Source organism: Aerococcus sp. HMSC10H05, from assembly GCF_001806975.1.
Lineage (GTDB): Bacteria > Bacillota > Bacilli > Lactobacillales > Aerococcaceae > Aerococcus > Aerococcus viridans_B.
Map to the genome: position 1 here is coordinate 1 of NZ_KV787006.1, position 40,572 is coordinate 40,572.

Here is a 40,572-nt window from a genome sequence, read left to right on the forward strand (position 1 = left end):
TTCAAAGGTCTATCTCATTGCCTTATTAGCAAATTTTATATCTTATCATCTGCATTCAAAGTTTGTCAAGCAAAAGTTTTTTTACTTTTTAATCACCTTGTTCCGTTTGCGACGACTTACTTATTTTACCTTATCGAAATCGTTCGTGTCAACACTTTTTTGAGCTTTTTGCTCATTTATATGACTTACAATTCATAAAGCTTTATAAGTTTATCATTTCAAACCGAAGTTTGTCAACAGTTTTTTGTATTTGTTTTTTCTTCCTAAAACAAACAACTTCATAATAATAGCAGTCCTGAAAGAACTTGTCAATTATTTTTTCTGTTTTTTTCGATTGACATGACGTCGAATCGACAAGATTTATAATATCAACTAAGCTGAATTTCGTCAATAGTTTTTTTGTATTTTTTTATAATAAATAAAAAAAGATCGAGTATAATTGCTCGACCTTTTTCTCTTAATATGAATGTAATTAATTTAAACGTTTATTTAGTTCATCTGCTAAGTCTTCAAAACCAGGTTTCCCTAATAAGGCAAACATATTTTTCTTATAAGCTTCCACTCCTGGTTGGTTGAATGGGTTCACGCCATTTAGATATCCAGAAATAGCTACAGCAATTTCAAAGAAATAGATCATATAACCTAATGAGTAAGCATCCATTTCTGGAATAGTTAACACAAAGTTAGGTACATCACCATCTGTGTGTGCCAATACTGTACCTTGGAAGGCTTTAGTATTTACGAAATCAACGTCTTTACCTTCTAAATAACCTAATCCATCTAGATCTTCATCAAAAGCTGGTATAGCAATTGATTTGCTTGGTTTATCCACTTTCACAACTGTTTCAAATAAGTTACGTTGTCCTTCTTGGATATATTGACCAAGGGAGTGTAAGTCAGTTGTAAAGTTGGCGCTTGATGGGTAAATACCCTTACCATCTTTACCTTCTGACTCGCCAAATAGTTGCTTCCACCATTCAGAGAAGTATTGTAATTTTGGCTCGTAATTGATTAACAATTCAGTTACTTTACCTTTTCGGTATAATATATTTCTTAATGCAGCATATTGGTATGCTTCATTTTTAGCTAAATCTGCATCGCTGTATTCTACCATTGCATCAGCAGCACCTTGCATTAAAGCATCAATATCTGCTCCTGAAACTGCAATTGGTAATAGCCCTACTGGTGTCAACACAGTAAAACGTCCACCAACTGCATCTGGAATAACGAATGTCTCATAGCCTTCAGCATCTGCTTCTGATTTCAATGCACCATTCGCTTTATCTGTAGTGGCATAAATACGTTCTTTAGCAGCTTCACCATATTTTTCTTCTAATAGTTTTTTGAAAATACGGAATGCTACAGCAGTTTCAGTTGTTGTTCCTGATTTAGAAATAACATTCACTGAGAAATCTCTATCCCCAATAGTTTCAATTAATTCTGCAATATAAGTAGAGCTTAAGCTATTACCTGCAAAGAAAACTTGTGGTGTTTTACGTTCTTCTTTGCTTTGTAGATTTGCAAACGAATGAGATAAGAAATCAATCGCAGCCTTAGCACCTAAATAAGATCCACCAATTCCTAATACAATTAATACATCAGAATCAGATTGAATTTTAGCAGCTGCTTTTTTAATACGTGCATATTCTTCTTTGTCATATGCTTTTGGTAAATCTACCCAACCAATATAATCACTTCCTGCACCAGTTCCTTCACGTAGAATAGTATCAGCAGCAGTAACTAGTGGTTGCATTTGTGTTAATTCGTGTTCTGCAATAAATTGGTCAGTATTACTGTAATCAAATTTAATATGTCCCATTTCAATACTCCTCATTTATAAAATATTATTTTGTAGCCATTTTGTTTAATGCTTCCTCAATCCACCCTGGCATTTGTTCTTCAATAGAGACAAAACCAATTTTTGGTGCATGCCGTTTTTTAGGCCAAGCATTTTTAGCAGGTTTATTAGAGGTTGCAAGTTTTTTTAATGCTCGAATAGACAAACTCATTTTGCTTGTATACTCGTCGATATCGATAATTTTTACCTTCAGTTTTTCACCTATAGTAAATTTATCATCCACATTACTCACATAACCATGATTGATTTCGGATATGTGGATTAAACCTTGATGATTCTCATCTAGTTGAACAAATACACCATAGGGCTGTAAACCTGTCACTTCACCCTCAACTACATCACCAATGTGGTAGGGAAAATCTTTAGTTGTCATGAAGCGTTATCCTTTCTAGCGTGTTTCTTACTCGTTTTCAAAAGTAACACTAGTAATAACAACCTCTTCTAATGGTTTATCTGATGCGTTACGAGGTTGGTTTTCAATGTCGTATACTACATCCATACCAGAAACTACTTGTCCAAATACTGTATGTTTTTGGTCTAGCCATGGTGTTCCACCATTTTCACTATAGGCTTCAATAATCTCTTCTGGCCAGCCACCAGCTTTCAATTGCCCTAGCATTTGTGCGGGTACTTCTTTAGCAGTTACAACAAAGAATTGAGAACCATTCGTATTTGGTCCTGCATTTGCCATAGATAACGCACCATTAATATTGAATAATTCAAGACTAAATTCATCTTCAAATTTTTCTCCATAAATAGATGCGCCACCCATACCTGTACCAGAAGGATCGCCACCTTGAATCATAAAGTTAGGGATTACACGATGGAAAATAACACCATCATAATAACCTTGTTTTCCTAATGTCACAAAGTTTTCTACTGTTTTTGGTGCTAATTCTGGAAATAATGCAACTTGGAAAGCGCCTTTATTTGTTTCAATCGTCGCTTTTAATTGCGTATCTTTAATTTCTAATTGTGGATAAGTCATTTTCTGCCTCCTAATTATTTCTAATCTTATTGTAACAAATACTAGCTAAAAATTCTCCATTTAATGTCCGAATATTTTTAACTACTATGGTTCATAAAGTTTTTCTTATTTTTTCTTTTTACAGCGAAACATTTTCCGAATGATTCTTTTTCATGCTATTATTAAATTAAATAAATTCAAGGAGGAAAACATGAATACGACAACTAATTTTCCTTTAGTCGTTACCATTGCAGCTATTATGATTGCGCAATTGGTTAAATATCCTATTGCTGTATTCTTCAAGAAACCTAACGCTAGCTTATCCATCATTCATGCTACCGGTGGAATGCCTAGTTCCCACTCTGCTGCTGTTACTTCGCTTATCACCGCTTTAATTCTTCAGTATGGTTTCTTCTCACCCATTGTAGCGATTGCCGTTTGTTTTGGTATGATAGTCATGTTTGATGCCATGGGGGTTCGTCGCCAAGATGGAGAACAAGGTGTGTTGATTTATAATCTGATGAAGATTTTGAAAGAAAAAGCAAAAGAGACAGACGATCAAGATTTGCTCAATAAACTAAACACTTTAGATGAGGACCGTATGGTGATTAATGACTATCTAGGCCATAAACCTTCAGAAGTAATTGGTGGTATGACTACTGGTGTACTTGTTACATTAGGTATTCGCTTTATATACAACTTATTAAATATGCCATTATAATTCAGAAACAATTAGAAAGAGATCAAAATGACAAATAATAGAACGGACCTACTCATCGTTGGGGCTGGTCCAGTAGGTATGTTTACTGCCTTTTATGCAGGTATGCGTAATCTAAGTGTACGCTTAGTCGATTCCTTACCTGAAATAGGTGGTCAACCAAAAGCTTTGTACCCTGAAAAAAATATATTTGATATACCCGCTTATCCAAAAATTACCGGCCATGAACTAAGCCAGGTGTTAACCATGCAATTAGACCGTTTTCGTGAAACAACCCAAATTCATTTAAATGAAAAAGTACTTACTATTCAAAAAATAGACCAAGATTTTATTATTGAAACGAGCAAACGTACCTATACGGCCGGTGCAATTATTATTGCTGCTGGTAATGGTTCTTTTAAACCTAGAAAAATAGCCATTACCGGCTTAGATGAATATGAAGATAACTATATTTCTTATCATGTTTCAAACTTTGATCAATATACAGGTAAAGAAGTAGCAGTATTAGGTGGTGGCGATTCTGCTTTCGATGCATCTTTAGCATTAGCTGATTATGCAAAAAAAGTATATTTAATTCACCGACGAGACCGATTTAGGGCACACGAATATTCTGTCTCCCTTGCCAAACAAAAAGATAATATCGATTTTATTACGCCTTATGTACCAGAAGCACTAATTGGGCAAAACAAGAAATTAACCGGCATTCAAATCGCTAAAGCTCGAAGTCAGGAAACGAAGCTACTAAATGTAGAACATATTTTTATGACCTATGGATTTGTATCTTCTATAGACGAAATTCGTAACTGGGGCTTAGAAATTGAGAATGAATCCATTCAAGTAGACCATAATTTACAAACCAACATTCCAGGTATTTATGCTGTAGGTGATATTGCGAATTATCCAAATAAAGCAAAATTAATTGCAACTGGATTTGGTGAAGCACCACACGCGGTTAATCAAGTAGCGCATTATTTATTTCCTGACCGTCGCGTTGCGCCATTGCATTCGACCTCCATGTTCACTGACTAATACCTAACAAAAACAAAAACTACCAAGGAGCCTAGTCACATACGCTCCTTGGTAGTTTTTTAGATACCTAAAATTTGGTGGTTAAAATCCTTTTTTACTTTACGATAGACTACTTCTATTTCTATCTGAAGTATGACGAATACGGATATGAAGCACAACAGGAAGAAAGATTCATGGAGTACTAAAATAATAGGGTCAGTTGCAGGATTGAATAACCAGGCATCATTGTTAAATGCAATCTCATGAAAAACAATAAAAATAGTATTAAAATTAAAGATTAATAAAATGATTACTAAAATAGGTAACCATCTTAACTGTTTAAAAGGCCAATATAAACGCCACAAATTACGGCTCACCTTCAATTTGTATAAAAGATAGCGACCAACTATAGCAGAAACTATCAGGATAGCATAATTTAAGTAAAATAAGTGCTTAACTTCCATAAAATGAAAAGCCGCTGAAGCTGAGGTCGGAAAATCTTTCATAACTAAATGATCTATCCATGGAACATTCAAATAAGCCAATAGCTGTAAATAATTCTCTACAACTGTCCAAAAGGATAAATGAACTAACTCAAAAGACTTTGAGTACCATAATGATCCCATAAATAGTGGTACGTTTGCTATTGTAACTGTAATGGCCAAACTCACAAAGAATATAACTAGTGTTAAAACAACCATAAATAAATGTATATCATGTAAAAATTTATGACCAGGTTGATAAGAGTGCTTCATAATTTTCCACCACCAATGTTGGCGTCACGTCAAATTCTGATAAATTGTCTTTAGTATGTACACCTGTTTCAATAAAAATAGCATCAATTCCTGCACTTTCAGCCGCGGAAATATCTGTCATGAGATTATCACCGAGAAATACTGCTTGATTTTTGCTATATCCAAGCTTAGCCAGTGCCCCTTCAATAATTAAAGCATTTGGCTTTCCACATACAGTTGGCGATATTCTTGTAGCTGCAGTAATAACCTGACCTAGGGCACCTGCCCCAGGTACGAATCCTCTATCTGAAGGAAACTGAACATCCGGATTGGTTAGATAGAATACTGCACCTCTTTGAACAGCAATGGATGCTTCAACTAATTGCGGGTAGGTAACGTCTTGGTCAAGTCCAACTACTACAATATCACAAGGCCCTTGGTCTACATCATCTACTAGATTAAAGCCAGCTTGGATTACTTGATCTTTTAAATAGCTCATACCGATGACATAAGCATTACCTTTATCCTTTACCAATTTACCTGACTTTAAATCTTCTGCTAAAATAAAGCGTAAAGTATCCACTGATGTATAAAAGTGATGTCCTTTAACATTTAAGCCTGTAATTTTATTTAAATTATCTGCAGCTGCTTGATGGTCTCGCATTGCATTATTGGTTACAAACATAAAAGGTATATCTTCTTGAATCAAGCGTTCGATAAAATCTTTCGCACCCTCTATTGGTTGACCGCCGCGGTACATCGTACCATCTAAATCAATTAAAAAAACTTTATCCTTAAGATTCATCTATGATTTTTCCCCTTTTTCTTTGATACTAAAGGAATGCTGGCGTTTAGTTACTATTTTCTTTTTCACTGATTTTTGACTTTGTCCACTTTTAAGTGTTTGTTTATTCTGCGAAATAGAAAAAGTTGGCCCCTTATAAGCAGCATGTTTTTTATTGGATCCTTTTTGTTGCGTTTTATATTGGTTTGACCCAACTGATTTTTGTCGGTTGTCACCTTTTTTACCTTGATATGACTTTTTACTTGATGAACGGTTTTGCTGATTTTTACTTTGTCGATTACGCATAGATTCATGGTTCAGGCTTTTTTGTTGTGCCCAATATTCTTCATTACGTTTTTGTATCTCTTCTGGTGTTCGTTCATGTGCAATGACAAAATAAGCTGCACCAAAACTAGCATACTCTAATAGGTAATCTGGTAAATGCTTAATTTTTTGCTCCAAACTACCAATCTTAGCATCATTAGCAAAAAAACCTTTTAAACGTAGCTGTTCATAAGACCAATCACCCACTACAAAATCATAAACATCTAGGATGTCCATATACCTATCAGCTATGGCTTCTATATCTAACGCCTCACGATAATTATCGATGACAACAAAAGTTTGGCCATTAATACGTAACGTTTCTGGATTAATTCGTTCTATTTTTGCAATCGGATAATTTAAATTCGCTCGTTGTTCTTTTAATTCTTCTTGTCTTTTACGACTTAACATCCAATACCTCCTCACTAATCTCTATTTCAATTCATCACTATACTTACACATGTCTATCAATAATCTGCTTTTAAAGCAAGTATTAAATACTATCTCGACTACTTGCCTGGTGAATTTTATCTGCGAGTAATTCTCTAATTAAAGGTTGTGACCATAAATAATGGTGTTTATTCGTTAATTCTGTGAAAAATGGCAGATACAAAATATGGTCAATTGTAATGATTTTCAAAGATTCATTTAGGTCAAGATGTGTTAATTCTTCATTGTCTAATACCATTAACTGGCCAAAAATATCTCCTCGAAAACCTGATCCTTTAATTGGCATTGCTTGAAGGTCAGCGCGTAACGTTGCAATTTGTGGATAAATATCCTGTAAATATTCCCTTACACTACACTCAACTACCATTAAACGGATTGGGTGGGGTAAGGCCTTATGTAAATCATATTTGGAAACTGGACCTGCAGGTAATCCTTGTAGAAATAATCCAGAATTTACTATAGCAACATCAGCACCACTCGCCTCTTTCATAGCCATCAGAGTATAATATTGCAAAGGTGAATAATGGTATTCATCAGCTGCTAAAGCAATGGGTAAATAACCAATTATCTGATTCTTTAACCGTTTTTTTCCTTCTTCTAACCAGTTTGATATCTGCTGTTCGTCCACTTCATAATCAGAAATTCGATCCGAGGCGATTAATTCCTCGTCTAATTTAAAGTGAACTGGATAGTCAATAATAATACCAGATTGATTAGCTGTTTCTCTTTTATCTGGCGTGTATAAATGGTCTTGCTTTTGTAATTTATTCACTTCAAGTGTTAAATGTCCCATGAATTGACCATACTTACCACCACCAGTCAATAGGGTATGTCCAACCCACTCTCCTTCTGGTAGAACGTGGTGAGTGTGCGCACCAAAAATCACTAAGATTTCAGGAAATTGTTCAGCAATCTGGCGATCTGTTGGTAGGCCGAGATGACTAAGCAATAATATGCCATCAAAACTTTCATTTGCTTTAATTTCTTTTAAAACACGGGCAATACTTAATAATGGATCAATTGGTGTCCACCCAACAACGCCATAAGAAATTTCAAATGGTGCAGTCATTCCTAATACAGCAAATCGACTCCCTTTATCCGTTTGGATCATGGTGTAATCTTTGGTATATTTAGGTGCTTTACTCGTAACTTTATCAACGATATTACCTAGAACCACCTGGAAATCTGCTTCTCTATAAAGATTATCTAAGATGTCATGTTGACTACCAATACCTTCATTATTGCCAATTGTTGCTACATCGACACCAAATTCATTCATTAACTTGACCATGTTTTGACCTTGACTAGCTTCAGTTAAAGGATGCTGACGGTCTACTGCATCACCTATATCAAAAAGAAAATAAGCCTCATCTTCATCGCGATGTTTATTTGCCTGTGTTTGATAATAACGTAAAAACTTTGGCCAATTCTCAAGATGAGAATGCCAATCATTTGTATGATAAAAATGAATTACTTCCTTCATAGCAACACCTCATTCATTCTGTATTATCATATCATATTCATATACTTTTCAACATGTGAAAAATCTGGTAATTATTTTACGCATATTCTTTTAAATAAAAAAAGAAGCTAGTCTTTTTTTGACCAACTTCTATAAGAATATCTAGGAGGATTAACCTTCTAAAATATTTTGAGCTTTAAAGCCTATTTTTTTCGTTAAGTTAATATAATTTTCCAAGTCGTCTTCGCTAAATTCTTGGAACATATCAGCAATTAATTGACTGTGTCCGGGGAAAACTTCTGCCATTTTTTCACGGCCAAGTTTTGTAATTTCAGCATAGATTACACGACGATCTTCAGGATTATGTGTACGTTCAACGAATCCTTTATCCTCTAGGCGATCTATCACATAGGTTAAACTAGATGAGGGGATTAAGATGCGTTTTCCAATTTGTTGAATAGGTTGTTGTCCACGGTTGTATAGTAATTCTAAAACGGTAAACTCGTTTTCACTTAACCCTTTTTTACGCATATCTTTTTTTAACACTTCAAGGATATATTGGCTTCCTTTTAGGTGAACACGTAAGGCGTGTAAACTTTCAGCTGTTTTAGACGCGTCATGTTCTCTAGGCATGTTTTCACCTTCTCTTTCACTTCTTTGACCATAAATATACCCAACTTGAAAATATTAATCAAGTATAGGAATGAAAATTCATGAGGGTTTCTACCTTCAAAAATGTGATCTCTATTTGATTTTTCGACATTCGCAAAATGTTATCTTTGGGTCACTTTCACATTTTGGATTGCGCGCAGTACAGTATTCTCGTCCAAAATAAATAAACTGATGGTGAGCATCCCGCCACCTTTCTTTGGGTATTTTTGCCATTAAAGTTTCTTCTGTTTCTCTCACACTAGCTTTTGGGTCAACAATTCCCATTCTTTTTGTCACTCGTTCAACATGAGTGTCTACTGCGATTGTTGGAATACCAAAAGCCTCACTTAATACTACATTGGCCGTCTTACGACCAACGCCAGGTAACTTAATCAACTCTTCTCTAGTTTTGGGAACTTGACCACCAAATTCATCACGTATCATGATCGCTGTCTTTTTCATATTCTTAGCTTTATTACGATATAAACCGATTGTTTTGATGTAATCTTCTAAGTCTTCTAGTTCAGCCTCAGCCATATCGTCTGGACTGGGATATTTAGCAAATAAGGCAGGAGTCACTTTATTTACTGCAACATCAGTTGTTTGCGCCGACATAAGAACGGCAATTACTAACTGAAATGGTGTTTGATAATCCAACATTGTTTTTGGATTTGGATACATTTTATCCAATTCATCTAGAATTGCTATCGTTTCTGCTTTTGTTTTTAAAGGTAATTTCGTCAAAGTAAAGCCTCCTTACTTATTTAACCATTTAGTAACTGGGACTGGTGGCAGATTCTGCTCTTGTGCATTTTGTTTATTAAAATTAGTAGAATCTTTGCCTCGGGCTTGTTTCCTTTTAGACCAGTTCAACAAAATACGGTCCATGTAATTTAAAGAATAAACATTATTTAATACCATTTCTTTTAGCGCTTCTTTGACCACCTCTGGATCATAACCATCTTTTTGGAACCAATCGCCAATTTTTTGATACTCAATAGGGGATAATTGTCGACCAAATTCAACTTGTATCATGTCAAAAACTTCACCCTCTTTAGTAGCTTTTGCTTGTTTAAAGCGATGGCTTTCGTCTTCTTCATCTAATTGTGTTAATTTCTGATACAAAGGGTCTAACGAATAATACTCAACTAATTTCCCTTCATCATTTTTATAAAAAGGGATACTTAGAAATCCCCGTTCAATTAATGATTGAATCATATTATACAGTTGTTGATCTTCCAAATTCATTCGTTGACCTATTAATGAGATTGCTGGAAAATCCTCTCCCGCTTGTTGAAAAGTCAAAAAATGAATCAGTAGCATCATCTCTTCATTGCTAATATTTAAGCGGTGATACGATTCTAAAACACGATTGCGTAGTACAGTATAATATTCTCTTTGCATACGTCACCCTTCTTTGATATTCATTTTCAGTCATACATGTCATTGTTTAAACTTTACAATTGAATAATAGCTAGTATATTCAAATACTGTCAACTTTATTATAATCCAAAAAAGTTAGGCTGCTTTATATACCTAACTTTTTAGAGTTATTTAATAAAATAATGACTATTCAAGTTATCGAGCAATTTTACTTTCCACAAATTCACGAATGCGTTTCATTGCTTCAGCAAAACTCTCCTCATTAGTTGCGTATGAAAAACGAATATGATTTTCTTTACCAAAAGCTACACCTGGCACACCCACTACATAGGCTTCCTCAATAAAAGCATTGGCTAGCTCTGTCACGGAATCATAACCACATAATTTAGCAGTCTCTGAAGCATCTGGGAATAGGTAAAAGGCACCTTGAGGTTTATGATCTAATTTAAAACCAGGAACAGTTAGTAGTTCTTGGTAAGCTGCATTTAGACGTTTCTCAAATTGTTTACGCATTGCTTCTACGGCTTCTTCTCTCGGGCCAGTTAAGGCTGCTAAGGCTGCATATTGACTGATACCTGTGGGATTAGAATTAATTTGACTAGCTAGTTTTGAAAAGGATTCAATATATTTGTGATCAGCTAAAGCATAACCTAAACGCCAACCAGTCATGGCATAAGCTTTAGAGAAACCATTGATAATGATTGCATTCTTTTTGATTTCAGGTGATAACGCAGCGATTGAATGTGCGTTATGCCCGTTATAAACCAAGCGGTAGTAAATTTCATCTGCAACAATTAAAATATTATGTGCTAAACAATACTCGGCAACTGCAAGTAGGTCCTCATCACTCAAAATGGCACCTGACGGATTAGACGGTGTATTTAAAACAAGCAACTTAGTCTTGTCTGTCACGTGTTGATCTAAAAGTTCCGGTGTAATGCTAAAGTTATCACTTGGTGAGGTTTCAAAGATAACTGGTACGCCGTCAGCCATTTTTACCTGATCAACATAGCTAACCCAGTATGGTGCAGGAATTAAAACTTCATCACCTTCATTTAACAAAGAAAGAAAAGTGTAATACAAAATCATTTTTGCGCCATCAGCAATAAATACTTGGTCTAAAGTATATTGAATATTGTCATATTCAGCATGATAGTCAATAATGGCTTGCTTTAAGGCATTAAGACCTGATGCTGCGGTGTAGTGATGGCCCCTACCAGCAAACATATCTTCTTTTACCTGATTTAAAATATAATTAGGTGTATTAAAATCTGGTTCACCTACTGCTAATGAGATAACGTCAACACCTTGTTCCTTCAATGCACGCGCCTTTGCGGCCGCTGCTGAGGTTTGGGACCCCTGTATTTTTTTTATTCTATTTGCTAATTCCATATACCCTCAATCCTCCTATAAATCGTTTATAGTTTCATACCATTCACCCGTCGTTGCGTTGATATAATGATAACCAAGACGACCGTCTGCGTCTGTGAATGAAACCTCCCAAACGAATGTATCGTTTTCGATACCTAGATTGGCGGTTCTTACATTAATATCTGGCATTTCGTATCGTGTGAGTGAAAAAGCATTGTCCTCATTCACCATTTCATCTACAAATCCCATTTTCTGATAGTCAGACTCTGGTTGATAGGCAAAATAAACTTGGCGTCCTTCACTATTTTCACCCATAACGGCATAATACGTTTCATCTTTATTAAATACATAAAAATCAGTTATATGAGTGAGACCATTATCCTTTGCTACTTGAGTGGTTTTGGCTTCTGCACTCGCCACCATTTGTTGAGAACTGGCATATACATATGTTGAACCCACTAAATAAATCACCATGACAGCAATTAAAATAGAAAATAATTTTCGTTTCATGATTTCTTACCCCTTTTATAGGTCTATCCTAACATAATTTTAATCTTTCCGCTTTAATTCATTTAAGTTGATTTTCTGCATGGTTAATGCTTCCGGCATCACATCAGCTATCTGGTCAGCATAAGCCGCTGTTTCCAATCGTTTATCCAGTGAGATAAAGATTGCTTGTCGACTCCCCGATGAGGCCATTCGCCCAAAAATCTGTGTTAGATTCATCAACATGTCCGGTAAAGCTACATCATTGAAATAATTATCTCCAAGTGATTTTAAATAATCTTGTTTAGCTAACGCATCCGGGGTATCTGGCGCTGAAAACGGCAATCTAGTTAGCACAAAAGCATCAGTTTCAGCATTTAAGTGAATACCTTCTTGAAAGCTTGCCACTGCAAATAAAATTGCACGAGTACTTTCTTCATACTGGCGTGCTAGACGATCTAGATTCCGTTGATTATTCTGCACGATTAAATGGCCAAAATCAGCTCGAGTCAGTCGTTGTTTCATTTCATGATGAGTTATGCGCATTAATGAACGTGATTGAAAAAACACCTGTATTTTCCGCATGGATTTTTTATTTGTCCATAGTGCCTCCAGCACATCCGAAATTACAACAGCGGCCTCTTCTTCATTATACTTATCAATCGACAAATAGTCTTTTAAATAATAACCATGAACTTGTTGTGTCCGACCATCTACTAGTTGTAGAGTATAAGAATCTTCTATAAATGAATACCATGCAAAGTCTTCGATGCCAAATAACGATTGGACCATATTCTTAGATCGTACAATTTCTAGTGATGCTGAAACCAATAGCAATTGACCTGGGATAGCATGGAATATAGCTGATAAATACGATTGGCTGGTATATAGTTTACGATCAATTGTCACTTGGACATTATTTTTTCCAAAGCTTACGTGTAGATCTGCATAGTAATCTTTACTGGCTTTACTTGCCTTTATCCAGTTTTGAATATGGTCATCATATTGATTTAACTGGCTAATTAGTTGTTGGTAAGCCCGTTTGGTCAAAATATCCATTTGATAAAGCTGTCTAGCAATAACTTTTAGTGGTGCGCACATCTTCGCCATAGCTGTAACAGCTTTTTTTACACTTTCTCGCCAATTTGCCACCATATAAAAATCGTGGCTTATATAATAAGATTCTTGACCTGTCTGCCTATGATAATAACTTTTGGTTTGGTATTGATCTGATATTTGATCAATAAACCGATCCCAATTAGCCCAAGCTGCTTGTAAATTCTGCTCAACATGATAAAGCTTATCTACCGATTGCATTTTCACATTATTTGTGACTAGCTTATCCATCAATCGATGAACTATTCGCTCAATAGCAGTAAGCGTTTCTTCAACTTCTTTTGATTGAATAGTTTTAATTTGTTGTTGATGCACGGTCACTGGTAATTGATGACATTCATCTATGATGACTTTCGCTTCCGCTGTCAAAATACTTTGTTCAATTAAATCTTGATAGTGATAAGCAAAATAAGCGTGATTTAAAATCACGATATCCGCATACCTAGCTTCAGTTACGTGACGCTCATAGAAGGCATAATCACCCCACCGCTGAATTTCATCGTTACGGTTGCCTTTAGATAAACGATTCACATTATGCCAATACACTTCATTGTTCAACCCTGGATTAAGCTCGTGCAGGTCTCCTGTGGTTGTTTCGTGTAACCAAATAAACAATGCTACTGAAATTAATACATCACGCTTTAGCGCAGCTTCAGGGTGTTGTTTTAATTGTCGGATGTATTTCTGCAATTTAGTCAACTGTATAAAATGATTTTGTCCTTTCAAGATGACTGTTTTCAATGGTCTGCCGAATAGATTAGCTGCTAATTGGATTGTTTTATCTAAGAATTGATGCTGCAAAATAACAGTTGATGTTGAAATAACAACCTTGGAGTGGTTATTGTACTGTCTAGTCTTTTCATCGCAATTATCTTCACTAGATAGCGCTGATACTACATAAGCTAGTGACTTCCCTACTCCTGCATTAGCAGTAAGGAATGCGTATTTCACTTTGTCGTCTTGCATTTCTCCTACATCTTTTTGATTAAAAAATGGTGCGATCTTTTGGACCATCGTTTTCTGAAGTGATGCTAGTTTGACGCCATAATTTGCCTGTATGATCTTTTGGTTGCCAACTTCCATATAACTCGCTTCATCTTCCCCAAATCCGGATGGAAAAATCTGGAAACTAGCTAATTTTGGATTTAAGGTAAATGGCGCAATATATTCATAAGGTCTGGGTGCCTGTTGATGTTTTATAAACCATTGTGCTATATAGTCTCCGGTTTGACCTATAAAATAATGTAAAAAAGGTTGAACTTGCTCAAATAATTCCACTGGCATAGTAGCCACTTTCTCTTGACACATGACTAGAATATGTGCTGTTGCAATAGCATCATCAATTGCTGTATGCGCATTTTCTAAATGAATACCGTGGGAAATACAAAATTCCCCTAATTTATAGGAATCTGCAGTTGGATAAAGCACCCGTATCATTTCAACCGTATCTACTCGGTCATGTGACATAGCAGGATAACCATGGTCTTGGAAAGTCTTGTCTAAAAATTTATAATCGAAGCCTATATTATGTGCCACAATAACCGTATTAGTTAGCTTTTGCCATAATATTTCAGCAATTTCTTGAAATTTAGGGGCAACTTTAACTTGTTCATTGGTAATACCTGTTAATTTGGTAATTTCACGTGGAATTTCTTGGTTAGGAAAGATATCCGTAGCAAATTGATCCACAATTTGCCCGTTCTGAACAAAGGCCACCCCTATTTGAATAATGCGGTCACCGTTATCATATGTAGATCCTGTTGTTTCTAAGTCCAGAACTGCATAAGTGGTTGTCACTTCTAACACCTTCCTACAATTAAATTTGATAGTTATCCTTTAAATATGCCAACAAAGCAAGTTGGTCATTGATTACCTCTTCTTTAACTACAGCTTGCTCCAAGTACTTTAACATTTGACCAATCTCGCGTTTATTTTTGGGATTAATTTCTCTAATGATGTCTTGCCCATTAATTGCTAAGTCGCGTAGGGAATTAATGGGTAATGCCTTAAATAATTCATGAATAACTTGGGGATTGTTGGACTTAAAGACCGTTTTGAACAAAACTTGCGCATTTTCTTGTTGCAAGGCGATGAAAGTTTCCACCAGTTCAATTTGATGCTGATTTCGACCATAAATATCCACTAGCTTCCACTCCGTATGATCAGTTCGGTAAATAAATATTTCTAAGTATGCCAATATCTCTTTTTGTGACTGGTTGGACATTTTCCAAGCTTTGACGAATTGGCGAACTTGCTGTTGTATCATTGTGATGTCTTTATGGCCTGATAATTCATAGACACGCCAAAACAATAGTGCCCACGCAAAGTTTTCGTCTGGTAATTGAACCCGGTCGCTAGTGAGATCTAGTAAATCAGAAAATACATGCTTGTAATCAGCCAATATAGGCACATACTGTATTAGGTCAGTTGATAAAAAATATGATAGTCCTTTATGCCAATTGACACCAATCCAAAGTTTATTCATTTCAACTGTAATTCGCTCAATTGCAATATGTACTAATATACTTGCATTATCTTTTATTGCTTTAAAGGTCTCTCTCTCTATTGCAAAATCTAACTGGCTTGCAAAGCGAATACCACGCATCATCCGCAGACCATCCTCATTAAATCTATCGTGTGGACTGCCTACTGCTCGGATTACTTGATTAGCTAAATCTTTTTGCCCATCAAAATAATCCACGATTTGGTGATCAGGTGTCATGGCTAAGGCATTAATAGTGAAATCTCGTCGTAACAGATCTTCTTCAAGATTTTGTACGAAAGTAACATTGTCTGGTCGACGGTAATCTTGATATGTCGATTCAGTTCTAAAGGTTGTAATCTCATAGGTCTCCCCTTCAAACCACACCATAATAGTGCCATGGTCTAAGCCCACATCGAAATGACGAGGAAATAAGGATTGAACCTCTGCTGGGTAAGCAGAGGTTGCAATATCAACATCATGAATTGGCAAGTCTAATAGTAAATCACGTACGGCACCACCCACAAAATAGGCCTCGTAGCCAGCCTCATTTAGGGTATAGATAATAGGTGCGGCTTTAATAAATTCTTGACTATTAGTCATCTAATAAATGCTCCAAACCATAGATTAAGCCATCCAATTGGCTCACTTTCTCAACTGCCAATGCTACGCCGGGCATGTATGAGTTACGATCGAATGAGTCTTGACGAATCGTTAAAGCTTCTCCAACTCCACCGAATTGTACAATTTGATGTGAATTATAGCCTGGTAAACGTAATGAGTGGATACGAATACCATGATAATCAGCCCCACGTGCTCCAGGCATTGACTCCGTTTCCTCAGGGTGCCCAGATACGTGCGCCCCACGTGCTTCATAAATTAATTTAGCTGTTTTTTCTGCTGTACCACTTGGTGCATCTAACTTTTGGTTATGATGGATTTCTGTAATTTCTACATCTGGTAAGTGCTTGGCTGCTTTAGCAGAGAATAATTGCATCAATACTGAACCGATTGCAAAATTCGGTGCAATTAAACCACCTAACTGTTTCTCTTTAGATAAAATAGTCAATTCTTCAATCTCTGCATCAGTGAAACCTGTTGTACCAACGACTGGATGAATATTATGTTCAATATAATATTTAGTATTTTGATAAGCTGCAGCTGGAATAGTAAAGTCAATCGCTACATCAATTGCTACTTGATCAATCGCTTCTTGAATACTTTCAAAAACTGATGCTTTATCTTGCCATTCAGCTACTTGTTCTGCATGCTTATCTAAATCAGTATTTACTAAAGCTACTAATTCAAAACCTTCATGGTTCAAAACCATATTAGCTGCTGTTGAACCCATTCTACCTAAAAATCCTGTTACTAATATGCGCATAATCTTGCCTCCTAAAGTTCTATTAGTGCAATCTATTATCTAATATTCTTCGTTTTCAGCTAACCAATCTTGTAAACTTTCGTACACATCTTGAAACTCTGGTCTTTGGGCCAAGTCAGCTTGGCCTTCAAAGACAGCTTGAATTTGTCGCCAATCTCCAGCTTCCCTTAAGAAAACAAAGTAATCTTGTAAGAATGAGTAATCTTCCTTTAATTGTGCATAAGCATCTGTGTATGATTGTCTTGCAAAATCAAACTCTTCCAATTCTTGGAATACCTTAGCTTTCATCCAAACATAACGATCAAATTCAATACCTTTTTCATCCATATCTTGAATCAACGCACGAGCAGTACCATAATCTTCATCATCGATGAATAATTGCAGTAGTAAGACTAATGCCTGGCTATAATCCGGATCGATATCCAACGCGAATTCTAAAGCTTCACGAGCTGTTTCTCGGTTGCCAGTTTGTTGTGCAAATTCTGCTTTTAAGAAATATAACCTTGCCTCATAAGGGTTTATTTGAATCGCTTTATTCATCAATTCTAAAGCACCGTCATGATCATGGAAGGCATTCTTTACTTGAGCATAAACAACTAATAAGCCATCTGATAATTTGTCATCTTCATATAAATTTTCTAAGATTGTATTAGCTTTCTCAAAATTTTCTGTTTCTGCATAATAAAAGGCTAATTGTTCTTGCTGTTCATCCGTTCGATCATTTTCTGGTGTTGCTTCAATTAATTCAATAGCTTCTTCAAAATTACCAGTTGCCGCTTTCGCATAAGCAAAATGTGCTTCTATCGTCTCCAATAAAGATTCCGGTGTCTCTTCGGATTGCAATAGTCTTTCATATAGTGGCAAAGCCTGTTGGAACTCTCCTTGTTGAAATCTTAATTCCGCAATCCCGTATAAAATCACTGGTTGATTTGGCGCTAATTCTCTTGCTTCATTTAATTTCACCAAAGCCACTTCTGGTAAATTATACATTTGATAAGCATCCGCTTGTAACAACAAGGCATCTACATATAGCGGACTTTCAGGTACAATTTTAAGTAATTCATCAATTGATTCTTCTACTTGTCCATTGTCTAAGGCAAGTTCCCCTTTTAATAATATCCAAGAATCTTCTTCTGGAAACCGTTTTTCCCCCACCGTATAAATCTCATTAGCATAATCAACAAAACCTAATTGGGCTAGGCTGTACCCCGTTTGTGCTAATACTTGAGCATCTTCATTTTCTAACTGATCTAACATTTTTTCAAAAACCTTGTTGGCTTTTTCAATATTATTTTGTTGTATATATGTTATAAATTCATTTACCAATTGGTCCAAAAGATCCAACCTCCTATACCTAGCTTATTTTAGCATAATTGACTGGATAAAATCTCCAACCAAGGTTACAAATCTTCTTAGAAAAAGAGTTTATCATAGCTGACACTGACACTTATAAAAAAAGAGGCTGGGACAAAAATATCTCAGCCTCTCTTTCCTATATAAGAACGTTTATCCTCGCGTTTCAAAAGTCAGCATTGTCCGATACTACTCAAAATGCGCCAATCACATTTCGTTATTGTTCAGCTTTTGGTCTAGTATGTCAATTTTAACGACTTTTGTCTCACCTTCTAAATCACTGCTTAATCTTTCGAATTAACTGCTCGCGCAATAGGTGTATAGAAAGGCTTTATACCTTCCGTTAACAAAACTTGCCCATCTTTTCTTATGACTACAGCTTCGACGCCAACAACGCTTGATAATTGCTTTAGTAAGTCATCACTAGATAGATGAAAATATAAAGAAGTATAAATTTCTCCTATCAGTGATGATTTTGAAACAATTGTTAAGCCTGCAATATCACTTTCCACTGGATAGCCAGTTTGTGGATCAAAAATATGATGGTAACTTTTCCCTGCATACTCAAATTGTCTTTCATAAATACCAGATGTCACAACTGAACCATCTTGGAATTGTAAAATACCACTTAAATGGTTACGTTGTTGCTCAGGATCTTGAATACCTACATGCCAAAAGCCACCGGGATTTTTTGGATGACTACCTATTAATAATACATTACCACCTAAATTAATCATACCGGATTGAACACCTTTACTCAGGAAAAAATCTTTTATTAAATCTGCAAAATAACCTTTGGCTAATGCGCCTAAATCAATTTCCATCCCCTTTTTTTGTAAATATACTGTTTTAGCTTGATCATCAAGGATAATATCTCGAGGATCAGTTAGTGCTAAGCGAGTTTGAATGCTGTTCTTATCAGGTAAATTTGCACCCTTGAAACCGATCTTCCATAACTTCACTAGAGGCCCAATCGCAATATTTAAGCAAGTGTTTTCTTTTAGAGAGTATCTTTTCCCGATGGCAATCAACTTGAAAATATCATCATCTACTTCAACAGGACTAATGCCTGCCTTCGCATTCACTTGCATCAAAAGGCTGTGCGCATCGTTAGCAGAAAAACGCTTTTCAAAATCTAAAAGCCGTTGTTTAGCTTCTGCCAATATTTCATGTGCTTGTTCGTGAGCAATGGTTAACCTAATGCTCGTCCCCATAGCCTTAAATAGAATTTCTTCCAATGTTTTCACCTTCTATATCTCTAATTGCCATTATTATACAGTTTGGCCAGGAATCAATTTAATTGGTAGAATATAACGATTATCTGCATGCTTTTTAACTTCAAGCGAGTGATCAATTTGTTGTAATAAAACATCCACCAATAATTCAGCTAAGTCCCTAATAGGTTGTGCAATCGTCGTTAATTGTGGTACGTAAGTCTGAATAAAATTCGTACCATCATAACCTACAATTCTTAAATCATCAGGAATGGATAGGCCCAATTCCCGTGCTGTATTCATCACTAGTAAAGCTGTTAAATCATCAGAACAAAAAATAGCATCCGGTCTTTCTTCCGTCAATAACGCTTTAATCTTCAATTGCTTTCTTATTTGTGAGAATTCTTTTGGAATTTTCGTTAGATGTCCCTCTAAACCACGTTCCTTTGTCACATCCATAAAAGCTTGATAACGTAAATATGTTGGAGAATTGGGGTCGTTAGTACCAGTTATCATCCAAGGTTTAGTCGAATGACTCTTCAGCAATGTCTCTGTAGCCAATCTCCCCCCTTGGTAATTATCTGATGATACGATTGGAATGTTTTCCCCAATAAAACGGTCAAAGGATATCACTGGTGCAGTTACGCGCTCATAATCTGTATAATTTAAATTATGTGCACCAGCAATTATACCCTCCACCTGATTAGACTGGAGCATATTCAAATAATCAGCTTCCTTAGCCTCATCTCGTTCACTATTACAAATAATTGTTTTATATCCTTTTGCAAAAAGTATTTGTTCAAGATTGTTGACTAATTCTGCGTAAAATATGGTATCAATATTTGGAAATATTAGCCCTACTAGTTTAGTTGATTTACCTTGTAAACTCCGTGCTAAGGAATTAGGATAATAATTCAATTCCTTCATAGCTTTGTGCACTTTTTCAATTGTTTTTTGAGATAGGTACCCCTTTTGATTGATTACCCGACTAACTGTTGTCACTGAAACGCCTGCCAAAGCTGCTACGTCTTGTAACTTTGCGCGCAATTTACTTCCCCCTATTCACTATTTTTGCAAGGGATAAATGACGTTATTGTCGGTTCCTTCCGCAAAAATATTTTTTTGTTGTTCATCTGCTGTAAAGATTCTTGATGATAAAACATAAGCACCATCATTTATAAATACCTCTAAGACGGACTCATCTACGAAGACATTTACTTTAACATTTTCTTGACCTGTTAATGTTAATTGACGGCTTACGCCAAATTCGGCACCAAAACTAGCACCCATATCACTTCTATCAAGTACTATCTTACCATCAATTGTATTAATGGATAAGGTTACAAAGTGTTTTTTATCAGAATCAGCATATAAATAAACAGTCGCTTCCTGGTTAGCGAATACTTCAAATGCATATTCATAAGCATTTTTTTCTACAGTAATATTTTCAGAAAAATGGATAGGGGCTTGTCTTAAAGCAAGCATTTCCTCAACTGGGTATTGGTATAAATGACCATTTTTTATACGGAAATCTTTAATCAAACTCAAAGCGCCTTGGTAGCCGTATGCATCTGTAGGATAATCTATTTCTGGCAATCCTAACCAAGAAACACCTAGCACTCTCCCATCAGGAGCGTTAATCAATTGACTTGCATACACATCAAAACCGTAATCTAAGTTATATAATTTTCCTGGATTTTCTAACTGACCATCTGGGGTAAAGGCATCTGCGATTAAGTAAGCATTTGGGTATATATTTTGATACGCTAATTGATCACGATCAATGCCTTGAGGACAGAATGTGACAAACACTTTGCCATCCACTTGATTAATATTCGGACACTCAAACATATAGGCTGAATCTGCCTGCGCAATCGGCAATTCACTGTGGAAGGTCCATTGATCTAAATGAGTTGTTTCAGCTCGATATAGGTAAAGGGTCCCCTTATTATCGGAAACTCTCTGTCCGCCAATGACTAGCCATGAATGGTCGTGAGCAGTGAAATACATCGGATCTCGAAAATGGTCTGTTGCTAGATCAATTTCATCAATAATCAGTTGCTTTTCGCTAAATCCACCTTTGTCTGGATTATATGTGATGGTGTTTTGTTTAGGATGACGAATCCATTGATCATCTCTTACATTTCCTGTATAAAACAATCTTAAATCTTCACCATCAGCTACTGCCGAACCAGAGTATGCACCGTGAGCATCCAAAGCATTATCAGGTAATAAGCCAATACCTTTTTCCTCCCAGTGGACTAAGTCCTTAGATGTTAAATGATACCAAGATTTAAGGCCATGAACAGGGCCGAATGGATAATATTGGTAGAAGAGATGCCATTCCCCATTATAAAAAGAAAAGCCATTTGGATCATTCAATAATCCTGTCTTAGGTTCGATATGAAAATGATTGCGCCAAGGGGATTGAGCAGCTAAATCATTCAATGATTCAATGTATTCTTGTGACCATTCTCCATAATCGCGATAACGGTCTTCCTGATTAAAAGTATGTAATTTAAAAGCCATACGCTTCCTCCTTGATAAAAGATATATAGTGAAATCTTCATTTATACGTTTATGTTGGTATCATTTTAAGCATATCTCAGAAAAATAGCAAGCGTTTCCATATTTTACTACCTTAATTTGCAACACTTTATAATTGGAAATGATATTTTTCTGTCAAACGTTTGACATATCTATCACAGCCTGTTAAAATTCTAATCAAGTAAATGAAAACGCTTAAATTTACAAGTCATTATTTACAAAGAAGAGAGGTAAAGTAAATGAATCATAAAGAAGTTGCCAAACGTATCTATACAGCCCTGGGAGAAGATAATGTCGTAACCGCAGCCCACTGTGCTACACGATTACGTCTAGTTGTGAATGACGATTCAAAAATCGATCAAGATGCCTTAGATAATGATCTAGACTTGAAAGGTACTTTTAAAGCAAATGGGCAATATCAAATCATCGTTGGTCCTGGTGATGTAAACAAAGTTTATGAGGAATATACCAAGATCGCTAATATTAAACCCGCTTCACAAGAGGAAGTTAAGGAAACAGCTAAAAATCAAGGCAAGCAAAATCCCGTGATGGCAGTTATTAAGGTATTATCGGATATTTTTGTTCCCTTAATTCCTGCATTAACTGCTGGTGGTCTGATTATGGCTGTCAACAATGTTTTAACGAGCGAAAACTTATTTGGACCTGAAGCACTAGTTGCCATGTATCCTGCTTGGGCTGACTTTGCAAACATGATTAATATGTTCGCCTCTGCTGCCTTTGCCTTTCTGCCGGTTTTAATTGCCTTTTCAGCAACAAAACGATTTGGCGGAAATCCTTATTTAGGTGCAACAATGGGGTTAATCATGGTGATGCCACAATTGGTGAATGGTTATGACGTTGCAAATGTAACGGCTGCTGGTGAAATGCCTGTATGGAATATCTTTGGTTTAGAAATTGCGCAAGCTGGTTATCAAGGACAAGTTTTACCTGTTATTGGGGTCGCATGGATTCTAGCTAAATTTGAAAACTTCTTCCATAAATATCTAAAAGACGCGATTGACTTTACCTTTACTCCGATGCTTACAGTAATCCTTACTGGTATAATTACTTTTACAGTTGTTGGGCCAATCTTACGTACCCTTTCTGACCTATTATTAAACGGAATTGTAGAAGCTATTTCTTATTTAGGTGCTTTTGGCTACGGTGTATTCGGTCTATTCTATTCAGCAATTGTATTAACTGGATTACATCAATCATTCCCAGCAATTGAAACTGCCTTAATTGCAGATGTTGCGACTACTGGTGGTAATTTTATTTTCCCAATTGCTTCAGTAGCCAATGTTGCTCAAGGTGCAGCTACTCTAGCAGTATACTTTATTACGAAAAATGAAAAAACAAAAGGTTTGGCAACATCATCTTCTCTATCAGCTATGTTAGGTATTACTGAACCTGCTATGTTTGGTGTAAACCTAAAATTGAAGTATCCATTCTTTATTGGATTGATAGCTTCTGGTATTGCTTCAGTCATTTTAGGTATCTTTAATGTTCGTAGCCAATCATTAGGACCAGCTGGTGTAATTGGATTCGTTGCCATCATTCCTAAATTTATCCCAACCTTTATGCTTGCCATTGCTGTATCCATAATTATTGCATTTATTGCAACTTTCATTTATGGAAAATCTTTGGTTAAAAAAGAAGCAAAACAAGTTCAAGTTGAAAAAGAAAAAGAAGCTAAAGTCGTTGCTGACCAAAATGATGACCAGTATATAGCATCTAAAACAAGCGATAAAACTTCTAATAATACATATGTAACAAACGACTTAACGATAGAAGCGCCTATTTCTGGTAAAATTACGCCATTAGAAGCTGTAAACGATCCCGTATTTTCTCAAGGTATGATGGGACCCGGATTAGCTATTATTCCAGATGAAAGCGGTCAAATCTATGCCCCTATTTCTGGTAGCTTAACGATTGCTTCAGAAACAGGCCACGCATATGGACTAGTCAGTGAATCAGGATTAGAAGTATTAATCCACATCGGTATTGATACTGTTAATTTAAATGGACATGGCTTTACGAGTCAGGTTGAACAAGGCGACATGGTAGCGAAAGGAGACCTTTTGGGTAGCTTTGACTTATCCGTAATTAAAGAAGCAGGCTATGATTCAGACGTTATGGTGCTTGTTACAAATGGTCACCAATATGAAAATGTTGAACCTATTGCAGAAGGTCATGTCAGTGAACATACCCCTATTCTTCAAATAAAGTAGTAAATAAAAAACATATATAAATGAAGGTGATCAAAAAGTCGTTTAGCATTGACTTACTAGACGAAAAGCCGAATAATAATGTAATGTTATTGGCGCATTTTGGACAGTATCGGTCAATGCTGACTTTTGAAACCCGATGATAAACATCTTTATATAGTAAAGAGAGGCTGAGATATTTTTGTCCCAGCCTCTTTTCTTATCTACTAATATTTTTAGTCAATGAATGATTCATTCACGGTTCGAATTCTGCTGAGACTGTTTAACAATATATAGCAAATCAATTAATACAATGAAGCTCCCCTAGAACTTGATGCCTCTATGTCATGCATTACACGGTTTCCTCAAGAGGCAACTTTAAATAAAATAATCGCTTCTTTTCTGCTTCTTTTTGACTAAAACAAAAAAATAACCGCTGATATACCTTGATATATCAACGATTATAGATTGTTTCTATTTAACTGCATCTTTTAATGCTTTACCAGGTTTGAAAGCTGGTACTTTGCTTGCAGGAATTTCAATTTCATCGCCTGTTTGAGGGTTGCGACCTTTACGCGCTGCACGATCACGAACTTCAAAGCTACCAAAACCGATTAATTGAACTTTTTCGCCGTCAGCTAAAAATGCTTCGATTTGTTCGAAAACTGCATCTACAACCGGTGCTACACTTTTTTTAGAATCACCTACTGCATTTGCAACATTTTGTACTAATTCTGCTTTATTTGCCATTCTAATTTCACCTCCTCCGAAATTCTTTCGGATATATTTATTCTAAGATAAATATACGGGATAATCGAAATGTCTCTCGGATAATCCTTTTATAGAATACCATACAAACCGCTATATAACAACGTTTTTGGCATAAAATAATAGGATTTTGCACCTTTTTCGTTATTTTCTATTTCTTGTTATGATTTGAATAGGTGTCCCTAAGAAATCAAATGATTTTCTGATTTGATTTGAAAGAAAGCGCTCATATGAGAAGTGCATCAATTCTTCATCATTCACAAAAGCGACAAAAGTTGGAGGTGAAGTTTTTACTTGTGTCAGATAGTAAATACGTAATTTTCTACCTTTATCAGAAGGTGCTGGATTAATACGAATTGCATCGACTAATACCTCATTTAATAATGAAGATTGTACACGGCGATTAAAGTTGCCATAGACATGAGCAATCATCTCCGGTAACTGGGTTAAACGCTGTTTAGTTTCTGCAGACACAAAAATAATTGGTGCATAATCAATAAATTGGAATTCACGACGAATATCATCTGTAAATTTCTTCATCGTATGATGATCTTTTTCAATGGTATCCCATTTATTCACAACAATCATAATACCACGACCCGCTTCATGCGCGTATCCTGCAATTGTCTTATCTTGATCACGAATACCTTCTTCAGCATTCAAGACAACTAAACATACCTGTGCTCTTTCTATAGCGCGCATAGCTCGCATTACAGAGTATTTTTCAGTTGCTTCATAGACCTTACCACGTTTACGGATACCTGCAGTATCAATAATTTTAAAGACTTGCCCCTCATCTTCAAAACTGGTATCAATTGCATCACGAGTTGTACCTGCAACATTCGATACAATTACACGATTTTCACCTAAAATTGCATTTACTAATGATGATTTACCAACGTTTGGACGACCAATTAAAGCAAAGGAAATTGTATCGTCATCATCATCATTTTCAATATCATCAGGCGCCAAATGGAATACTTCTTCTAATATATCACCGATTCCTAGGCCATGAGAGCCAGAAATTGGATATGGATCCCCTAACCCTAATGAATAAAAATCGTAAATTTCAGCTCTTTGTTCTGGATTATCCACCTTATTCACTGCTAAAACAACAGGTTTATCTGTTTTACGTAACATACTCGCAATCTGAGAATCGGTCTTTGTTACACCTTCACGGACATTCGTCATCATAATAATGACATCTGCTTCTTCCATTGCAATTTCAGCTTGCAAGCGAATTTGTGTCATGAAATCTTGGTCATTAAATTCTATACCACCTGTATCAATCACATTTAATTGTTTACCTAACCATTCTCCTTGCGCATAAATTCTATCACGGGTAACGCCAGGTTCATCTTGGACAATTGAAATTCGATCACCAACTATACGGTTAAAAATAGTAGATTTACCCACATTTGGTCTACCGACAATTGCAATTGTTAAATTAGACATCGTTTTGCCCCCTTTCAATAGCAAACATTTAAATAAAAAAGGTAGGCGAGTTTCCCCAACCTACCATCAAACCAAACTTATGGTTTATTAATAATTATTATTCATTATCGTCGCCGAAATCGATGTTTTTCAATTGGTCACCTAATAAATCACCAAATGTGAAACCTGATTCATCGTCTGATGATGCTTGAGAAGCATTGTTACGACGGTTGTTGTTTTGTTTACGAGGTTTGTTTTGACGTTTTTCTTCGCGAGGTGCAGCAGACTGTGCAGATGCATCAACTTCTGGTGCTTCTTCTAAGGCTTTAATAGATAGTGATAAACGTTCGTTTTCAGCATCAACGTCTAAAACTTTAACTTGGATAGCTTGACCTTCTGTTAACTTCTCAGCTGGTGTAGCAATATGGTCATGAGAAATTTGAGAAATGTGAACTAAACCTTCAACACCTGGGAATACTTCAACGAATGCACCGAAGTCAACTAAACGACGTACAGTACCTTCTAATTCTGCACCTTTAGGTGCTTTTTCTTCAATATTTTCCCATGGTCCAGGTTGTAAAGCTTTAATAGATAATGAAATACGTCCACGTTCTTCATCTACTGAAAGCACTAATACTTCAACTTCTTGTCCTTCGCTTAATACATCTGAAGGATGGTTAACGTGTGCTTGAGCGATTTGAGAGATGTGTACTAAACCATCGATACCACCTAAGTCAATAAATGCACCGAAGTTAGCCAAGCGTGCTACTGTACCTGTTACTTTATCGCCTTCTTGGAATGAGTTTAATTTTTCTGCACGTTCAGCAATGCGTTTTTCAGCAGCAATTTCTTTGTGAGAAAGAATTAAACGGTTTTCGCTAGGTTCAATTTCAACAATTTTAACTTCTAATTCTTGGCCTTTGTATGGAGAGAAATCGTCAACGAAAAAGTCTTCAACCATTGAAGCTGGGATGAAACCACGGACACCCGCATCAACAACTAATCCACCTTTAACTACGCTCTTAACTGGAACAGTGATTGTTTCACCGTTTTCAGCTTTAACTTCTAATTCAGCCCATACTTTTTTCGCTTCGATACGACGGCGAGAAAGTAAGAATGAACCATTTTCTTTTTCTTTGATTTGTTTAATTACAACTAACTCTAAAGTGTCGCCAACTTTAGCAACTTCTTCAATTGAGTCAATTGGTTGAGCAGATAATTCTTTGAAAGGAATAACCCCTTCAACACCTGCACCTTCGATACCAACAATTACTTGATTATCGTCGATTGATAATACTTCACCTGTAACAGTATCTCCAATTTTTACTTCTACTGATTCAGCTAGAATCTCTTCCATTGATGGAATTTCTTCATTATTTTGATTTTGTTCAAATTCGTTTGACATACTTTAAATCCTCTCCTAAGTGTACTACCTCATTCGCACTAAGCCAATGATCAATTACTATTGTATCATTTATTTAAAATATATTCAACATTTATTCCTCAAAGACAACAAAACGAGGCAAAATTCTCTTGAGTTTTGCCTCATTTTGTGATTGTTGTTATTTTTGCAAGTTTATTTATGCTATTGCTTGCTGAATTTCGGCTAGAATCTTATCCTCTACCTCTTCAATCGTTAAGCCAGATGAATCAAGCATTACCGCATTATCTGCTGGTACTAACGGACTATCTTCTCTTGTTGTGTCATATAAATCACGACGTTTTATATCCTCAATTAAATCAACTAAATTCATATCCGAATAACCTTTTTCTTGGTTTTCTAAAAAGCGGCGACGGCCACGTTCCTCAGCAGAAGCAGTCAGGAATATCTTTACTTCTGCATCTGGTAATACGACTGTTCCAATATCGCGCCCATCCATCACAACGCCCTGACCGTTTTGTGTATAAGCTCTTTGTTTTTCAACTAAAACCTGACGAACTTCTGACACTGCAGCGTATTTTGATACTTGTTTAGAGATACGATCAGTACGTATCTCTGCAGACTGATCTAACCCGTTTACCAGTACACGTTGACCATCTTTGGTAGGTTCAAAGGTAATTTCACTAGCTTCTGCTAGTACTTTTAATTTCTCTACATCTTCAGCCGCGATGTTGTTTTCTAAGGCTAATAAAGTGATTGCACGATACATAGCTCCTGTATCTAAATAAACATAAGCTAACTTTTTAGCAATTTTTTTAGCAATTGTACTCTTACCAGATGATGCCGGTCCATCGATTGCAACTTGAATTGCTTTAGACAATCTGTCCACCACTCTTTCATTCTATATTAATTCACACGTAGAACGGTTCCTGGTCCAATACTAGAACCCTGTTGTAAACCATTCAATTCAAGTAATTCATCTAAGGTCATGCCATTGTTTACAGCGATACGGTATAAGTTATCTCCTGCTTGAACAGTATAAGTACCTGTTGAAGTCGAAGCACTTTCTGAAGCAGCAATTGATTCTTGCTCCGCTATTGCTTGTGACTCTGCAATTGATGCAGATTCAGCAGCACTTTGCGCTGCTGCTTCTGAAGCCGCTACTGCAGCATTTGACTCCGCTATACTAGCAGCGATACTTGATGATTCTTGTTCAGATGCTAGACGGGCAGATTCTGATTCTGAAGCGGCTACTGCACTTTCAGATGCAGCGATTGACGCAGAAACTGATTCAGATGCTGAAATGGATGCTGACTCACTCGCTTTTGAGATGGATTCAATATTTTGTGTTTTCGAAATCATCACTTGTTCAGTTGATTCAGGTTCAGGTACCTTATCTTCATTTTTCATATAGGCAATCAATAAAAAAGGCACAACAATCATCACAAAAAGTAAGAAGGCGATAACTTTTGAAGTTGTTGATACTGTATCTTGATTATTTTTCTTATTACGAGCCGTTCTTGTGTACTTTTGATTTTTCAAATTTTCAAATTCGCCAAACCCTTGATTCTGAAAGTCATCACTTGTAGGGGGAGTTTGTTCAGAAGACACCGAACTACCTTGTTCAGATTTTTGTTCAATATTTACTTCTGTTTTATCTTGATTTTTTTTAGTCAACTTATCCCAGAATTTCATCCATATACCCCTTTCTCAACACCAAGAATTGTACCATGAACCCCCTTTTATGTCAGTATTTCTTTAGTGAATTTAATAAAACTTTATACAGCGTTTTCAAGATAATAATGCTTGCAAACGCTGGGTCCACATTTGTTGAAAATCTTCGTTTACTTGCTTCTTGTTAGTAGCTACTCGATTTGGCAAATCTATTAACTTTTGCCAAACACTATTATTTCTATAATTCGGCTGGCAATTACTGCAACATAATTGATTTTTTTCAGCAGTTGACGCATCAGACTGACGCAAGAGAAAATCCCGATAGCAATGTTCATTATTCATTAAATCTAGCATTTGATAAATTTGTTGAAGTCGTTCATTTCGCAATTTTTCTGCATGTACTTTAGCCGATTGGTAATCAGAGAAATGATGGCCATAAAAATACAACATGGCTCCTATACTCTCTGCATATTGACCTATCTGTTGTTGTGGTAAGTCCCCGTTAAACAATTGGACTAATAACTCATCTAATAAATCAGCCTCGCCCTCTAATAATCGTCGCATTTGTTGTAGTCTAGCTGCCTCTCTTTTGTCATATAAGACGATTGAGACTGACTGCTTTTGATCCCGACCTGCCCGTCCTACTTCTTGAATAAAATCAGCCATATTTTTAGGCAAATGATAATGTAAAACAAACCGGATATGACTATGATTAATCCCCATGCCAAAAGCGGATGTAGCAAAAACAACGTCTAATTCACCTTGAAGAAATTGGCTTTGAATAATATGCCGGTCTTCTAGGCTTTTATCCCCATGATAAGAAGCTACCCGCAAATCTGTATGATCTTTCATCCATTGGTTAAGTTCTTCTAACTCACTTTTATGATGCACATAAACGATACCTGGTTTAGGTAGCATATCTAACCAGTCTTGTAGTTTATGTATTCTTACTTCATCCGATTCGATTTCATCAAACAAATAAAAAATATTGGGACGATCTACTGATTCTTTAATGAGTTGAACAGATTCATATGCTTCAAATAAGTATGATTGAATATCAGCTAATGCTGTCTGGTTAGCTGTTGCTGATAAAGCCAATGTTTTAGGATAGTTTAAGCGCTGACGTACACTTTTTAATTCAGTATATTGTGGCCTGAAATCATAACCCCATTGAGAAATACAATGCGCCTCATCAATGACCAACAAGTGAATATACATTTGTTGAATTGCATGCATCACTGGTTCTTTAAGCAGCATTTCGGGTGAAAGAAACAAGAATTGATAGTCAGATAGATGATTTAAGATATACTCTTGTTCTTGACGGTTGTAGGTAGAATTTATGGCAATACCTCTACCTAATCCCATTTGTTGCAACTGACTTACTTGATCTTGCATCAAGGATATCAGTGGCGAAATAATTAGTGTAACACCCTTTTCATGATATTGATGGATTTGATAAATTAAGGATTTGCCACCACCAGTTGGTAAGATAGCGATCACATTTTCTTGACACTCTAAGGCCTCTAAACTTGTCAATTGTCCTGGCTTAAAAGCCTGATAACCTGTCATTTCTTTAAGACGTTGATGCCAATCGATCATGATGATCTCCTTTCTGGTACACAATATGCCAATAGCGATATAACCAATACGCTTTTTCTCCAAATCTATCCTTAAAGCCTTCATAGGTTACATCTGGTTTAGTTGTTATTAAAATGCCAATATCCTTTAAGTCAAGTAACTCAACTACCAATGGTTCGATGATTTTGGGATTACTCAAAGATATCTCGATGATATGTTCTGTAATTGTAGAGAGTTTCAATCCTCTTTTAAACGCAATTTGTTCCAAGCTGTTCCCTTGATTGAACATATCCAAAGTTTCTTGTGTTGTTTGGTTCCAAATTGGAAACTGGTTAAAAAGTCCTCTGGTGAATACTTGAAGCCAATGAGTGGTATCCTCTAAAGTCTCCCCACTCAGCCAATTCTGATAGAGTTGGTCCAACACAGCTTGTTGTGTAATGACAACTGCACGTTTAGAAAGCTGATGATTTTCAGCAGCTTGTTCAAGGGTTTGTGCTGGTAATTGAGCGCCCTCAAACTGCTCAAGGAATAACAAGGCTGCCTGGTTGGGAAAATCGGTAAGGTCCTTGATTAATTGCTGGTGGAGGCTATGACCTATGGCTGTTAAATCAGCTTTATCAGCATTTTCTCTTTTTATCATTAATACAAAACTTTTGATAAATTGTTGTATATCTAAATCTTGAACAATTGGACTATAATGTGAATTTTCAGCTAGGTGATTGGATAATACTTGCAACAATAATTTAAAGGCTAGATGGTGTTTATGATGATGATTTGCAATAATTAGACCATTTCGACTGGGTAATATTTTATCAAAAATTAACTCCATAAACTCTGAATGGTTATCTTGCCGAAAAATTGCCTCTATTGAAATATAGTCTTCTACATTTTGAGTATAGGATAGCCAGACATTTTTTTGAAGTTTAGGGTACAGCCCCAAATAAGCGGTTAAATGATTCGAAAAAGCAAAAAAAAGTGTTGTAGCAGTTCGCTTGCCAATCAACACTTGGTATACAGAATTTTGAGGGAGGGCTTGGACCTTAAAAGCAATCGCCATTAATAAAGTATCCAATTCTACCCCTCCAACATTCCTATATAATATTTTTGCGTTTGTTATTTATCCTTTGGTCTCTATTATAGCAAAAAATGAGTCTATCTTCATTTTCAACGGTGTGAATATTCGAGCGTTCCAAATCGACTGACTAAAGTTGGTAAACTTTGAACTAAAACAAAGTGTGCCAATAGTGAAACCAATACGCCTTTGATCAGATTGAATGGGATAATACCCGCTAGGATATATGTTTGCATATTACCTACATCGAAGTTCATTACTTGCATGTAGAATGGCGTAATCACGAAGTAGTTTAAGATAGTCATCACAATCGTTAAAGAAAGAGTAGCTGATAAATATGCGGCAATCGTTTTTGCAAAGTTCATTTCTTTAGCTGACTTTCTACCTGAATATACTGTTACCATTTGATCTTTTAATAGATAGTATATCGGTAAGATATAGGCTATAGTAGCGATAAAGGCAGTAGCGTCTCCTATTGGAATACCCATCTCACCACCAGTGTAAATATAATGTAAGCCATTTGCAATTAAGCCAGCTGCAGTAGCTTTTTTGGGTCCCGAAATAAAAGCAACAAGTAAGATTGGCACCAATGAAAAGTCTACCTTTAAATAGGGTAACGCTGGGATGATTGGAAAACCAATAAACATCAAAATAAATGATAATGCCCCAACAATTGCAACCAATACTATTTCCTTAGTGTGATTCTTTCCCATATAAATGCTCTCCTTTTCTACTTCATGGGTCGGCACTCAAAAGTGGAAATAAAAAAACTCTTTCCACCTTCAAGGTAAAAAGAGTATAGACAAACAGCCTTTGTTCGCCCATCTTCTTCCATCCTGACTTTACAGTCGGTTCTAGAATTTCACTAGATCAGTCCCAAAATGGGAGTCGCGGACTTTACCGCCGATCGGGAATTTCACCCTGCCCTGAAGATTGCTTCAAATTTATTTTCTTACTACTCTTATTATAGCAAGTATCTTACTTATTTCAAGTATATTACTTATTTCTTCTTAGCAATCGTTAATAGCTCTTCGATTTCATGCTTCAATAAAATTCTACTATCTCCTGGTTTTAAGCCTTTAAGATCTAAAAATCCGTAGCGTTCGCGTTTTAATTTAGTAACGGGGTGTCCTACTGCTTCAAGCATCTTACGGACTTGGCGATTACGTCCTTCGTGGATAATCACCTCAATAATTGTTGTTTTTTTATCCTTATCAACAGAAAGAATTTTAGCTTGTGCAGGTGCTGTTTTACCACCATCAATTTCAACGCCACGTTCTAATTGCTTACGCTCTTCTCCAGTAATAATCCCCTCAACTTTTGCCACATAAACTTTATTAATCTCGTAACGCGGGTGCATTAAAGTATTCGCAAATTCACCGTCATTGGTTAACAACAGTAAACCGGATGTATTGTAGTCTAATCGTCCTACCGGATAAATACGCTGTTCGACATCTGGAAAAAAGTCTGTCACAACTTTACGCCCTTTATCATCTTTTACAGCAGAAATCACGCCAGTTGGTTTATAAAATACATAGTAAACTGGCTCTTCTTTATAAATAGGTACCTCGTCTACTTCAATACGATCAGAATTTGACACTTTTTTTCCTAATTCTCTAACAACTTGTCCATTAACTTTGACGCGTCCCGCCGTAATTAATTTCTCTGATTCTCGTCTAGAGGCAACTCCTGCGTGTGCCATCACTTTCTGTAATCTTTCCATTATTCAATAACTCCTATTGGTGACCTATTCTGTTGGCTCGTCTTTTGTTATTTGGTTGAATTCCTTTTGCATGGGTTCGCCATGCTCATCTATTTTAAAAAGGGTTTCTTCATCTACAGACCCATCTAACACTAAATTATGGATGTCTGGCAAGTCGTTTAAAGACTCTAATCCAAAGTATTGGTAAAAGTAAGATGTCACCTCATATATGATTGGTCTCCCCGGTGAATCTTGTCGACCCGTTTCCATAATTAAATCTCGCTCTAGCAATTTATGGATCATGTTTGACGATTGAACGCCCCGGATATCATCAATTGTCATCCTTGTCACCGGTTGTTGGTAGGCAATAATCGCTAACGTTTCTAAAGCTGCTTGTGATAGTTTTGTAGCGAAAGGAGACACCGCATATTTCTTCACTACATCACCATATGTCGCTTTTGTCACCAATTGGACCCGTTCATTAATCACTGTAATTCTCAAACCCGATTGCGGATCGTGTTGCAGACGATTTCTCAATACCATCACATAATATAAGGCCCATTCTGACTTTATTTCCAGTAAATTCGCAAGTTCATCCACAGCAATACCGTCTTCACCTGCTACGAAAAGTAAACTTTCTATCGCAGCGACTGCATTCATTCACTTTCCTCCCGTCTAATCAATTGAATATCTGCCCTTAAGTTTTCTTGGTATAAGTATAACTCATTTGACTTCACTAATTCTAAAATTGCTAGAAACAAGCTGACAATTTGACTTCGTGAGTGAATTTTACCAATAAAAACAGTATCTTGGAACATTAAAACATTTCGGTTTGACGAGACAAAGGCTTCACGGATATCAGCCATTGCAGCACTTACTGAGTAAAGTTCTCCCGCAATCGTTGTTTGGATCGGTTGTTGATTCTTTAATCGGAAGGCCATTTTTTGAATAGCTCTGTATAAGTCATCCGGCGTTAGTTGGCGTCCAGTCATCGGTATTTTAGCTTGATATGCTGATAAATCAGTTGGTTGCTTGGTGTATTCTAAAGATCTTTCAGCCTGTTTATCCGCTAATATATGAGATATCTCTTGATATTGTTGGAAAGCTAGTAATTGTTCTACCAAAGAATCGCGTGGATCTTCCTCTTCTTCAACAACCTCTTTAGGTGTTTTAGGTAACATCATTTGCGTTTTAATTTCCAGTAATGTAGCGGCCATCACCAAATATTCTGAAGCAACATCCAGAGATAGCGCTTCATAAGTATGAATATAGGCTAAATATTGGTCTGTAACTAAATTAATTGGAATATCGAAAATATCCACTTTTAAATCTTTAATTAAGTGTAATAGTAAATCTAGCGGCCCCTCAAAGGCCGCTAGATCTAGTGTTAATCCATTTGTTTGCTCGTTCATATTGACACTTATCTCCTAGACTTGGGTAGTGTGTTCTTGATTATTATCAGATTCCTCTTGGCGACGCTTTGTCCATTTTGACAAAATTGTTGATAGAGAAATTACTCCAGTAAGGGAATAAACGGGATACTCTTTTTTTAATGCCGTCAGTATATCATAAGTAAGTCCTTCTTCTCTAAAAGAAGGATTGATGGATAAATAACGCACAACTAAAGTATCTGTATCATCATGTTGATCAAATCCCACTAATCCGATAATATTATCTGAATCAGCATCTTTCCATAAATAAATCTTACGCTCATGCTGATCTATTTTATTCATCTCTTCTTTAAGTTCAGAAAACTCTTTAAATTCAGGGATGTAGGATAATAGGCCCATTACGACTTTCTCGTATCTTCCTATATAAGGCACTAACATTTTTGCCCTCCTTTTACTTTTGCTTAATAACAAAGTATGTGTAAGAGTACATTAGCATAGATCTCTAGTCAAGGCAATTTTTTCTCTACTAAAATAGCTTCTTTTAAAGATTGTGTTCGTCATTTAATGCAACCAATAAATCGAATATAGCCAGGCCAACCAGACCTGGCTAACTTGTTTATCTTAACTTTTTTTCTCATTTTGCCTCAAGTTGTAAGATTGTTTTAAGGTACCAAATAAGCCTTTGTCTGAGTAGGTCAGTACATTTGACCGGTAGAAATTGGCTGATAACCATAAACATAAAATAGAAAATAGGAGTGAAATAATAACCGACAAAACTAATTCTGTTGTCGATACTGTTTCAGTTGCAATCCTAAATGGCATAACGAATGGTGTAAAGAATGGAATTTGTGATCCTACTCTTACTAAAATATTATTAGAGAAACCTAATCCGAACATACCAATATAGAAGCCTACTATACTAAGCAAGATAATTGGCGTGACCATTTTGTTGACATCTTGTACATTTGAAACGAGTGACCCTAAGAATGCACCTAATACTGAGTAGGTAATGATGCCTAAGAATGCTAATAAGCCTGACCACATAAGGACTGATGATGACGATCCTAGTAAAGTTAGAATAGATTCATTTCCTAAGAAACTTTGAATTTCTGGTGGTAAGGGTGTGCGCATCAACGTGATAAATGCAATACCTAATAAAATAGCATAGAAAGCTACTTGGGTTAATAGTACTAAGGAAATCCCAATCATTTTACCCATAAAATGTGTATTGGATGAAATGGATGATAAGACGATTTCCATAATTCTAGATCCTTTCTCCACAGCAATTTCTTGTGAAATAATGGAGATATAGTTCATGACAAACATGAATACTATAAAGGATACTACATAAGCAACCCCTGTTCGAAACATCGATTGTAAATCTTGGCTACTTTCGGTAGTACCGGCTTCTAAATTAACCGTTTGGTTATGAAGTGGCACGCTTGAATCCAATAGATAACTAGCTTCCTCTTCTAACAACCCTAAAGATTCGGATCTGTTCGATAGTTGAATATCCTCTAATACATTTTGGAATCCATCTGTAGAAATATTTTTACCTGTATTACTTCGATAGAAGTCTGCTTGAATATTTTCTGGATCACTTTCATCTACTTTCAGATAGCCATCAATTTCTTCATTCGCTAAGGCCGCTTCAGCTTGTGCAGTATCTTGATCAAATATTAATTGATTTTGTCCATTATCTTGATTTGCTATTGCTTTGCCAGTTTGATCAGAAACACCCACAATAGCAACCGTTCCAATTGAATCAGAGGCTGTAGCTGATCCAATAATCGTTGCAATGATAGCAACTACTGCAACCATTAAAATAGGACTGAGTAATAACATTACAAATGACCATGAAAATACATTTTTCTTGTAGACTTCTTCAATAATAATCGCTAATCGACTATTTCTCATGACGTCCACCTGCTTCCATTTTGAAAATTTCGTCTAATGTCGGCGGTTGTTGGCTAAAGGATTGGACATACTGTCCATTAGAAATTGTATCAAACAAATCAGGCCCTATGTTTTCATCTTGTAGAATTAACCTATATTCTCCTGTTGCTAATTGAGTAACTTCGTCTACTCCTTCCAACGCTGAAAGTGTATTTTCATCCCAACCGTCAGCTTGAATGAACAATCTCGTTTTTCCATAAGCATTTCTTACCTCATTAATAGGGCCAAAAAACTTTTGATGTCCGTTATGGATCATAATCACAGCATCACAAATATCTTGTACATTAGACATATTATGACTGGAAAAAATAATACATGCACCTTTATCTCGTAACCGCATAATACCTTCCATTAAGAAACTAGCATTGACTGGGTCTAAACCTGAGAAAGGCTCATCTAATATAACCAATTTTGGTTCATGAATTAAGGTTGCAATCAATTGGACCTTTTGTTGGTTACCTTTCGATAACGTCTTAATTCTATCTTTACGGTTACCTTTCACGTTAAAATTTTCTAGCCATTCATCAATTTTGGTATCAATTTCATGTTTTTTCATTCCACGTAATCGAGCAAAATATGTAATTTGTTTCTCAATTGTCATCGCTTCATAAAGTCCACGTTCTTCAGGTAAGTAGCCCACGATATCATATACCTTTTTCATATGTAATGGCTGTCCTTCCCACTTTACTTGACCACCATTTTCTGGTGTTAGAAAATTCAAAATCATACGGAATATTGTTGTTTTCCCAGAACCATTTTGACCTACGATACCTAGGATAGTGCCTGGTTGAATGTCAAATGAAACATCATCCACTGCGACAAGTTTGCCGAAGGTTTTGCGTAGGTGTTCTACTTCTAACATACGATTTCCTCCTCGAATTTTTAATGAAAATTTTTTCGCCTACTTATATTATAAAATAAATAAATGGTTAAATATCTTCATAATTTTAAAAAAAAATACATCATATTGAATATATGCAAAAAAAAAGCAGGAAAAGCCCTACTTTTTATAATGAGTTATATTTATCGCACAATTTTTGATTTTTTTATGCTCGTGGATGGTTTTGCTTATAAATATCTTTCATATATTGTGCATGAATATGGGTATATATTTGTGTGGTCGAAATATCTGAATGACCAAGTAACTCTTGTACCACCCTCAAATCGGCCCCATTTTCAAGTAAATGTGTTGCAAAAGAATGCCGTAGCGTATGAGGACTAATGTCCTTAGTAATATCCGCCATCATAACCATTTTCTTTAAGTTTTTCCAAACGCCTTGTCTAGATAAAGGTTTGCCCCGATTATTCACAAATAAATAATCTTGACTCTCGTCTTCATCTTTAACTAACTTAGGACGTCCTTCAGTTAGATACCTATTAATCCATTCTTCAGCCAACTCCCCAATCGGTACCAATCGTTCTTTATCCCCTTTACCAATTGTTTGAATAAAACCCATATCTAGGTGAATGTCTGCTAATTTGATATGAATAATTTCAGAAACACGCATACCAGTTGAGTATAGGGTCTCCAATAGCGTTCTATCTCGTAATCCTAACGGCCTGCTCACATCTGGAGCAGCTAGAATGCGATCCACTTCATCTAAGGTTAATACTGCTGGTAAATGTTGTATTTTCTTTGGTAGAGAAATCTTTTCCATTGGATTGCTTTCAATAACACCATCTAATTTTAAATACCGAAAGAAATGTCGTAAGGTTGACACATAATGTGACCTTGTAGATGTTGCTAGCTGGTCCTCATTCATCCACTTGAGGTGTGTGAGCACCGTAGCTTGATCAATTTCTTGAACACGCTCAACCCCCTGACGACCTAGATAAGTCATCATTCTGTTTAACTCCTGCTTGTAGGAAATGATGGTATTTTCAGCCAGTCCTTCTTCTACGCGCATCGTATTTAAAAAATCTTCAATCACTTCACTTAACTTCATGCTTGCCCTTTCTTCACTCAACAAAACGTGCTACTGAATTTAAAGTAGCTTACTTTATTAATAAATTCTGGAAAACTCAGTTGATTACTACTTTAAGCTTGATTACTTAAGGCGGATACCACCGTCAACTTGCTCAATTTGACGGTTTTTTAACAAGTTCCCTACAGCCCGTTTAAATTGTGCCTTAGAAATACCAAAATAGTCGCGGATATCCTCTGGATTAGATTTATCATGGTAAGGTAAGAAATGATTTGGTTGACGTTGTAATAAAGCTAAAATCATTTGTGCATCTTCAGTGATGACTGTATGTGCAAGTGGCTTTAGAGAAATGTTCAAGTTTCCATTCTGCCCAATACCAATTACGCGACCTTGTACTTCTTGACCCAAATGCGGTTCTTCTAATCGCTCACTTTCGTGAATGAAAGCTAAGAAATAATCATCTGTAATCACATAAGTACCAACTAACTTAGCGCGATAGACCGTCCCTTTGACTTCTTGATTGGTCCAAGATTTCGATTGTGGTGATAATTTATTTGTAATTTGTTGAAAAACTTGATCTTCTGCTAATTTACCCCAGATACGGCCTTTTTTATCTACTTCTAAACGGATAAATAACCGGTCACCTTTTTTAGGCCATAAGTGTTTTTCACTTGGTAGGTCATCTAAAGAAACAACAATTTCTTTATCTGCCAAGCCAATATCCACAAAAACACCTAAATCTTTACGAATCGTTGTAACCGTCGACCAACCATAACGACCTTGACGTATTTCTGGTAATCGCGTTGTCATCATTTTTGTATGTTTCATATTTTCGTAAATAAAACCTCGGACTGCATCACCTAATTGGTAATCGCCCTCGTTTTTATCAAGTTGGTAAGTAATACCCTCTTTTTGTACTGAATAAAATTTATCATTTTGATCTGTTACCAATGCTTTAATAACAGTAGCTAATTGTGCGCTCATATTTTTCTCCTTCAGCTGACCCATTGTTTATATTAGTGCTATTGTATCATATTTAATTCATTATTTAGTCGTACCGCCATACTTCAAACAATTGATTATACTCGATTCCTATTCAAAGGTAAATGGTTATTATTTCAATACTATTCATTAAAATAATGTATGCGTATATATATAATAAAAAGGGTTCTGTGTCAAATAGTGTTGGTGA

At 36.1% G+C, this 40,572-nt stretch carries 38 protein-coding genes and 1 riboswitch; of the genes, 3 read left to right on the top strand and 35 right to left on the bottom strand.

All coding sequences use genetic code 11. The annotated features are described in order from the left end of the window. Positions 1–472: 472 nt before the first annotated feature. Genes HMPREF3116_RS07870 through HMPREF3116_RS07880 form a run of 3 tightly spaced genes read right to left on the bottom strand, consistent with a single transcriptional unit; the run spans position 473 to position 2,846 of the window. Positions 473–1,819 carry a glucose-6-phosphate isomerase gene (locus HMPREF3116_RS07870; RefSeq protein ID WP_070468985.1) on the bottom strand — a complete coding sequence of 449 codons (1,347 nt, stop codon included), beginning with the start codon at positions 1,817–1,819 and terminating at the stop codon, positions 473–475. Between the two features lie 25 nt (positions 1,820–1,844). Continuing rightward, positions 1,845–2,231 (bottom strand): CvfD/Ygs/GSP13 family RNA-binding post-transcriptional regulator, encoded by a 387-nt coding sequence (locus HMPREF3116_RS07875; RefSeq protein WP_070468987.1) that lies wholly within the window; start codon positions 2,229–2,231, stop codon positions 1,845–1,847. 27 nt (positions 2,232–2,258) lie between these two features. Further along, positions 2,259–2,846 (bottom strand): peptidylprolyl isomerase, encoded by a 588-nt coding sequence (locus HMPREF3116_RS07880; protein ID WP_070468989.1) that lies wholly within the window; start codon positions 2,844–2,846, stop codon positions 2,259–2,261. A 190-nt stretch (positions 2,847–3,036) separates the two neighbouring features. Here HMPREF3116_RS07880 and HMPREF3116_RS07885 point away from each other — a divergent pair, with 190 nt between their 5' ends. Continuing rightward, positions 3,037–3,546 (top strand): divergent PAP2 family protein, encoded by a 510-nt coding sequence (locus HMPREF3116_RS07885; RefSeq protein ID WP_070468991.1) that lies wholly within the window; start codon positions 3,037–3,039, stop codon positions 3,544–3,546. A 27-nt stretch (positions 3,547–3,573) separates the two neighbouring features. Then, positions 3,574–4,572: an NAD(P)/FAD-dependent oxidoreductase gene (locus tag HMPREF3116_RS07890; RefSeq protein ID WP_070468993.1), complete on the top strand. Its 999-nt coding sequence runs from the start codon at positions 3,574–3,576 to the stop codon at positions 4,570–4,572. 59 nt (positions 4,573–4,631) lie between these two features. On the opposite strand, the gene HMPREF3116_RS07895 is transcribed toward HMPREF3116_RS07890, so the two are convergent. The 16 genes from HMPREF3116_RS07895 to HMPREF3116_RS07970 form a co-directional block, all read right to left on the bottom strand. After that, entirely contained in the window at positions 4,632–5,306 is a 675-nt protein-coding gene (locus HMPREF3116_RS07895; RefSeq protein WP_070468997.1) for a TIGR01906 family membrane protein, read from the bottom strand. Continuing rightward, on the bottom strand, positions 5,278–6,090 hold the full coding sequence (locus HMPREF3116_RS07900) for an HAD-IIA family hydrolase (protein WP_070468999.1): 813 nt from the start codon (positions 6,088–6,090) through the stop codon (positions 5,278–5,280). Before HMPREF3116_RS07900 ends, HMPREF3116_RS07895 begins: the two co-directional genes overlap by 29 nt. Continuing rightward, positions 6,091–6,804 carry a YutD family protein gene (locus HMPREF3116_RS07905; RefSeq protein WP_070469002.1) on the bottom strand — a complete coding sequence of 238 codons (714 nt, stop codon included), beginning with the start codon at positions 6,802–6,804 and terminating at the stop codon, positions 6,091–6,093. 82 nt (positions 6,805–6,886) lie between these two features. After that, a complete protein-coding gene (locus HMPREF3116_RS07910) occupies positions 6,887–8,326 on the bottom strand; it encodes a bifunctional metallophosphatase/5'-nucleotidase (protein WP_070469004.1) in 1,440 nt (479 codons plus the stop codon). Between the two features lie 150 nt (positions 8,327–8,476). After that, on the bottom strand, positions 8,477–8,938 hold the full coding sequence (locus tag HMPREF3116_RS07915; RefSeq protein ID WP_070469006.1) for a MarR family winged helix-turn-helix transcriptional regulator: 462 nt from the start codon (positions 8,936–8,938) through the stop codon (positions 8,477–8,479). Between the two features lie 111 nt (positions 8,939–9,049). After that, a complete protein-coding gene (nth, locus tag HMPREF3116_RS07920) occupies positions 9,050–9,700 on the bottom strand; it encodes an endonuclease III (protein WP_083272817.1) in 651 nt (216 codons plus the stop codon). A 12-nt stretch (positions 9,701–9,712) separates the two neighbouring features. Beyond that, positions 9,713–10,360, bottom strand: a complete 648-nt coding sequence (locus HMPREF3116_RS07925; protein WP_070469008.1) for a DnaD domain-containing protein — start codon at positions 10,358–10,360, stop codon at positions 9,713–9,715. 174 nt (positions 10,361–10,534) lie between these two features. After that, positions 10,535–11,731: a pyridoxal phosphate-dependent aminotransferase gene (locus HMPREF3116_RS07930; RefSeq protein ID WP_070469010.1), complete on the bottom strand. Its 1,197-nt coding sequence runs from the start codon at positions 11,729–11,731 to the stop codon at positions 10,535–10,537. A 15-nt stretch (positions 11,732–11,746) separates the two neighbouring features. Further along, the gene (locus HMPREF3116_RS07935; protein ID WP_070469011.1) at positions 11,747–12,220 is read right to left on the bottom strand and encodes a cell wall elongation regulator TseB-like domain-containing protein; all 474 of its coding nucleotides are present in this window, start codon (positions 12,218–12,220) and stop codon (positions 11,747–11,749) included. 39 nt (positions 12,221–12,259) lie between these two features. Then, complete coding sequence (locus tag HMPREF3116_RS07940; protein WP_083272818.1) at positions 12,260–15,109, bottom strand: exonuclease domain-containing protein; 2,850 nt, start codon at positions 15,107–15,109, stop codon at positions 12,260–12,262. 19 nt (positions 15,110–15,128) lie between these two features. Next, positions 15,129–16,397 carry a CCA tRNA nucleotidyltransferase gene (locus HMPREF3116_RS07945; RefSeq protein ID WP_070469015.1) on the bottom strand — a complete coding sequence of 423 codons (1,269 nt, stop codon included), beginning with the start codon at positions 16,395–16,397 and terminating at the stop codon, positions 15,129–15,131. Beyond that, a complete protein-coding gene (gene dapB / locus HMPREF3116_RS07950; protein ID WP_180960927.1) occupies positions 16,390–17,181 on the bottom strand; it encodes a 4-hydroxy-tetrahydrodipicolinate reductase in 792 nt (263 codons plus the stop codon). The genes HMPREF3116_RS07945 and dapB overlap by 8 nt, the downstream gene beginning before the upstream one ends. Before the next feature lie 36 nt (positions 17,182–17,217). After that, a complete protein-coding gene (locus HMPREF3116_RS07955) occupies positions 17,218–18,513 on the bottom strand; it encodes a tetratricopeptide repeat protein (RefSeq protein WP_246819078.1) in 1,296 nt (431 codons plus the stop codon). 302 nt (positions 18,514–18,815) lie between these two features. Next, entirely contained in the window at positions 18,816–19,778 is a 963-nt protein-coding gene (locus tag HMPREF3116_RS07960) for an FAD:protein FMN transferase (RefSeq protein ID WP_305781709.1), read from the bottom strand. Between the two features lie 24 nt (positions 19,779–19,802). Next, positions 19,803–20,792: a LacI family DNA-binding transcriptional regulator gene (locus tag HMPREF3116_RS07965; protein WP_070469022.1), complete on the bottom strand. Its 990-nt coding sequence runs from the start codon at positions 20,790–20,792 to the stop codon at positions 19,803–19,805. Positions 20,793–20,810: 18 nt separating this feature from the next. After that, positions 20,811–22,274, bottom strand: coding sequence for a sucrose-6-phosphate hydrolase (locus tag HMPREF3116_RS07970; RefSeq protein WP_070469024.1), 1,464 nt, complete (start codon positions 22,272–22,274; stop codon positions 20,811–20,813). A 257-nt stretch (positions 22,275–22,531) separates the two neighbouring features. Here HMPREF3116_RS07970 and HMPREF3116_RS07975 point away from each other — a divergent pair, with 257 nt between their 5' ends. Continuing rightward, positions 22,532–24,523, top strand: a complete 1,992-nt coding sequence (locus HMPREF3116_RS07975; RefSeq protein ID WP_070469027.1) for a sucrose-specific PTS transporter subunit IIBC — start codon at positions 22,532–22,534, stop codon at positions 24,521–24,523. Positions 24,524–24,973: 450 nt separating this feature from the next. Here HMPREF3116_RS07975 and HMPREF3116_RS07980 read toward each other — a convergent pair whose 3' ends face one another. From HMPREF3116_RS07980 to HMPREF3116_RS08055, 16 genes are all read right to left on the bottom strand, one after another. Beyond that, complete coding sequence (locus HMPREF3116_RS07980) at positions 24,974–25,249, bottom strand: HU family DNA-binding protein (protein WP_016897591.1); 276 nt, start codon at positions 25,247–25,249, stop codon at positions 24,974–24,976. Positions 25,250–25,411: 162 nt separating this feature from the next. Then, a complete protein-coding gene (gene der / locus HMPREF3116_RS07985) occupies positions 25,412–26,722 on the bottom strand; it encodes a ribosome biogenesis GTPase Der (protein WP_070469029.1) in 1,311 nt (436 codons plus the stop codon). 97 nt (positions 26,723–26,819) lie between these two features. After that, positions 26,820–28,106: a 30S ribosomal protein S1 gene (gene rpsA / locus HMPREF3116_RS07990; protein ID WP_070469031.1), complete on the bottom strand. Its 1,287-nt coding sequence runs from the start codon at positions 28,104–28,106 to the stop codon at positions 26,820–26,822. Positions 28,107–28,281: 175 nt separating this feature from the next. Then, positions 28,282–28,962 carry a (d)CMP kinase gene (gene cmk / locus HMPREF3116_RS07995; protein ID WP_070469033.1) on the bottom strand — a complete coding sequence of 227 codons (681 nt, stop codon included), beginning with the start codon at positions 28,960–28,962 and terminating at the stop codon, positions 28,282–28,284. A 26-nt stretch (positions 28,963–28,988) separates the two neighbouring features. Next, entirely contained in the window at positions 28,989–29,777 is a 789-nt protein-coding gene (locus HMPREF3116_RS08000) for a LysM peptidoglycan-binding domain-containing protein (RefSeq protein ID WP_070469035.1), read from the bottom strand. 96 nt (positions 29,778–29,873) lie between these two features. Beyond that, positions 29,874–31,355 carry a RecQ family ATP-dependent DNA helicase gene (locus HMPREF3116_RS08005; RefSeq protein WP_070469039.1) on the bottom strand — a complete coding sequence of 494 codons (1,482 nt, stop codon included), beginning with the start codon at positions 31,353–31,355 and terminating at the stop codon, positions 29,874–29,876. Then, entirely contained in the window at positions 31,330–32,406 is a 1,077-nt protein-coding gene (locus HMPREF3116_RS08010) for a helix-turn-helix domain-containing protein (RefSeq protein WP_070469041.1), read from the bottom strand. Before HMPREF3116_RS08010 ends, HMPREF3116_RS08005 begins: the two co-directional genes overlap by 26 nt. Positions 32,407–32,498: 92 nt before the next feature. Then, the gene (locus HMPREF3116_RS08015) at positions 32,499–33,119 is read right to left on the bottom strand and encodes an ECF transporter S component (protein WP_070469042.1); all 621 of its coding nucleotides are present in this window, start codon (positions 33,117–33,119) and stop codon (positions 32,499–32,501) included. A gap of 106 nt (positions 33,120–33,225) precedes the next feature. Next, positions 33,226–33,344: riboswitch (FMN riboswitch) on the bottom strand. Positions 33,345–33,406: 62 nt separating this feature from the next. Beyond that, the gene (locus HMPREF3116_RS08020; RefSeq protein WP_070469043.1) at positions 33,407–34,129 is read right to left on the bottom strand and encodes a pseudouridine synthase; all 723 of its coding nucleotides are present in this window, start codon (positions 34,127–34,129) and stop codon (positions 33,407–33,409) included. 24 nt (positions 34,130–34,153) lie between these two features. Next, positions 34,154–34,768: an SMC-Scp complex subunit ScpB gene (scpB, locus tag HMPREF3116_RS08025; RefSeq protein WP_070469045.1), complete on the bottom strand. Its 615-nt coding sequence runs from the start codon at positions 34,766–34,768 to the stop codon at positions 34,154–34,156. Further along, positions 34,765–35,520: a segregation/condensation protein A gene (locus tag HMPREF3116_RS08030; RefSeq protein ID WP_070469047.1), complete on the bottom strand. Its 756-nt coding sequence runs from the start codon at positions 35,518–35,520 to the stop codon at positions 34,765–34,767. Before HMPREF3116_RS08030 ends, scpB begins: the two co-directional genes overlap by 4 nt. Before the next feature lie 15 nt (positions 35,521–35,535). Next, on the bottom strand, positions 35,536–35,937 hold the full coding sequence (locus HMPREF3116_RS08035) for a reductase (RefSeq protein WP_070469048.1): 402 nt from the start codon (positions 35,935–35,937) through the stop codon (positions 35,536–35,538). A 183-nt stretch (positions 35,938–36,120) separates the two neighbouring features. Then, positions 36,121–37,416: an ABC transporter permease gene (locus HMPREF3116_RS08040; protein WP_070469049.1), complete on the bottom strand. Its 1,296-nt coding sequence runs from the start codon at positions 37,414–37,416 to the stop codon at positions 36,121–36,123. Continuing rightward, positions 37,406–38,317 carry an ABC transporter ATP-binding protein gene (locus HMPREF3116_RS08045; protein ID WP_070469050.1) on the bottom strand — a complete coding sequence of 304 codons (912 nt, stop codon included), beginning with the start codon at positions 38,315–38,317 and terminating at the stop codon, positions 37,406–37,408. The genes HMPREF3116_RS08040 and HMPREF3116_RS08045 overlap by 11 nt, the downstream gene beginning before the upstream one ends. Positions 38,318–38,501: 184 nt before the next feature. Further along, complete coding sequence (xerD, locus tag HMPREF3116_RS08050) at positions 38,502–39,401, bottom strand: site-specific tyrosine recombinase XerD (RefSeq protein ID WP_070469051.1); 900 nt, start codon at positions 39,399–39,401, stop codon at positions 38,502–38,504. A gap of 102 nt (positions 39,402–39,503) precedes the next feature. Then, entirely contained in the window at positions 39,504–40,364 is an 861-nt protein-coding gene (locus HMPREF3116_RS08055) for a CvfB family protein (RefSeq protein ID WP_070469053.1), read from the bottom strand. Positions 40,365–40,572 lie beyond the last annotated feature (208 nt).

Coding starts and splice junctions, on each gene's coding strand:
- HMPREF3116_RS07975 (WP_070469027.1), top strand. CDS start 22,532: ATGAATCATAAAGAAGTTGCCAAACGTATCTATACAGCCCTGGGAGAA.
- HMPREF3116_RS08055 (WP_070469053.1), bottom strand. CDS start 40,364: ATGAGCGCACAATTAGCTACTGTTATTAAAGCATTGGTAACAGATCAA.
- HMPREF3116_RS08020 (WP_070469043.1), bottom strand. CDS start 34,129: ATGGAAAGATTACAGAAAGTGATGGCACACGCAGGAGTTGCCTCTAGA.
- HMPREF3116_RS07970 (WP_070469024.1), bottom strand. CDS start 22,274: ATGGCTTTTAAATTACATACTTTTAATCAGGAAGACCGTTATCGCGAT.
- HMPREF3116_RS08000 (WP_070469035.1), bottom strand. CDS start 29,777: ATGAAATTCTGGGATAAGTTGACTAAAAAAAATCAAGATAAAACAGAA.
- HMPREF3116_RS08005 (WP_070469039.1), bottom strand. CDS start 31,355: ATGATCGATTGGCATCAACGTCTTAAAGAAATGACAGGTTATCAGGCT.
- HMPREF3116_RS08030 (WP_070469047.1), bottom strand. CDS start 35,520: ATGAACGAGCAAACAAATGGATTAACACTAGATCTAGCGGCCTTTGAG.
- HMPREF3116_RS08040 (WP_070469049.1), bottom strand. CDS start 37,416: ATGAGAAATAGTCGATTAGCGATTATTATTGAAGAAGTCTACAAGAAA.
- HMPREF3116_RS07915 (WP_070469006.1), bottom strand. CDS start 8,938: ATGCCTAGAGAACATGACGCGTCTAAAACAGCTGAAAGTTTACACGCC.
- der (WP_070469029.1), bottom strand. CDS start 26,722: ATGTCTAATTTAACAATTGCAATTGTCGGTAGACCAAATGTGGGTAAA.
- scpB (WP_070469045.1), bottom strand. CDS start 34,768: ATGAATGCAGTCGCTGCGATAGAAAGTTTACTTTTCGTAGCAGGTGAA.
- HMPREF3116_RS08015 (WP_070469042.1), bottom strand. CDS start 33,119: ATGGGAAAGAATCACACTAAGGAAATAGTATTGGTTGCAATTGTTGGG.
- HMPREF3116_RS07875 (WP_070468987.1), bottom strand. CDS start 2,231: ATGACAACTAAAGATTTTCCCTACCACATTGGTGATGTAGTTGAGGGT.
- HMPREF3116_RS07880 (WP_070468989.1), bottom strand. CDS start 2,846: ATGACTTATCCACAATTAGAAATTAAAGATACGCAATTAAAAGCGACG.
- HMPREF3116_RS07910 (WP_070469004.1), bottom strand. CDS start 8,326: ATGAAGGAAGTAATTCATTTTTATCATACAAATGATTGGCATTCTCAT.
- HMPREF3116_RS07900 (WP_070468999.1), bottom strand. CDS start 6,090: ATGAATCTTAAGGATAAAGTTTTTTTAATTGATTTAGATGGTACGATG.
- HMPREF3116_RS07925 (WP_070469008.1), bottom strand. CDS start 10,360: ATGCAAAGAGAATATTATACTGTACTACGCAATCGTGTTTTAGAATCG.
- xerD (WP_070469051.1), bottom strand. CDS start 39,401: ATGAAGTTAAGTGAAGTGATTGAAGATTTTTTAAATACGATGCGCGTA.
- HMPREF3116_RS07945 (WP_070469015.1), bottom strand. CDS start 16,397: ATGACTAATAGTCAAGAATTTATTAAAGCCGCACCTATTATCTATACC.
- HMPREF3116_RS07935 (WP_070469011.1), bottom strand. CDS start 12,220: ATGAAACGAAAATTATTTTCTATTTTAATTGCTGTCATGGTGATTTAT.
- HMPREF3116_RS07885 (WP_070468991.1), top strand. CDS start 3,037: ATGAATACGACAACTAATTTTCCTTTAGTCGTTACCATTGCAGCTATT.
- rpsA (WP_070469031.1), bottom strand. CDS start 28,106: ATGTCAAACGAATTTGAACAAAATCAAAATAATGAAGAAATTCCATCA.
- HMPREF3116_RS07905 (WP_070469002.1), bottom strand. CDS start 6,804: ATGTTAAGTCGTAAAAGACAAGAAGAATTAAAAGAACAACGAGCGAAT.
- HMPREF3116_RS07870 (WP_070468985.1), bottom strand. CDS start 1,819: ATGGGACATATTAAATTTGATTACAGTAATACTGACCAATTTATTGCA.
- HMPREF3116_RS07930 (WP_070469010.1), bottom strand. CDS start 11,731: ATGGAATTAGCAAATAGAATAAAAAAAATACAGGGGTCCCAAACCTCA.
- HMPREF3116_RS08035 (WP_070469048.1), bottom strand. CDS start 35,937: ATGTTAGTGCCTTATATAGGAAGATACGAGAAAGTCGTAATGGGCCTA.
- HMPREF3116_RS08045 (WP_070469050.1), bottom strand. CDS start 38,317: ATGTTAGAAGTAGAACACCTACGCAAAACCTTCGGCAAACTTGTCGCA.
- HMPREF3116_RS07890 (WP_070468993.1), top strand. CDS start 3,574: ATGACAAATAATAGAACGGACCTACTCATCGTTGGGGCTGGTCCAGTA.
- HMPREF3116_RS07895 (WP_070468997.1), bottom strand. CDS start 5,306: ATGAAGCACTCTTATCAACCTGGTCATAAATTTTTACATGATATACAT.
- HMPREF3116_RS07980 (WP_016897591.1), bottom strand. CDS start 25,249: ATGGCAAATAAAGCAGAATTAGTACAAAATGTTGCAAATGCAGTAGGT.